We start from the raw sequence: 56,953 nt of genomic DNA, 5'->3' as shown, positions 1-56,953 counted from the left end.
CGCCGATTCCGGCGACCGAGCATCTGCTGCGCAAGGCCGGTCTGAAGATCGAGGATATCGCGCACTTCGAAGTGAACGAGGCTTTCGCTTCGGTGCCGCTGGCGTGGCAAAAAGCGCTGGGCGCCGATGCCGCGCGGCTCAATCCGGCCGGCGGCGCGATTGCGCTCGGGCATCCGCTGGGCGCGTCGGGCGCGCGCCTCATGACCACGATGCTCAACGCGCTCGAACGCAGCGGCGGCCGCTACGGTCTGCAGACGATGTGCGAGGCGGGCGGCATGGCGAACGCGACGCTCATCGAGCGGCTTTGAGCCCGACGCAAGCGACATCCATACAGGCAACGACGACAGGAGACACACGGATGAACCTCAAGGGAGCGGTGGCGATAGTAACGGGCGGCGCATCGGGGCTGGGCCTCGCGAGCGCGAAGCAGTTGCTTGAGAAGGGCGCGCAGGTGGTGATCTGCGATCTGCCGAATTCGCGCGGCGCGGCGGTGGCCGACGAACTGGGACCGGCGGCGAGCTTCGTGGCCGCCGACGTCACGAACGGCGACGAGATGGCCGCCGTGATCGACGCCGCCACGCAGCGCGGTTCGCTGCGTGCGCTCGTGCATTGCGCGGGACGCGGCGGCGCGGTGCGTCTGATCGAAAAGGACGGCTCGCCGGGCTCGCTCGAAGCCTATGAGAACGTGGTGCGCGTGAACCTCGTCGGCACCTTCAACGTGCTGCGTCTCGCGGCGGCGGCGATGGCGCGCAACGAACCGAACGCGGCAGGCGAGCGCGGCGCGTGCGTGCTGACCGCGTCGGTGGCCGCGTACGAAGGGCAGATCGGTCAAGTGCCGTATGCGTCGTCGAAAGCGGGCGTGGTGGGCATGACGCTGGTGGCCGCGCGCGATCTGGCGAGCAAGGGCATCCGCGTGTGCACGATCGCGCCGGGTCTGTTCGATACGCCGATGCTCGCGCGGCTGCCCGAGGAGATTCGCGATTCGCTCGGCAAGATGGTGCCGTTCCCGCCGCGCCTCGGCGCGCCCGATGAGTTCGCCGCGCTCGCGATGCAGATCCTCGACAATCCGATGCTCAACGGCGAGACGATACGCCTCGATGGCGCGATCCGCATGCAGCCGCGTTGAGCGCGCACATTCACGTTGACGCGTGTCGCGCGTTTGCTGCATCATCGTCCACATGAACTGCATCGCGCGCCCGCTCACCACCACGACCACGACCGCCTCCGGCGGGTCGTGAGGCCGATACGCGCGCAAGTCACCGAGCATCCTCGTATCGAACCCAAGGCCCCGCCGAATCCGGACGGGGCCTTGTCGTTTCTCCGTCCGCCATCGGCTCTACACATGGAGAAACGTTGTGTCCGACCTCGCTCAATCCCGCCGTGCATTGCTGATCGTCGACATGCAGCACGGTCTGTTCAACGGCGCCGAACCGCCTCACGAAGGCGCGCGCGTGCTCGACAACATCAATCTGCTGATCGCGCGGGCGCGCGCCACCCATGCGCCGATCTTCGCCGCGCGCCACACCGGCCCGAAGGGTTCGCCGATCGAGCCGGGCAGCGCGCTCACGCAACTGCTGGCGGATCTGCACGTGGATGCAGAACGCGATGTCACCTTCGATAAAACGCGTCCGAGCTGTTTCGCGGGCACCGGTCTCGCGCAGTGGCTGCGCGATGCGAAAGTGGACGAACTCGCGATCGTCGGCATGAAGACCGAGTATTGCGTGGATACGACCTGCCGTGCGGCGAGCGAACTGGGCTGGCGGACTGTGCTGATCGAAGACTCGCACACGACCACGGACGCGCCCGGTCTCAGCGCGCAGGCGATCGTGGCGCATCACAACCGCGTGCTGAGCGGGCCGTTCGTCAAACTCGCGCGCGCCGCCGACTACGTGTTTTAAGGCGCTGGCGAGGTGCGCCGGCGTGTCGTTGTCGGTTCATGCGCAGTGCGCGAGTTCGGCCGTGCGCGTGAAGCTGTCCGTGGATCGTGAAGGTACAGCCGGGCGGGATGGGCGGCAAAAACGAAACGCGCCCCGTGACAGGGGCGCGTGGTTCATTCGGGTAACGAGCGCGGTGATGACGGTATCAATGCGCCGCCGTCGCTGCCTCGTCGAGCGCGTCGAAAATCCCGCTCGCGTCGTCGGCGAGCCCGTGCGAGCGCCCCTGCGCGTGCGTGCAGACGATCTCGTCCCAGAACGATTCCGAGCCGAATTGCAGGCGCTGCGCGTGCAGGCGGCGCGTGAACAGTTGCAGATCGAACTCGGGCACGATGCCGAGCGCGCCCGCGAGACCATGCGCGCCATTGGCGACCAGCGGCGCGGCGCGGCTCGCGCGCGCTTTCGCGATCGCGCTGGCGAGGCGTTGCTCGCCGCTGCGATGCGCGGCGCAGCCCTGCTGCGCGGCGGTGCGCGTGGCGGCGACGTGCGCCGCGATGGCGTCGAGCTGGCGCTGCGTGGTGTCGCGTCCGGCCTGCGAAGCGGCCGACTGCGTGCTCTCGCGCACCCACGCGGTGGTCACGTCGAGCACGCGCTGCATCGCGCCCGCCATCGTGGCGGCCGTGATCATCGCGCCCAGTTCGGCGATGCTGCAGGCGGGCAGCGCGCGCGCCGTCCGGGTGCTGAAGCAGACGGTGGCGTCGAGACCGTCGCCGTGCTTTTCCACGCGCGCGGTGTCGAGCGGCACCAGCCAGACACCCTTGGCGGTTTCGACCACGACCGCGTCGGCGACCTGGCCGTAGGGCACGAAGGCCGTGCACTGCGAGGCGTCGGCGATGGCCAGCGCGATCGGGCCGCGCGGCGCGTCGAGCTGCGCGGCCGCGAGCAGGTGGCGCGCGATCATCGTGTGGGCGGCGGGCAGCGGCAACGCATGCTGACCGAACGCGAACAGCACGCCCGCGGCGGCGGCGAGCGGCAGATCGGCGCCGCCTTGCGCGCGCGGCACGAGCGCGTCGAGCAGACCGCGTTCGTCGAGCTGGCACCAGAGCGCGTGGCCCGCGCGGCGGTCGTGGGCCGTTTCCACGCCGCGCACGAATTGCGGCGTGCAGAGATCGGCCAGCACGGACTGCGCCGCGCGAGTGAGCGTGTCGTTCATGATGTTTCCCTCGGCATGGAGCGCGCCGACCGGCGCGAGGCGCGAACGCGGGCGTTCGTGACGGCTGCGTTCAGGCGTGTTCGACGCGCCGGGCGAAGCGGCGCGCGAGGTGCGTGCGCTCGCGCTGCCGCAGCGCGCCGCATCGAAGCCGCCCGACGAATGGCCGGGGCGCGTCATGAGCGGCCCTGGCCCGCGCCGGCCTCGTGTCCCGCGCTGTGTTCCGCATCGTGTTCCGTTGCGTGTCCCTTCGCGCTGCGGCCGGGCAGCGGCGCATCGTGGTGCGCAATGATCATGTGTCGTCCTCCTGAAGTCTTTGTCTCGCGCCACGCGAGCGAGCGCGGGCTGCGCAGAGCGGTTTCGCGCCGATGGCGAAGACGCGCTCGAAATCCGCTCTGATTCTAGAAGCGCCTCCCAGGTGAGGCAACCCGAAAAAAACCCGACATTCAGGCCTTTATTCGCGTGAGTATTTTTTTACGGCTTTTTTTTCGTGTATCGCCGCGTTGATTCGAAACGGGAAATCGCCCGTCCGCCGGGGCTTGCCGCTAAGGCTTGGGGGTATACGCCAGGCAGCGCGCCAGGCCGTATCGCGCGCGTCGTCGGGTTGTTCCGATTGGCGAATCAGTTCATTGCCGGAACAGCAATGACGGCGCGAGTCGGGCCAACCGGGCACGAAGGCGTGTCGCGATTGCGTCGGCGATCCCGGCGAACGCAGCGTCCGCGCCGCTGTCACGGAATAAAGGTTGCGTATGCAAGTATTGAGCGGCGAACCTGCGCGCGCCGGGGTATCGACGAGGCGTTTCACCGGTGGTGTTCGGTCCCCGAGTCGCGCCTGGTCACAGCCGTTTCGGCATGATCCGGTGTTACCCTGCAGGGCTTCACGCATCGAGAGGCCGCCCGTTGAAACGCATTACCGTTCTGTCGCTGCTGGTTTCGGCCAGTCTGTCGCACGCCCCCGCCTGGGCGCAGGAGTCGTCCGGGAGCGCCGCGCCGCCGCTGCCCGACGAGATCGCGCGCCAGTTGCCCAAGGGCGACGTGGTCATCACCTATGCGGCCGGACAGCTCACCGATTCGCCGCGCACCGATTATCTCGTGGCCGTGCACGGCGCGGGCGACACGCGCGAGCAGCCGACGCCGCGTCCGCTGCTGATCTTCGTGCAGAAGCCCGATGGCCATTACCGGCTGGCGGCACGCAACGACCTCGTGGTCATGCGCGCCGACGACGGCGGCCAGTGCGATCCCTTCAACGACAGCGCCGACGGCCTCGTCATCAAGAACCGCTACTTCACGGTGCAGAACGAAGTGGCGTGCGGCGCGCACTGGACCGACTACATCACCTTCCGCTTCGATCCGAAACGTCAGGACTGGGTCTTTCACAAGGAGATCTCGCAGGCCTGGCGTCTGAACGACAAGCCCGACGGCGACGCGCTGATCGCCGATCCCGCCACCGTGACCGACAGCGATTCGAAGCGGCCCGTCACGTTTTCGGAGTGGCGTCCGCGCGAGCCTTGAGCGCGCGGGTTTTCCCGTAGCGCCACGGTCTCCTGCCGTCCCCGCGTTCCATAGGGACAAATGCCGACTTCCACCGCGCCGAACGCCGACTTCTCCGAAAACAAATTGTTAGGTTCGCGGCGCTCACCCACACTGGCACCTGCCCGATAAGTTCGATCGATTCGCCACGGCGCTCATCCGTTCACGCGCCGGACCGCGGTCGATCGCGCTTCATTGATTCGTCATCCGAAGCATTGTGAGCGGCGCACTGCGGCGTACAAGAAAGACCTCGTAAAAAGCCTGAAGGCCACGGAGGAGACATGATTCGCATCACCACGCGGATGGGGCGTGCATCGCGCACGTCCCGCGCATCTTGCGCGCTGGGCTGGGCGCTGGCATTGACGTTAAGCGGCGCGTTCGCACCCGCCATGGCGCACGCGGCTGAATGGAAAGTCGGCGTCGAGCTGCCGCTCACCGGCCCGCTCGCGCAAGCCGGCACGGAGATGTATCGCGGCATTCAGGTGGCCGCCGACCTGTATAACCGCCGTCATCCGCAAGACAAGATCACGCTGGTGACGGTGGACGACGAATCGAATCCCGCCAAGGCCGTCGCCGCCGTCGAACAGCTCGCCTCGCAGCACGTGGTGGCGATCGCGGGCGCGGCCAACTCGAATTGCGCGGGCCCGGCCTCGGAAGCGGCGAGCAAGGCGGGCATCGTCTACATGACGTCGGGCGGCACCAGCGACGACATGGTGTCGCGCGGCCTCAAGAACTTTTTTCGCGTGAGCAACACGCCGGGCTACACCCGCGGCATGACGGGCCTGTTCGACTCGCTCGGCGTGAAGTCGGTGGCCATTCTCTATTCGACGAAAGACGCCACCAGCGACCTCGCGCGCCAGCTCGACGCCGCGCTCAAGGCCAAGGGCGTGAAGACGTATCTGCATGCCTACGATCCGTCGATCAGCGACTTCAAGCCGCTCGTCAACAAGGTCAAGCTGCAGGACAAGCCCGACGCGCTCGCGATGCTCGGCTACGAGAACGACTACGTGGGCATTCTGCGCGCCGCGCGCGTGCTCAAGCCCGACCTCAAGGCGATCGCCGCGCCGTGGGCGTTCGCGAGCCCGAAGATGGCGCAGTCCTTCCCGGACCTCGTACCCAACGTGTATGGCGCGACGGTGCTGGCGTCGCCGGCCGATTACCGCTCGGCGGATCAGCGTGACTTCTCCGAGACGTATCAGCGTCTCTTCAAGACCGTGTCGAACTATCAGTCGCAGACTTCGTTCGTCTACGCGCAGGTGCTGTTCGACGCCATCGCGCAGGCGCAGAAGGCCGGGACGCTCGACAAGGGCGGTCTCGCCGACACGCTGCGCGCCACGCAGCGCGACGACACCTTCCTCGGCAAGGTGAGTTTCGATGCGCGCGGCGACAATCCGCACTACGTCGCGCACATGGGGCAGTTCGCGCGCGACGGCAAGCTCGCGCTGGTCTGGCCGCAGCAGGTGGCCACTGCAAAACCCGCCTATCCGGGCGTACCGTGGTGAGCGGCCTGCAAGCGAAATAAAAACAATACGGTATCCGAATTAAATAAAAAGCGCGCACAACGACGCGCAACGAACGACGCGCCCGCGGCCAGGGCGCGCATGAAACCATAAAAGCCGGTTTGGAGGCACGATGGATCGCAGCACTGCACATAACGCTTCTCGCCAGCGGCGCGCCGGGTCGCGCGCCGCGATCCGTTATTTCGTCAACCTGAGCGTGAGCGCGCTCGCGCTGCTGGGCGCGACGCCGGCCGCGTTCGCGGAAGTTCTGCCGGTGGGCGTCGAACTGCCGCTCACCGGTTCGATGGCGCGCGCGGGCACCGCGCAGCTCGAAGGCATCAAGGTGGCGGCCGACCTGTTCAACAGCGGCAAGTTCGGCGGCACCGGCAAGCACAAGGTCGCGCTCACCGTGATCGACGACGAGGCGCAACCGGCCAAGGCCGTCTCCGCCGTCGAAAAGCTCGCTTCGCAAGGCGTGCTCGCGATCACGGGCGGCTACGGCTCGAACTCGGTCAGCCCCGCCTCGGAGGCCGCCGACAAGGCCGGTCTCGTCTACATCACCTCGGGCGCAGTGGACAGCGGCATCACCTCGCGCGGGCTCAAGCGCTTCTTCCGCGTCGGGCCCGCATCGGGCTATTCGAAGGCGATGCTCGGCCAGCTCGACGCGATGGGCGCGAAGTCGGTCTCCATCGTCGCGTCCACGAGACAGGCGACCGCCGACGTGAGCAGCGACGTCGCCAACAAGCTGCGCGCGCAGGGCGTGAAAGTGACGGTGCATATGTTCGAGCCGTCGATGACCGACTTCAAGCCGGTCGTCAACAAGATCCGCCTGCAGGACAAGCCCGACGTGATGCTGATGATCGGCTACGAGAACGACTACATCGGCATCCTGCGCGCGGCCAAGGTGCTCAAGCCGCAACTGAAGGCGGTGATGGGCGCGTGGTCGCTCGCCACGCCGAAGATGGCCAGCGAGTTTCCGGACCTCGTCAACAACGTGATCGGTTGCGCGATGCTGCCGCATCCGGCGCAGTTCGGCACGGCCGAGGGCAAGGCTTTCGTCGACGCCTACGTCGCGGCCTACAAGAAGGAGCCCGATTACGTCGCCGAGTTCGCCTTCGTGCAGTCGGTGCTGCTGTTCAACGCGATGGCGCGCGCCGCCGACGCGGGCACGCTCAAGAAGGACGGCATCGCCGCCGAACTGCGCGCGAAGCCGCAGGACACGCTGATCGGCAAGGTCAGCTTCGCGGCCAACGGCGACAACCCGTCGTTCCTCAACAACATGGCGCAGATCCAGGGCGACCGCATCGTGCTCGTGTGGCCGAAGGAACGCGCGACCGGCAAGCTCAACTTCCCGGCGCTGCCGTGGTGATCGCGCGCTGCGCGCTTCGTGCGCTGTTTTCGACGCTGTTATCGATAGGGAGATCGCGATGAGCGAACTCGTGTTGCAGTCGCTGTATTCGGGCGTGCTGGTGGGCGGCGCGTATGCGCTCGTCGCGCTCGGGCTCGCGCTGGTGTTCGGCTCGATGCGCATCATCAACCTCGCGCACGGCGAACTCGTGCTGCTGGCCGCGTATATCGCCTATACGTTCGAAACGCGGCTGGGCATCAATCCGGTGTTCGCGATTCCCGTGGCGATTCCGGTCGTGTGCGCGGCGGCCGCGCTCGCGTGGTATCTGGTGAGCCGCATCAAACGCGACCGCGAGCTGAATTCGCTGATCCTCACTTACGGCATCGGCATCGTGCTGACGAACGCCGTGCTGCTCGGCTGGGGCGCCGACGTGCGCTCGACCAACGACGCCTGGCTGCAGGACAGCGTGATGCTCGGCGATCTGCTGTCGATGCGCAGCGAAGTGATGTCGTTCGGCATCAGCGTGCTGCTGATGCTCGCGCTCTGGTGGTGGCTGACGCGCTCGTGGTACGGGCGCGCGGTGCGGGCGATTTCGAGCAATCGCGACGCGGCGCGCCTGATGGGCATCGATCCGCGCAAGGTGGAACTGGTGTCGTTCGTGGTCGCGGGCGTGCTGGCGTCGTGCGCGGGCGTGTCGATCTATGCGTCGAGCGCGGTGCAGCCCGCGATCGGCGAGGCGCTGACGGTCAAGGCCTTCATCATCACCGTGCTGGCGGGCGTGGGGTCGATTCCGGGCGTGCTCGCGGGCGCGCTGCTGCTCGGCGTGGCCGAGGCGCTCACCGTCACGCTCGCGAGTTCGGCGTTGCAGGAACTGGCCGGCATGCTGCTGTTCCTGATCGTGCTGTACGTGCTGCCCAACGGCCTGTTCGGCGTGGCGAAAAGACGAGGATGACGGGGGAAACTCGATGAACACCACCACCACTCACACGCCCGCCGCCGCGACGAGCGCCGACGCGCGCGCGAAGCCGGTCTGGTCCGCGCAACGCATCGCCGGGCTCGTTGTCACGCTCGTCGTGCTCTACGCGGCCGTGCCGCTCGCGCTCGGGCAGAACCTCTATCTGATGAGTCTCGCGGTCGCGTCGCTGACGATCGCGGGCATCGCGCTCGCCTGGGCGCTGCTCGGCAATCTCGGCGGCATGGTCAGCTTCGGGCACAGCGCGTTCTTCGGCGTGGGCTCGTATATCTCCGCGCTGCTCACGCTCAAGGCGGGCTGGCCGGTGTTTCCCGCGATGCTTGCGGGCGGCGTGGGCGCGAGCGTCGCCTCGCTCGCGATGGCGCCCGCGCTGCGTCTGAAAGGCCCGTATTTCGCGCTGGCGATTCTCGCGTATGCGCAGATCTTCCGCATCGTTGCGACGGAATGGTCCGGGCTCACAGGCGGCGCGAGCGGCCTGTCCAGCATTCCGGCGCTGCCGAAGCTGCTCGGCGTGGACTTCGGCAGCAAGAGCGGCGGCTACGTCGTGATCCTCACGCTCGTGCTCGCCTTCGCGCTGCTCTATGCGAAGCTGCGCGGCTCGAACGTGGGGCTCGCGCTGCGCGCGATGCACGAATCGGAGGACGCCACGCGCGTCGTGGGCGTCAACAGCGTGATCCTCAAGCTCGCGATGCTGATGCTCTCCGCGCTCATGACGGGTCTGGTCGGCGCCTTCAACGCGCACTACATCAACTTTCTCGAACCCGATTACGCGTTCAACGCGAGCTGGGCCGTGGTGCCGATCATCGCGGCGATCTGCGGCGGCTATCGCACGATACTCGGGCCGCTGGTGGGCGCGGTATCGGTCTATCTGATCGATCAGCTCGTGCTCAAGAGCCTGCTGCCGACGGGGCATCAGATCGTGCTCGGCATGCTGCTGGTGGCGATGATCATCGTGAGTCCCGCGGGGCTGACCGCGCTGCGCTTCAAACGTACCGGGCGAGGTGTCCATGCAGCAGGCTGAACTGGAACTCAAGGATGTGTCGATCCGTTTCGGCGGACTCACGGCGGTGAGCGGCGTCTCGCTCACGCTCGGCACGCACGACGTGGTGGGTCTCGTCGGGCCGAACGGCGCGGGCAAGACCACGCTGTTCAACGCGATCTCGGGACTCGTGCGGCCGACGAGCGGCGCGATCCGCTTCGAGGGCGTCGACCTGCTCAAGACGCCGCTGTACCGGCGCGCGCGCCTTGGCATCGGGCGCACGTTCCAGGTGCCGCAACCGCTGCACGAACTCACGGTGCGCGAGAACCTGATCGTCGCGCAACGCTTCGGCGCGGGCCGCGTGGACGAGGCGCGCATCGACGAGATTCTCGACTTCATGGGGCTCGCGGGCAAGGCGCAGCGCGACGCGGCCACCGAACTCGCGCTCACCGAACTCAAGGCGCTCGAAGTGGCGAAAGCGCTGGCGACCGGCCCGAAACTGCTGCTGCTCGACGAAGTGCTCGGCGGCCTGGAGACGGCCACCAAGCGGCGCTTCATGAAGACGCTCCTCGACGTGCACGAACGTTATCGCGTAGGGATCCTGATTATCGAGCACGATATCGAAACGGTGATGAACCTGTGCCGCCGCGTGGCGGTGCTCAATTTCGGCAAGCTGATCGCGGATGGTCCGCCTGCCGACGTGTTCCGCGATCCGGAAGTCGTGCGCAGTTATACGGGGGAGGCCGCTCATGCCTGAGATGCTCGAGATTCGCCACGCGCGCGCGGGTTACGGCGCGATCAACGTGCTCTGGGACGTCTCGCTCGCGGTGGCGAAGGGCGAGGTGACGACGATCGTCGGGCCGAACGGCGCGGGCAAGACCACGCTGCTGCGCGCGATCATGGGCCTCGTGCCGCTCGCGCACGGCGAGATCGCGTTCGACGGCGCGCCGCTCGCCGGTGTGCCGACGTGGGACATGGCGCAGCGCGGCATTGCGATGGTGCCGGAGGGGCGCATGATTTTCCGCGACATGTCGATCGAAGAAAACCTCATGCTCGGCGCGTTCGCGAAGTCGCGGCGCGCGGGCGCGGCGCGGCAACTCGAAGAAGTCTACGGGCTCTTTCCGCTGCTCAAGGAGCGCCGCGCGCTGCCCGCCGGCACCTTGTCGGGCGGCCAGGCGCAGATGCTTGCGCTGGGGCGCGGGCTGATGTCGTCGCCGCAACTGATGCTGATCGACGAGCCGTCGCTGGGTCTCGCGCCGGTGATGGTGCAGGAAGTGTTCGCGATTCTCGAACGGCTCAAGGCGGCGGGGCGCACCATCGTACTCGTCGAGCAGAACACGCACATGGCGCTGCGGCTCGCCGATCAGGTCTATCTGATGCAGGGCGGCAAGGTGACGTTCGAGGCGCGCGCGAAGGACGTGAACGTCGACGAACTGCACGACATGTACTTCGCGCGCTGACTTTCGGGCGTCTCCCGCTGCCTGCCGCGAGGCCGCGCGTCGAATGGACATGCGCGGTCTCGCGCGATATATTCAAAAAGATATATCGAAGCGGAGAGACCACGGTGAGCACGACAACAAGTCCCCAGACAGCACAGGCAACCCAAGCGGCGAAGGAAGCGGTAGGCAGCAAGTATGTGAAGGAACAGATGCAGACGGCGCGCGAGCGCACCTGGCAGGTGATCGAGCGCGTGGCGCCGCGCGTCGTGCCGGGCATGCGCGAGTCGGAAGCGGCGGCGCTGTGCAAGGCGGAGATGGAAGCGCTCGGCATGGATCGCATCTGGCATCCGACCATCGTGCGTTTCGGCGAGAACACGCTGCGCATGTTCAAGGAGCGCTCGGTCGGCGATCCGGTGCTGCGGGCCAACGACATCTTCTTTCTCGATCTCGGCGTGGTCTGGGGCGCGCACGAGGGCGATGCGGGCGCGACCTTCGTCGTCGGCGACGATGCGGAAATGCAGGCCTGCGCCGCGGCCGCGAAAACACTGTTCGACGACGTCGAGCAGCACTGGCGTAAAACGGGCGCGGCGGGCACGGCGCTCTATGCCTATGCCGACGAGCGCGCGCAAGCGCTGGGCTGGCGTCTGAATCTCGACATCAAGGGCCATCGCGTCTCGGACTTTCCGCATGCGATCTATCGCGCAGGCGATCTCGGCGATTTCGACGCGTGCCCCAACGCCGGTTTGTGGATTCTCGAAATCCAGATCGCGCATCCGACGAAGCCGTTCGGCGCGTTCTACGAGGATCTGTTGTATTGAACCTTGATAGCGCGGTCCGATGAGCCCGCGCTTTTCACTTCACCCCCTCAGCGCGTCGCCGGCCACCATCAGCTTGCCGCCGTCATAGCCTGCGCCTCGCGCGCGCTTTACGTCTGTCACGCCGTCGCGCGCCGCAGCTCCAGCGCCCGCGCGCGCATGTCGAGCGGGCTCATGCCGAAGGCGCGCCGGAACGCGCGCGTGAAATCGGACGCGCTGTTGAAGCCCAGCCCGTACGCGATCTCGGTGACGAGCAGATGCGGAAAGCGCACCAGGTCGTCGGCGGCCTCGCGCAGCCGTCGATGGCGGATATACGCGCCCAGCCCGCCTTCCTGCTCGAACCAGCGATAGATCGTGGCGCGTTTCAGTTGCAGCGCCGCGACCACCGTGCTCGGCGTGAGATCGGCATGATGCAGGTTCGCATCGACGTAACGGCGCACCTGGTTCATCACGGCGGCTTGCGCGGCGGCGCGCCCGCGTTCGCCGAGGCGCGCCTCGCCGCGATACGCGGCCAGCAGCAACTGCGCGGCAACCTGCATGGCTTCGGCGGCCTGGGCGGCGTCGAGTTGCGGCAGGGTGTCGGCCAGCGCGAGCGCGTGCGCGAGACTCAATTGCGCGAGCGGCGTGTGCGGCGCGAGGCCCTGACCGTGGATCGACTCGGCGTAGGGCAGGTTGGCGTCGACGGTTTCCTGCGGCACGAACACGCTGAGTACGCGGCAGGCCGGCCGTTCCACGCGGAACGGCTGGTTCATGTCCATCGCGATGATGCGCGTGGGCGTCTCGTCGGCGCTGCGTTTGCGGCGCATGCCGGTGGTGAGGCCCGAGTCGCCCTGCGCGTAGAGATGGAACGCGAAGTCGCGCCGCCGGTCGGTCGAGACACGCGCGACCGGGCGTTCCAGCACCAGCGCGTCGGTCGTGCAATCGGTGAACGAGAAGCCGGCCGCCGCGTAGCGGTCGATCTGGCCGCGAAAGCCGCCTTCGATCTGGCCGCGCGACGGCACCACGTCCACGACATGCCCGACGCGCTCGCGCCACGCGATCAGCTGCTCGCCGCGCGCCTGCGCGTGCGTGCTGAACCGGCTCGCCGCAAGGACGGCGCCGCTGGCGGGTTCGCGGGCGAGTTCGCCCGGGGCGGGAGGTGCGTTCACGGCGTGGCGGCGGTTGAGTGTCGATTCGGTGTCGATCAGTGTCGATCTCGGTCAACGGATGCGTTTGAGACGGACGGTCAAGCCTACCAAACATTACCAGGTATTGTCGTACGACAAATAGTCGGGTTTCGCACTGTGTTCGGGCAATGGCGTCCGGCCGGGCGGGAGCAGCGTGGCGTCGAAACGGCCGGTCCGGGGAAGTCGGCCTGCCGCGGCGCTTTCCAGCGAAGCCGGGACGCAGGACAGAAACGACCAGGGGCCTTTAATGAGTACGAGTGAGACCCGCCGAAAACCGCCGCAGCCGTCGGCCGTACCGGCAAAAAAATCAACTAACGAGCCGGCAGTGACGTCGGCAAAAAACGCCGGCCTGCTGCCCGCGCGGCTCGCCGATGCGCAACTCGATCACGTCGAGCGCATGGTGCAGTTTCTCAGCTTCGCGACGGTGGCCAATGCGACGCGCGGCATCGACCGCGAATACTGCCGCAAGCGGCTGCAGACGCTGGAGCAGACGCACGATCTCGTCGCCAGCCAGCGGTCGCGTATCGCCAAGCTGCTGCATCTGCTGGAGCGCGTCGGCTCGACGACGCTCGAGCACGCTCTCACGCGTTCCGAGGTCGATCCGGCTGCGCGCTTCGTCGCGCCGCGCGGCGAATTCGCGGCCTGACGCGGTCTGCCTGATCCCGTCAGCACGCGGACGGCGTCCGCACACGCCGCCCCGCGCCTTTCAGCACCGCCCCACGCCGCCCACGCCGCCCACTTCGCCCACGCCGCCCACGCCGCCCACGTCGATCAACACCCGCGCGCGTAACGCCGGCAGCAACGCCGCTCCCTTCGTTTTATCCTGCACGCCGCACCCCGCGGCCGGGCGCGCTCGCGCGTGCGCGTCGCGCGGCCTATCGTCCCCAATTTGATCGTTTCGATCATTCGTTTGATCGAATTGCGCAAAACGTAGCGCGCGTTTACACTCCGCCATGATCGTTTCAATCAAAAAAGTGAGCAAACCGATCAAGACGCTCAAACCGGGCGCGTCGTCCCGGGTCATGCGCCGATCGGATCATCATTGAGGAGACTTCCCATGGCCCAGATTCCCATCAAGCGTTCGATCGAGCGCGTTCCCGGCGGCATGATGATCGTGCCGCTGCTGCTCGGTTCGCTCGTCGCGACCTTTGCGCCCGGTCTGCCGAAATTCTTCGGCTCGTTCACGAATGCGCTGTTCACCGGCTCGCTGCCGATCCTCGCCGTGTTCTACGTGTGCATGGGCGCGAGCATCGACGTGAAGGCCACGCCCTATCTGCTCAAGAAGGGCGGCGCGCTGTTCGCGACCAAGGTGGGCGCGGCGATCCTGGTCGGCATCGTGATGGGGCATCTGCTCGGCGAGGCGCCGATCGCCTCGGGTCTGTTCGCGGGTCTCTCCACGCTGGCCGTGATCGCCGCGATGAACGACACCAACGGCGGCCTCTATATGGCGCTGATGGGCCAGTACGGCCGCTCGGAAGACGTGGGCGCGTACACGATCATGTCGCTCGAATCGGGCCCGTTTCTCACGATGGTCACGCTCGGCGTGGCGGGCCTCTCGGCGTTTCCGTGGCAGACGCTGGTCGGCAGCATCCTGCCGCTGTGCGCGGGCATGCTGCTCGGCAATCTCGACCGCGAAATGCGCGCTTTCCTCGCGCGCGCCGTGCCGGTGATGATTCCGTTCTTCGCGCTGGCGCTCGGCGCGGGCCTCGATCTGCACAAGGTCTGGCAGGCGGGCCTGCTGGGCATCGGGCTTGGCATCGGCGTGGTGGTCGTGACGGGTATTCCGCTCTATTTCGCCGATCGCGCGACCGGCGGCACGGGCGTGGCCGGCGTGGCGGCGGCCAACACCGCGGGCAACGCGGCGGCGGTTCCGGCGCTGGTGGCCGCGGCCAATCCGGTCTACGAACCGGCCGCGCAGAGCGCGACGCTGCTGGTGGCGGCGGCCGTGGTGGTCTCGGCGATCGTCTCGCCCGTGCTGACCGCGTGGGTCGCGAAGCGCGCCAATGCGCGCCTCGCGCGCCGCGGCGAGGCGCAAGTCCAGAATCAGGCTGACGCACCGGACGCGAAGCGGGTCGCGCAATGAAGCTGCTGATCATTGCCGACGATCTGTCTGGCGCCGCCGATTGCGCGATTGGTTTCGCCAACGCGGGCCATCGCACGCTGGTGACGCTCGACGCGTCGCGCGCGGACGAGGGTGTGGCCAACGTCGCGGCCGCGCAGGATGACGCGCACGACGACACGCCACTCGCCGCCGACGTGATCGCCGCCGACACCGACACGCGCCGTCTCACGCCCGCCGACGCGGCGGCGCGCACGGCGCTGGCGTTCGAGGCGCTGCGCGGCGCGGGCGAACCGCGCGCGCCGCAGCGCAAGCTCTACAAGAAAATCGATTCGACGCTGCGCGGCAACTGGGCCGCCGAAGTCGCGGCCTTGCAGGCGCGCGCCGGTCTCGCGATCGTCGCGCCCGCGTTTCCCGCGACCGGTCGCACGGTGCGCGACGGCGCGCTGCTCGTGCACGGCGTGCCGCTCGCGCAGACCGAGACGTGGCGTCTCGAACACGCCGATCGTCCCGCCGACATGGCCGTCATGCTGGCGGCGGCCGGACTGCGCAGCGAGCGTTTCGACGCAGCGACGCTGCACGCCGACCCGCGCGCGCTCGCGCGCCGCGTGGCGCTGATTGCGGCGGAAGGCGAAGACGGCGCGCGGGCGCTGATCGTCGATGCCCAGAGCGCCGACGAGTTGCGCGCACTCGCGCGCGCCACGCTCGCGCTCGACAGCGCGTTTTTCTGGGTCGGCTCGGGCGGTCTCGCGCGCGAACTGGCGACGCTGGATGCGGCGCAAGCCGCCACTCAGACCGCAACTCAAGCGGACGATGCCAGCGCACTCAAGCCTTCGGCGCCCGACCTCGGCGGCAGCGGACCCGGCCCGATTCTGGTGCTGGTCGGCAGCCTCTCGGCGGTCGGCGAGCGCCAATGCGCGGTCCTGCGCGAGCGCGCGGGACTTGCCGAACTGATCGTGCCGCCCGCCGTGCTGCGCGCGGGCGAGACGCACGCGCACTGGCCGCAGTGGGACGCGCGCATCGGCGCAACGCTGGCGGCGGGCGCGGATCTGCTGCTGCGCATCGGTCGCGACGACGCCTTCGATCCCGCCGAGGGCGCACGCCTGTCCGCGCGGCTCGCGGCGCTCGTCGCACCGCATTTCACGCAGACCGCGGGCCTGATCGCGACGGGCGGCGAGACCGCGCGCGCGATGCTCGACGCGGCCGGCATCGGCAGCCTGCGTCTGATCGCCGAAATCGAAGCGGGCGTGGCGGTCGCGCGTCCGCATGCGCCCGCGCGCGCGCACCGGCCCGCCGTCGTCACGAAGGCGGGCGCGTTCGGCACCGAACAGGCGCTGTACGCGGCCTGGCTGCACCTGCGCGGCACGCCGCACGAAGAGACGCAAGCTCGCACACCGGGCGAACCGGACAGCACGCAACACAACAGCACAAAACACGAGCCAACGGCGCCGGACGCCGTTGCGCCCACCGCACCATCGAGGAACGTATGAGCACCTATATCCCTGTCATCGGCATCACGATGGGCGACGCCGCCGGCGTCGGCCCCGAAGTCGTCGTCAAGAGCCTGACGCACGCGCAGGTCTACGAACAATGCCGTCCGCTCGTGATCGGCGACGCGCGCCGGCTCGAGCACGCGATCGTCATCTGCCAGCTCGACATGGACGTGCGCCGCATCGCCGATCCGTCGCAGGCGCGCTACGAACGAGGCACGATCGACGTGATCGACCTCGAACTGATTCCCGAAGATCTGCCGTTCGGCGAACTGTCGCCGCTCGCGGGCGACGCCGCCTACCGCTATATCGCGCGCGCCGTTGAACTGGCGCAGGCGAAGCAGATCGACGCGATCTGCACCGCGCCGCTGAACAAGGAAGCGCTGCACGCGGGCGGCCACAAGTATCCGGGCCACACGGAAATGCTCGCGCACCTCACGGGCGTCGACGAAGTCTCGATGATGCTGGTCGCGCCGCAACTGCGCGTGATTCACGTGACGACGCACATCGGCATCATCGACGCGATCCGCAAGATCGAGCCGGGCCTCGTGCAGCGCACGATCGAGCGCGGCAACGCCACGCTCGTGAAGGCGGGCATCGCGAAGCCGCGCATCGGCGTGTGCGGGATCAATCCGCATGCGGGCGAAAACGGTCTGTTCGGCTATGGCGAAGAGGAAGAGAAGATCATTCCGGCGGTCAAGCTGCTGCAGGAACGCGGTCTCGACGTGACCGGCCCGCTGCCCGCCGACACGCTGTTCTTCCGTGCGGGCCGCGGCGACTTCGACCTCGTCGTGGCGATGTATCACGATCAGGGCCACGGCCCCGTGAAGGTGCTCGGCCTCGAAGCGGGCGTGAACGTCACCGTGGGTCTCGAAGTGATCCGCACGTCGGTCGATCACGGCACGGCGTTCGATATCGCGGGCAAGGGCGTCGTGGACGAAGGCAGCATGCTCGAAGCGCTGCGTCAGGGCGCGGAGCTGGCGACGCGCCGTTAAGTTTGACACCCGGCGCGACACGAGGCGCGCCGCTAAACGCCAAGCCGCCGTCATGGGCCGCGCGGCCCGGCGCGCACGTGCCATCGTGTAAGATCGCCGGGTTCCCGCAGCTCACTTTTTAGCAATGAAAGCGTCCGACCGTCACCGCGCCATTCTCGAACTCGTGCAGACGCGCGAGGCCAACGTCGAACAGTTGACGGAGGCGCTGGGCGTGTCGGAAGCCACGATCCGCCGCGATCTCGCGGTGCTGCACAAGCAGCGCCGGCTCGTGCGCACGTATGGCGGCGCGACCGCGCTGGTCGGCGTGCACGAACCCGAGGCCTCGCTCGAGGAACGCAAGGCGGCGCAGCGCGAGCAGAAGGAGCGCATCGCGCTGGCGGCCGCGGCTCACGTGCGCGACGGCGACACCGTCATGCTCGACGGCGGCACCACCTGCGCCGCGCTCGCGCGTCATCTGCTGGCGCGCAGCGATCTGCATGTCGTCACCAACAATCTGCTCGCGGTCGCCACGCTCGCGAACGCGCCCGGCATTCAGGTCACGCTGCTCGGCGGCGATCTGCGCAGCTCCAGCATGAGCACGCTCGGCCCGCTCGCGGAACTGCTGCTCACGCGCGTGAGCGTCGATACGGCGTTTCTCGGCGCGGACGGCGTGGTGGCCGGATTCGGTCTGTGCGAAGCGAGCGCGCAGCAGGCGTCGCTCAAGGACTGCATGATCCGGCGCGCGGCGCAGGTGATCGTGCTGGCGGACTCGGACAAGCTCGGCCGCGCGCGCCAGCAGCACTGGACGCCGATCGAGCGCGAGTGGCGTCTGATTACCGCCGCGAGCGCGGGCGAAGCGGCGCTCGAACCGTTTCGCGCGCTGCTCGGCGTGCAGGTGGAAGTGGTGGACGCGCTCGATGCGCCCGATACGCGAGCGCTTTGATCGTCAATCGTGGTGGTAAGTCTTGTTGACGATTTTCCAGCCGACGTCGAATTCCACCAGCGTCAGATAATCCGTGAAACGCAAGCCCTGATACAGCGTGGCCGTTTTGACTGCCGCGCTGCGGCCCGTCACGTCCACCGCAACGATGCGCATGTCGAACGGCTCGCCGCTTTCCGAGGGCTTGTCCATGCCTTCGATTTCCGCGATCCACTCGTCGAGCGACTGGCGATAGAAGTCGCCGTGGTAATAGCCCCAAAGCTGGGCGTGCGGATCGAACGCCGAACGCAGACGCCGCGCGTCGCCGTTGTGCATGCCGATGAAAAAACGCTCGATCGTCGCCGCGATTTGCGCGAACGCGTCGCCGGCTTCCATGTCCGCCTCCCTGTTCGAACGCCGCGAGGTCTGCCAGGCCTCGCGTCGATGCGCCGTGAATGGGCGATCGTTCAAGCATAGAAGGCGGCCCCGCGAAGTCAAGCAATCGTAAGGTTGCAATTGCGAGGTGCTCGTCGCAGGCACGCGCAACGCGTCGAGCGGATTGCGCCGCTTTTGCACGCGGGCCTGGTTCCCCGAATGCCGTTCCCGCTGGCTCTACAGCGTTGGCCGTTTTGGCGTGACAATAGGTTTTTTGACGTTCGATGCGCGCGGCTTGAGCCGACAGCGCCACGCGGAGCCCCCATGTACGTCCCTGCCCATTTCGACGAATCCCGCCCCGAGGCGCTGCACGCCTTCATCGCGCAGCACCCGTTCGGCACGCTGGTCACGCACGGCGCGAGCGGACTCGACGCCAATCACATTCCGTTCGAACTGCTCGCGGGCGAGGGCGCGTTCGGCACGCTGCACGCGCACGTCGCGCGCGCGAATCCGCTCTGGCAGGACGTCGCGGACGGCGATGAAGTGCTCGCGATCTTCCGCGCCGGCGACGCCTATATTTCGCCGACGTGGTATCCGAGCAAGCACGAACACCACAAGCAGGTGCCCACCTGGAATTACGCGGTCGTGCACGCACATGGCCGCATTCGCGTGCGCGACGACGAGAAGTTCGTGCGTGGCGTGGTCGCGCGGCTCACGCGCACGCACGAAGCAAGCGAGCCGCAGCCGTGGAAGATGGGCGATGCGCCCGTCGACTATCTCGACACGATGCTCAAGGCCATCGTCGGCATCGAGATCGAGATGACGCGGCTCACGGGCAAGCGCAAACTTTCGCAGAACAAGGAAGCGCGCGATATTCGCGGCGCGGGCGAGGCGCTCGTCGCGCGCGGCGAACGCGAGATCGGCGAACCGATGCTGGAGATCGCCGCGCGCAAGGCCGAACAGGGCTGAGGCGCGCGGCGCGTTCTTTTGTGTTGCGCGCGGCTAGATCACCAGCCGCGAGTGGCCGATGCCGCCGCCTTTTTCCACGCGGATCTGCGTGGCGATGCGCTCCTTGAGACTGTCGACGTGGCTGATCACGCCGATCATCTTGCCGCTCGCGTTGAGCGTGTCGAGCGCGTCGAGCGCGATTTCCAGCGTGTCGCCGTCGAGCGTGCCGAAGCCTTCGTCGAGGAACAGCGAGTCGATCGAGGTCTTGTGGCTCACGAGGTCGGAGAGCGCGAGCGCCAGCGCGAGACTCACGAGGAAGCTCTCGCCGCCCGAGAGCGTGCGCGTGTCGCGCGTGACGTCCGCCTGCCAGCCGTCGACGATTTCCAGTTCGAGTTCGCCCGTCGATTTGCGGCGCAGCAGATAGCGCGCATGCAGACGATCGAGATGGCGATTGGCGAGCGCGAGCAGATGATCGAGCGTGAGACCTTGCGCGAAGCGGCGGAACTTGTCGCCCTTCGCGGAGCCGATCAGCGCGTCGAGGCGCTGCCAGAGATCGGCGTCCTGCGTCTGCGCGTCAATCTGCGCGAACAGCGCGCGCTGGCTGTCGCGCTGCTGCGCGTCGCGCGCGAGCAGGCCGCGTTGATGGCCGAGCCGTTCGTTGAGCGTCGCGTTATCTCTTTCCGCGCTGTCGATCTGCGCGTCGAGTTCGGCGAGTGTGGCTTCGGTCTGCGCCGTCGCTTCCACCATCGCTTCGAGTCGTGCGAGCTTCTCTCGCGCGCTGTTCAGCAGTGCGGTGGCCGTGTCGCGTTCCTGCTCGCGCTGTTGCTTGAGTGCTTGCAGGCGCTGGCGTTCCTCGGCGGGCAGGAGCGCGGCGAGGAAATCGTCCTGCTGCGCGAACGGACTCGCCGCGAGCGCCGCGCTCCACGTTTGCGCGGCCTGGCTGGCGGCGTCGCGCTGATGCGCGAGCGAGCGTTCGAGTTGCGCGATCTGGCCGTCGAGCGCTGCGAGTTCGCGCGTGAGCGCGTCGGCGCGTGCGGCGGCCGTGGCGAAGTCTTCGCCGGGCGCGTCGTCTTCGTCGTCGAATAGCGAATCCATCGGCGCGCTCTGCGCCGCTTGCGCGACTTCCGCGCCAATCGATGCGCACCGTTCGCGCCACACCTGAAGTTGCGCGCGCGCGACGTCGGCCTGGGCGCGTTCGTGCGCGAGCGATTCCGCGAGCGTGTGAAGGCGGCGCTGCGTCTCCTGCCACTTGCGCCATTCGTCGTCGCGCGTGTGCAGCCACGCGCGCGGATCGTCGGGCAGCGCCGCGAGCGGCGCGCCGTCGGCTTGCGTGCCGGTCTGCATCGAGGCGAGCAAAGCCTGCGCTTCTTCTTCGATCCGGACGCGCAATGCCGCGAGTTCGCGTTCGGTTTCCGCGCGGCGCTCCTGTACGCTCGCGATCGACTGTTCGAGCAACTCGCCGCGCGCCTGCGCCGCTTGTAGCGCCTGGGCGCAGCGCGTATTCGCTTCGCGTGCTTGAGCGAGCGCTTCCTCGGCGCGTTCGGTCTCGGTCAGATGCTGGCGGATTTGCTGCGCCGATTGCGCGGCGGCCTCGCTTGCTTGTGCGAGCGCATCGGCGTCCTGCCATGCGTCGGCGTCGAGCCTGAGCGACGCAACCAGCGACGAAGCGAGCGACGCCGACAACGCCTGCCAGTCCGCACGATCCTGCGTGTCGCGTGCGGCGAGCTGATCGTGTTGCGCGCGCTGCTGCGCCTGCGTCGCGCGCAACGCGGACAGTTTCTCAGCCGCGCCGCGCAACGTTTGTTCGGATGCCTGAAGATCGGCGCGGATCGCCTGAAGCGCGCCTTGCGTCGCCGACACGTCGAGCGCTCGATACGCAGCGATAGCCGGATGATCGTGCGAACCGCACAACGGACACGCTTCGCCGGGCTGCAACGCATCGCGATGCTGCGCGAGACTGCGAATCACCTGTTCCTGTTCGAGCAGTGTCTGCTTGTCGGCGGCGCGCGCCTGGAGTTCGGCGTGCGCGCGTTGCAGCGTGACGAGCGCGCTATCTTGCGCGGCGATCTCGCTGTCGCTGCGCGCGAGACTGGCCGCGAGCGTCGCGGTTTCCGTCGCGAGCTGGCGGCGGCGGGCGGCGAGCGTCTGCAACTGCGCCCAGCGCTCGACCGCGCGTTGCGCTGCCTGCGCGGCGTCGCGCAGTTGCGCGAGTGTCTGGCCCGAGAGGCGCGTGGTCTGCGCGGCGCTCAACGTCCGCAATTGCGTGTCCGATTCGGCTTGCGCGCGCGTGCAATCCGCGAGCGTTTTGCCGTGCTGTTCGCGCTGCGCGTGGGCGTCGGCGAGCTGCTTTTGCAGGGCCGTCTGCTGCGTTTCGCGCGCGCGACTGTCCGCATGACGGCGCGCGCGCTGCTCGAACTGCTCGCGCCACGCGCCGATGCGTTCGCCCAGTTGCGCGTGCGCCGCGTGCGCGCTGCAGTAGCGATCGAGTTGCTGCTTCTCCGCGTCGAGTTGCGCGAGACGACGCTCGGCGTCGCGCACGATGCGCGCGGCCAGCGCGGCGGCCGCGCCGGTTTGACGACGCTGCGCCGCGACTTGCTCCGTGCGGCGACGACGCGACGCGGCGAGATCGGCATCGGTCTGTTTGCAGGCAGCGTCCGTTTGCTGCGCGTGCTGATGCGCCGCGCGCAGCGCTTCGGCGGGCTCGCTCGCGGCGAGGCGCGCGAGCTCGGGCGCGGCGGCCTCGTACGCGGCGCTCGCGCTCGCGAGACGCGTGTGCGCCGCTTGCGCGTCGGCTTGCGCCTGGCTCAGATCGCGCCGCCATTGGCGCTGCGCGTGCAGCGTTTTCGTGCGCGTGGCGAGCGCGTTCGACTGGTCGGCGAGCGCGGCGATGTCCTGCTCCATCGCCGTGCGCTGCTCGGGCGTCAGCAATTCCATGCCGTCCGCGCGGGCGCGCAACTGCTTGAGCGCATCGCGCGCCGCGCCCGCGCGCTCGTAGACCTGACGCGAGATTTCGCCGTAGATTTCCGTGCCCGTGAGTTCTTCGAGCAGTTCGGCGCGGTCGTTCGCGCTCGCGTTCAGGAACGCCGCGAAGCCGCCTTGCGCGAGCAGCATCGAACGCGTGAAGCGCGGGAAATCGAGCCGCGTGATCTCCTCGACGCGCCGCAATTTCTCGTTGATGTGCTGCGTGAGGATCGTGCCGCTGCCGTCGTCGTGCTCGACCGTCGCGAGTTCGACGCGCGGCTGCTGCAACGCGCCGTCCACCTTGTCGCGCGAGCGGCGCTGGCTCCAGAACGCGCGATAGACCGCGCCCTTCACTTCGAACACGACTTCGGCGAGGCAGTCGGCGGTATGGCGCGTCATGATGTCGTTCGCCGACGCCGACACCGTCTTGAGACGCGGCGTCTCGTGATAGAGCGCGAGGCAGATCGCGTCGAGCAGTGTCGACTTGCCCGCGCCGGTCGGGCCGCTGATCGCGAACAGGCCGTTCTCCGAAAACGGCGGCTGCGTGAAGTCGATGCGCCACTCGCCCTTCAGCGAGTTGAGATTCTTGAGGCGCAGGCTGCGGATTTTCATGCGTCGTCCTCCGGCGTGGCCTGCATGGCGGCGAGTACGTTCTTGTAGCGGTCGGTGAGTGCGCCGCGCACGTCGTCGTCGAGCGTTTCGTGCGCGAGGCGGCGCGCGAACACGTCGAGCGGATCGAGTTCGTCGAGCGTCACGCCCGAGTCGGCTGAGAGTTGCGCGGCGGCGTTGCCGCGCTCGCGGCGAATGCGCAGCACGTCGAGCGGCAGATCCTCGGTCATCGCCTGGATGCGCGCGGGCAGGTCGGCGAGATAGTCGTCCTCGGCGACGGTTACTTCGAGCCACGCGGGGCGCTCGGGCGTGGCGTCGCGCGCGATGTCGGCGAAGGCGCCGGGCAGCGTCTTCAGATTGCCGCGCAGCGCGGCGAGCGTCTGGAACGCGGGCACGGCGAGCGGCGTGACGGCGTCCAGCCCGTTCGCGCCGACATCGACGAGCAGCATTTCCTTGCGCTGCGTGGCTTCGTCGAAGCTCAGCGCGATCGGCGAACCGCTATAGCGGATGTGCTCCAGGCCGCCCACTTTCTGCGGACGATGAATATGCCCGAGCGCGATGTAGTCGGCCGGCGGAAATGCGCTGGTGGGGAACGCGTCGAGCGCGCCCACGTAGATCTCGCGCACCGATTCGCTCGCACTCGCGCCCACGGTGGTCAGATGGCCGGTGGCGATCAGCGGGACCGGCCGGCCGAGTTCGGCGGACAGTTGCGCGCGGCGCGTCTCGGCGGCGGCGAACACGGCCTGGTAGTAGGCCTGAATCGCCTGTTGCAGCGACTGCTGCTTCTGTTCGGCGCTCTGGCCGGTTTCACCCTGCATCACGTCGCGCGCGCGGATGAACGGAATCGCGCAGACCACGCAGCCCGCTTCGTCGGGCTTGCCGCGCAGCGGCAGCACGCGAACCTGGTTGGGCGCGGCGTCCGCGTGCGGCACGACCTGGGCCGACAGGCGTTCGAGCAGCGCGCTGCTTTCGCGCAGCGTCGCCACGGAATCGTGATTGCCGCCGAGCAGGAGCAGCGTCACGCCCGCGGCGTGCAGGCGTACGACGAGCTGGCTGTACAGCTCGCGCGCGTAGCTCGGCGGCGTGCCGGTATCGAAAATATCGCCGGCGATCAGGACGGCGTCGACCGCATGGGCGTCGAGCTGGGTAACAAGCCAGTCGATGAGCTGCTGATGCTCGGCCTGGCGGCTCTTGCCCATGAAGTTCTGGCCCAGATGCCAGTCTGAGGTGTGGAGGAGGCGCATGGGGGCGTGATGGTGGCGGCGTTCGCGGATGCGGCGAACGTCGCGAGTTGGGTTCGAAGGCAGCCTGGCCGCGCGGATGTCGAGGCGGCGGGCGCAAGTGGACGATTGTAGAGCAGGGGCGGCGCGCGCCGGGAGCGGTGTAACGTCGGCGAAAGGTTTGCGCAAGGCTGGTACGCGTTCGGCATCGCGCCATGCTTCACGTCAAGCCGCGCGCCGCGATGCATTAAGCACGTGCCTAAAGTTTTTGCGCCGCGCTGCCGTTGACCCGGTTTGAAGCCCCAAAAAAGCCGCATCGAGACTACACCAACCCGAATAGAGCCGCCCGCGCACGCTTCGCGACAGGGCGGACGATACGTCCGACGCCCTGCACCGGCGCCGGCTGAACAGAGGGAACGCTGCGCATCGCGCTTTCGCGCCGCGTTCCAGGAGACCAGAATGCTCAACAAGCTTTCGATACGCGCGAGTTTGACCCTGATGGTGGCGTTTTTCGGCGTGGTGCTGGTGATCGGCGCCGCGGCGGGGCTACTGTCGATGCGCGCGGGCAACGACGCGATGCAGGACATGTACACGGTGGACACCCCCGCCGTGGCCGACCTCGAAGGCAGCGCCGGCCAGCTCTTGCGGCTGCGGCTCGCGCTCGCCACCTATGCGTCGCTCGCCGATCTCGGCGATCAGACCGGCGCCGACGCCGTCCTCAAGCGCTTCGACACCTACCTCAAGATTTCCAACGATCGGCTCGATCACTATCTCTCGCTCGCCAGCAACGACGACGAGGATCGCCGCCTGATCGCCGACATGCAGGACAAGCGCAACAATTTCCTGCACGCGGGCGTCGATCCGGCGCTCGCGGCGCTCAAGAGCGGCGACCGCAACGGCTTCCAGGAATTGCAGGCGCACAAGCTGCCCGCGCTCTACAACGGTTTCGAAAAGGCGATGCTCGCGCTCGAACAGCGTCAGATCGACCACGGCGCGCAGCGCTATCGCGACGCGCAGACGCGCTTCAAGGTGGTGAGCGTCGCGGTGGCCGTGGGCATGGTGTTCGCGCTGCTGTGCGCGTGGCTCGGCCGCGCGGCGCTGATGCGCGCGATCGTGCATCCGGTGGACGCCGCCGTCGCGCAGTTCGAGCGCATCGCGGCGGGCGACCTGAGCGCGGCGGTGGCCGTGGCGAGCCGCAACGAAATGGGCAAGCTCTCGGCCGCCCTGCAACGCATGCAGGCCGCGCTCGTGACGATGGTGAGCACGGTGCGCGCGGGCGCGGAATCGATCGATACGGGCGTGAGCGAAATCGCCGCGGGCAACACCGATCTGTCGCAGCGCACCGAGGAGCAGGCCGCCTCGCTCGAAGAAACGGCGGCGAGCATCGAACAATTGACGTCGACGGTCAAGCAGACGGCGGGTAACGCGCAGGAGGCGAGTTCGCTGGCGCACGGTGCGTCCGGCCTGGCGGCGCGCGGCGGCGAACTCGCGCGCGAAGTGGTGGGCACGATGCAGAACATCGTCGACGACTCGCGGCGCATTGCCGAGATCGTCGGCGTGATCGAGGGCATCGCGTTCCAGACCAATATTCTGGCGCTCAACGCGGCGGTCGAAGCGGCGCGCGCGGGCGAGGAAGGGCGCGGCTTCGCGGTCGTGGCGGGCGAGGTGCGCTCGCTCGCGCAGCGCAGCGCTGGCGCGGCCAAGGAGATCAAGTCGCTGATCGACGCCTCGACGGCGCGCGTGGAAACCGGCGCGACGCTGGTCGAGCGCTCGGGCACGACGATGGAGGAGATCGTCGGCGCGATCGGGCGCGTGAGCGCGATCATGGGCGAGATTGCGTCGGCGGCGACCGAGCAGAGCACCGGCATCGATCAGGTGAATCTCGCGGTCGCGCAGATGGATCAGGTCACGCAGCAGAATGCCGCGCTCGTCGAGCAGGCGGCCGCGGCCGCGGCGTCGCTTGAGGATCAGGCGCGGCGGCTCGCCACGGCGGTGGCGGTGTTCCGCACCTGAGGCGCGGGTCGTCGCGTAGAGACGGGGCATCAGCGGCGCCGGCGAGCGCGTTTTGCGCCCGGCCGGGAGGCGAATCTGGCGGAAGCGGGCGGTCGAGCGGGGCGGCAGCATGTCGCCCCGACCCGCGATCTTTAAGTCCGGACGGCGCTTCGCGTTATCATTGCCTCCACTTATCGACCGACTTCAGCAGATTCCAGCCGCCATGGCCACCAAGAACACGACAGGCGCCGCCCGACGCAGCCCGGCGCCGGGCAAGCGCGCCGCGCCGCCCGAGGAGACCCGCGACGCCGCGCAGAGCGCCGACCTTGCCGATCTCGCCGACGCCGCTGACGCAGCCAGCCCCGCCGAGGAAGAAGGCGCGGGCGCCTCGACCTATCTCGTGCCGGGCCTCGAACGCGGCCTGCGCATCCTCACCGAATTTTCCGCGCGCGAGCCCGTGCTGGGCGCGCCCGAACTGTCGCGCCGCATCGGCATTCCGCGCACCACGACGTTTCGTCTGCTGCAGACGCTGGAAGCGCTCGGCTTCATCGAACGCGCGAACGGCGACCGTCAATATCGGCTGAGCGTGGCGGTGCTGCGGCTCGGCTTCGAGTATCTGAGCTCGCTCGAACTGACCGATTTCGGCACGCCGGTGCTCGAACGTCTGCGCGACGCGACCGGCCTGAGCACGCATCTGCTGATCCGCGACGGGCGCGACGTGGTGTTCGTCGCCAAGGCGCAAACGCGCGAGCCGATGTTCAGCTCGGTGAAGGTGCATGTGGGCACGCGCCTGCCCGCGCACGCCACGGTGCACGGCCAGGTGCTGATGGGCGATCTCTCGCTCACGGAACTGCGCGCGCTCTATCCCGAGAAGCAGCTCGAACGCTATACGGACCGCACGCCCGCCACGGTCGCGGATCTCTATGCGCGCGTGCGCGAATTCGCGGAGCAGGGCTATGCGCTCAGCGAGGCGTCGTTCGAAACGGGGATTTCGGTGGTGAGCGCGCCTGTGCGCGACCAGTCGGGCCGCATCGTCGCGGCGCTCACGGCCACGGTGCCGCGCTCCGATATCGGCAGCGAAGCCGAGCGCGCGCCGCTCGTTACGGCGGTGTGCGCGGCGGCGCTGGATTTGTCGGCGCGTCTGAATTACCGGCCGCTGCCCGGCGATCCCACGGCAGCGCAAGCCGCGCATGGCGGCAGCGTGCAAGCGAGCTGAGTCCGCTTCGCCAGCCTGAATAAAAAAAAGCGCGCCGCGTCATGCGGCGCGCTTTTTTCTTCTGTGCGATCAGAACGAGTGATGAATGCCCGTGAGCACGATCGTCTGATTGCGTCCGCTCGACACGCCCGCCGTAAAGAACGCCGCTTGTGCATCGGAATTCGCGTGCTCGTAGAGCGCGTTCACGTAGACCTGCGTGCTCTTCGACAGCGCATAGACGTCGCCGATCATCAACTGCGTCCAGCGTCGGCCCGACAGCGACGTGGTGGCCGCGCCGCCGACGATCGAGTTCGCGCTGGTCATCTGATAGTTCGCGCCCGCGTCGTAGCTCTGGAACGTGTCCGAATAGCCGTTCGATTGCAGCTTCGTGCGCGTATACAGACCGTGCACCAGCACCTTGCCGAACGAGTACGACGCGCCGATCCCCATGTTCTCGACCTTGTCGGCGATATAGCTCGCGGCGGCCTGGCCCTGGAACGTGGTGATGCCCGTGGTCGACATCGACACCGTGCGGTTGTGCTCGTTCGACCACGTCGCGCCGGCCTTGAACGGACCGTTCGCATAACTGATCGAAAAGCCCATCGTGCGGCCATTCGAGAAGTTCGTGCTGTTGCCGAAGCCGAACATCGCGCCTGCCGTGAAGCCATACCAGTTCGGCGAGCGGTACTTCACCGAATTGTTGTACGGCACCACGCCCGTATCGGCGAGCTGATCGATATTGCCCGGATGGAACGCGTACCAGCTCGCCGCGAGATACGCGGTGCTGAGCGGGCCGAGCGTGTCGAACGAGAACGGCGTCTGATTGCCGAGTGTGAGCGTGCCGAAACGGTCCGAACTCAGACCCACATACGCCTGGCGGTTGAACAGCGTGTTGGCCTTCGCCATCGCGCCCGTGTTCGTATAGAAGCCGTTTTCAAGCTGGAAGATCGCCTTCAGGCCGTCGCCCAGATCTTCCTGACCACGCAGGCCCCAGCGGTCGGGCTGCATGTTGCCCTGTTCTTCCATCCACTTCGAATGTCCGCCCACGTTGCTGACGTAGGCTACCCCGGCATCCAGGCTGCCGTATAGCGTGACGCTGCTTTGCGCCCATGCAGACGAGACGGCGCACAGACCCGTCAACCCCGCGGCAATGAAGTGCTTCAACTTTGGACTCCTGATCGTATGACGAATGACCGGTTCCGGTGAGATGGCCTTGAAAGCCCGTCCGGAACCGCTAGACCCAACCCCTCGATGCGATGGCGGCTTTGCTTTTCTTTTTTGTCCGTCGTATGTTTCACCTATGGACAAACGTGCTGCCTATGGAAAGTATAGAGACTTGCACGAGACGCCAAAATACTTTTTCAGGAGAGTGGTTCCCCTGGGTGGGCAAGCGCGGACAAACCAGTCATGGCTACCTAAGCACTTGGACCGTAAGCGTTTTGGCAACTGCTTCGGCATCCTCCACGAGCGCCTTGCCGATCATTTTGAAGACAGGCTCGGTGTTTTCCCCAGGAGCGCTGGATTTTTATTTTGTCCTCCGCGCCAGACTCCTATAATGACCATACATAAACTACTGTTCCGCTTATGGAACACGGTTGCTCCAGGAAAGGTGAGAAATGGCTGAACAATGGCGCTGTGCCGGGCATGCCGGCGATCTGACCGAAGACGCGCCGATCGAGTACAAGCTCGACGGCACCGAAATCGGCATCTACAGGGTGGGCGACGAGGTCTACGCGCTCGAGAACGTCTGCCCGCACGCGTACGCGCTGCTGACGCAAGGTTTCGTCGACGAAGGCACGGTGGAATGCCCGCTGCACGAAGCGGTGTTCGACATCAAGAGCGGCGAGTGCATCAAAGGCCCGGGCGGCCGAGCGCTGAAGCAATACGCCGTGCGTCTCGCCGGTGAAGAAATCCAGATCAAGGTGGAATGACATGCGTGAAGTCCCTGTGAATTTCAATCCGATGCTCAAGCCCTGGGTCGCGCCGCAACCCAACAACGTCGCCGGCAAAGGCGTGATCGAGCAGCCGGGCCAGACCGAAAACATGATCTGGCAAAACCGCAAGGCCGAGCCGACGCAATACGAAAACGACTTCGGCGACGCGCTCGAACAAGTGTTCGAAGCGGGCGCCGCCGAACTCGACGACGTGGTCGCCGGTTTGAACCGCATCGGCTTTCGCACGCCCGAAGGCGCGGCCTGGAACGCGGAGCGCCTCGCCGCCGAATTCCGTCTGCTCGCCGAATAAGCGCGCGTCGGGCCCACAAGAATACGGAGTCCTCATCATGACGTCCCCCACGACCGAAACCCCGGCGAGCGCCGACCCGATCCGCGCCTATCTCGACCGCGGCATCAAAAACTACTGGTATCCCGTCGCGCCGAGCTGGCAAGTCGGCAACGCGCCCATCGGCATCACGCGCCTTGGCGAACAGATCGTGCTGTGGCGCGATCAGGACGGCCAGGTCCACGCGCTCGAAGACCGCTGCCCGCACCGCGGCGCGCGCCTCTCGCTCGGCTGGAATCTGGGCAACCGCGTGGCGTGCTGGTATCACGGCATCGAAGTCGACGGCAGCGGCACCGTGCAGAGCGTGCCGGCCGTGTCGGCATGCCCGCTCGAAGGCCAGAAGTGCGTGAAGTCGTACCCGGCGCAAGAGCATGCGGGCGCCGTGTTCCTGTGGTTCGGCGACGAAGCGCACAAGGAACCCGCGCCGCTGCAACTGCCGCAAGAACTCGTGGGCGAGGAATACGCGAGCTTCCTGTGCATGTCGAACTGGAAGTGCAATTACCAGTACGCGATCGACAACGTCATGGACCCGATGCACGGCGCGTATCTGCACGCGACGTCGCACTCGATGGCCGAAGGCGACAAGCAGGCCGACATGCGCGTGCGTAAAACCGACTCGGGCCTTGTGTTCGAAAAGGTCGGCCAGCGCGACGTCAACTTCGACTGGGTCGAACTCGGCGAAACCGGCTGCCTGTGGATGCGGCTGGAAATTCCGTACAAGAAGAAGTTCGGCCCCGGCGGCAACTTCGGCATCATCGGCTTCGCGGTGCCGGTCGACGCGGACAACTGCCAGGTGTACTTCTGGCGCACGCGCAAGGTGCAGGGCTGGCAGCGCGACGCATGGCGCTTCATGTACCGCAACCGCCTCGAAGGTCTGCATTGGGCCGTGCTCGAGCAAGATCGCTACGTGCTCGAAAGCATGGCGCCGAATGCACGCGACCAGGAATTCCTCTATCAGCACGACGTCGGCATGACGCGCGTGCGCCGCATGCTGCGCCAGCGCGCGCAACAGCATTTCGCCGATCTCGATGCGTTCCGCGCGCAGCAAGGCGCGCAAGCGCAAGCCGAGAGCCACAGCCATGCGTGAGTCCGCAGTATCGGCACAAAGCGCGGCACAAGGCGCGATGCAAGGCGCGCTCGCGGGCCGTCGCGTGATCGTCACGGGCGGCGCGCGTGGACTTGGCGCCGACTTCGTCACGACGCTCGCGGCAGCCGGTGCGCGCGTCGTGTTCGGCGACGTGCTGCACGAAGCGGGCGAGGCGCTCGCGCAATCGCTCGCGGCGCAAGGTCACGACGTGGCGTTCGCGGCGCTCGATCTCGCGCAGCCCGACAGCATCGCGGCCTTTGTCGAACACGCGGCGCAACGCATGGGCGGCATCGACGCGCTCATCAACAACGCGGCCATCACCAACTCGGGCGGCAAGTTCGCGCACGAGATCAGCGTGCCGACGTGGGACGCCGTGATGGACGTGAACGTGCGCGGCACCTGGCTCATGTGCACGGCGGCGCAGCGTTTCCTGGCCGAATCGGGCCGTGGCGCGATCGTCAACATCGCCTCGGACACCGCGCTGTGGGGCGCGCCCAAACTGCTCGCCTATGTGGCCAGCAAGGGCGCCGTGATCGCGATGACGCATTCGCTCGCACGCGAGTTCGGCGCGCAGGGCATTACCGTCAACGCCATCGCGCCGGGCCTCACGGAAGTGGAAGCCACCGCTTACGTGCCGGCCGAGCGCCACGCGTTCTACCTCGACGGCCGCGCGCTGCAACGCGCCCAGGTGCCCGAGGACGTGACCGGCCCCGTGCTGTTTCTGCTGACCGACGCCGCGCGTTTCGTGACCGGGCAATTGCTGCCCGTGAACGGCGGCTTCGTGATGAATTGATGTCGACGAATGGACTATCCGTTCGCGAGAACGTTTGAAAGAACCCAAGGAGAAAACGATGGCCGATGCCAATCTCGAACGCAAGTCGTGGGACCGTCCCGCCGAAGCGAGCTTTGATGACTGGATGAACAGCCGCGTCGCGCGCTATGAAACGCGCCGCTACGACTGGGACGCGCTGAAGTTCCAGGCCGACTACGACCCGAAGTACCGCCGCGCGCAAATGCGCTACGTGGGCACGGGCGGCACCGGCGTGGCGAAGGACAGCAACACCGTGCCGTCGGGCGGCTTCACGTTCTCGACGATGGTGATTCCGGCCGGCAACATCGGCCCGAGCCACATCCATATCGACGTCGAAGAAATCTTCTTCGTGCTGCGCGGCAAGATGAAAGTGATCTGCGAAAAGGACGGCGAAACGTGGGAAGCCGTGCTCGGCGAGCGCGATCTGATCTCGGTGCCGCCGGGCGTGTATCGCACGGAAATCAACATCGGCGAAGAAGACGCGCTGATGTGCGTGATGCTCGGTTCGTCCAAGCCGATCACGCCGACGTATCCGCCCGATTCGCCGCTCGCGAAGATCAAGCGCGAACAGAAGTAAGACTGTCATTCATCTGAACACCCGACGAAGTTGCACACGAACACCGAAGCCATGAACGACGCGATGCTCACCGACGCCTCATCAGCCGCCACGCTTGACACGCTCGATACGCGGCTCGCGCGCTTTGCGCCGCGCCACGTGCAAGCGGGCGAGGCCGTCGTGAGCTATCGCGCAGCGCCCGGCGCGGGCAGCGAGGACGGCAATGAGGCGCTGCCGCTCGTCCTGCTGCATGGCATCGGTTCGGGTGCGGCTTCGTGGGTGCAACAGATGGAAACGCTCGGCGCGAGCCGTCGCGTGATCGCCTGGGACGCGCCCGGTTATGGCGCGTCCACGCCGGTCGCGAACGCCTCGCCGCTCGCCGCCGACTACGCGCGCGTGCTGGCGGACTGGCTCGACGCGCTCGATATTCAACGCTGCGTGCTGGTCGGCCATTCGCTCGGCGCGATCATCGCGGGCGCATTTGCCGCCGCGCATCCGCAGCGCGTGAGCGGTCTGCTGCTGATTTCTCCTGCGGCCGGTTATGGCGCGGCGGACCCGCAAGTGCGCGCCGACAAGCGCGACGCGCGTCTGGCCATGCTCGCCGATCTCGGTCCGCAAGGTCTCGCCGAAAAACGCAGCGCCAACATGCTTTCCGCACACGCCGACGACGCGTCGCGCGCGTGGGTGCGCTGGAACATGGCGCGCGTGCTGCCGCACGGTTACGCGCAGGCCACGCATCTGCTCGCGAACGCCGACCTCGCCGCCGACCTCGCGCGCTGCGTGAACCGCGTACCGATGGCCGTGGCCGTCGGCGCCGACGACACCATCACGTCGCCGCAAGCCTGCGAACGTCTCGCGCAAGTCGCACAGGCGCCGTTTCAGATCGTGCCGCAAGCGGGCCACGCGGGCTACATCGAGCAACCGTCGGCGTACAGCGCACTGCTCGACGCCTTTTGCCGCGCACATTAAGGAACCCTTAAAGAATGACACCCGACCTCGCCAGCGCGTCCCCCGACGCCGACGAAGACCGCAACGACACCAGCTATCGCGTGCCGGGTCTGGAAAGGGGGCTGCGCATTCTCACCGAATTCTCGCCGCGCGAGCCGGTGCTCGATGCACCCGAACTGTCGCGCCGCCTCGGCATTCCGCGCACGACGGTATTCCGTCTGTTGCAGACGCTCGAATCGCTCGGCTTTCTCGAACGCGCCGACCGCGACCGCAATTACCGCCTGGGCGTGGCCGTGCTGCGCCTCGGTTTCGAATATCTGAGTTCGCTGGAACTGACCGACCTCGGCCTGCCGCTGATCGAAGCGCTGCGCGACGCCACCGGCCTCACAACGCATATCGTGATTCGCGACGGACGCGACATCGTGTTCGTGGCGAAGGCGCAAAGCCACGCGCCGATCTTCAGCTCGGTGAAGGTGAACGTGGGCACGCGTCTGCCCGCGCACGCCACCACGCACGGCCAGGTGCTGATGGGCGATCTCACGCTCGACGAACTGCGCGCGCTTTATCCGGAGCCGGCTCTCGAACGCTTCACGCCCTCGACGCCGGACACGGTCGAAGAACTTTTCGCGCGCATTCGCGAAGACGCCGAGCGCGGCTATGCCGTGAGCGAATCGTCGTTCGAGCGCGGCATTTCGGTGGTGTCGGCGCCCGTGCGCAACGACACGGGCCGCATCGCCGCCGTGGTGACGACCACCATTCCGCGTCCGGGCATCGACACCTCGCTGCTCGACGGCGGGCTGATCGACAAGGTGCGCCATGCGGCCGATGAACTGTCGAAGCGCCTCAATTACCGCGGTCAATCTTCGCAGGCCGCGGGCAGCAAGAAAACGTCGTACATGAAGGCACTGGGGATCAAATGATTCAACTCGATTTGCGCGGCCAGGTCGCGGTGGTCACGGGCGGTTCGTCCGGCATCGGCCTCGCCACCGCCGAACTCTTTTTGCAGGCGGGCGCCTCGGTCGCGATCTGCGGCCGTGACAGCGACCGCCTCGCACGCGCCGAACGCGAACTGCGCGAGCGTCATCCGCAGGCGCAACTGCTGGCCGCGCGTTGCGACGTGCTCGACGCGAACGACGTGGCCGCTTTCGCGAGCGCCGTCGAACAGCGCTTCGGCCGCGCCGACATGCTCGTGAACAACGCGGGCCAGGGCCGCGTCTCCACCTTCGCCGACACCACCGACGAAGCGTGGCGCGAAGAACTGGACCTCAAGTACTTCAGCATCATCCGCCCCACGCGCGCCTTCCTGCCGATGCTGAAAAGCACCGCAAAACAAGGGAAAAACGCGTCGATCGTCTGCGTGAACTCGCTGCTCGCGCTCCAACCGGAGCCGCATATGGTCGCGACGTCGTCGGCGCGCGCGGGCGTGCTGAGCCTCATCAAGTCGCTCGCGGTCGAACTCGCGCCCGAGCACATCCGCGTGAACTCGATCCTGATCGGCATCGTCGAGTCGGGCCAGTGGCGCCGCCGCTATGACAACGACGCCGCCGCGCAGGCCGCCGGTCAAAGCTGGCAGGACTGGACCGGCGAACTCGCCCGCAAGAAGCACATTCCGCTCGGCCGCTTCGGTTTGCCCGAAGAAGCCGCGCAAGCCCTGTTTTATCTGGCCACGTCCCTGTCGTCCTATACGACGGGCAGTCATATCGATGTATCTGGAGGCGTAGCACGTCATGTCTAATAAAACCACCGTCGGCGAACTGATCGCCGCCTTCCTCGAACAATGCGGCGTTCAAACCGCGTTCGGCGTGATTTCGATTCACAACATGCCGATCCTCGACGCCATCGGCGTGCGCGGCAACATCCGCTATGTGGGCGCGCGCGGCGAAGCGGGCGCGGTCAACATGGCCGACGGCCTCGCGCGCGTCTCGGGCGGCCTCGGCGTGGCGTTCACGAGCACGGGCACGGCGGCGGGCAACGCAGCGGGCGCGATGGTCGAAGCGCTCACGGCAGGCACGGCGCTGCTGCACATCACCGGCCAGATCGAAACCGAATATCTCGATCAGGACCTCGCGTACATCCACGAAGCGCCCGATCAACTGTCGATGCTCTCGTCGATCTCGAAGGCCGCGTTCCGCGTGCGCTCGGTCGAAACCGCGCTGCCGACGATCCGCGAAGCCGTGCGCGTCGCGCAGACCGCGCCGAGCGGTCCGGTCAGCGTCGAGATCCCCATCGACATTCAGGCCGCGCTGACCGAGTGGCCCGCCGATCTGGCCGCGCCGCATCTCACGACGCTCACGCACGACGAAGCGCGCGTCGAACAACTCGCGAACGCGCTCACGAAGGCGAAGCGTCCGCTGCTGTGGCTCGGCGGCGGCACGCGCCACGCGCGCAGCGCGGTCGAGCGTCTGGTGGCGCTGGGCTTCGGCGTGGTGACGAGCGTGCAGGGCCGCGGCGTGCTGCCCGAAGATCATCCGGCGACGCTCGGTGCGTTCAACGTGAGCGGCTCGGTCGAGCGCTTCTACAAGACCTGCGATGCGATGCTGGTGGTCGGCTCGCGTCTGCGCGGCAACGAAACGCTCAAGTACAAGCTCGGTCTGCCGCAGCCGCTTTATCGTATCGACGCCGACGCGCTCGCCGATAACCGCGGCTATCGCAACGAACTCTTCGTGCACGGCGACGCCGCGCGCGTGCTCGACGCACTCGCCACGCGCCTCGAAGGCAAGCTCAAGGTCGATCCGCAATTCGCCGCCGATCTCGCGGCCGCGCGCGAAACCGCCGTGAGCGAAACGGCCAAGGGTCTCGGCCCGTATCGCCGCCTCGTGGAAGCGCTGCAACGCGCCGTGGGCCGCGACTACAACTGGGTGCGCGACGTTACGATCTCGAACAGCACGTGGGGCAACCGCCTGCTGAAGATCTTCACGCCGCGCGCGGGCGTGCACGCGCTGGGCGGCGGCATCGGCCAGGGCATGCAGATGGCGATCGGCGCGGCGCTTGCGAACGCGGCCGCGAAGACGGTCTGCCTCGTCGGCGACGGCGGTCTGATGGTGAACGTCGGCGAACTCGCGACGGCCGTGCAGGAAAAGGCCAACGTCATGATCGTGCTGATGAACGATCAGTGCTACGGCGTGATCCGCAACATTCAGGACGCGCAGTACGGCGGCCGCCGCATGTTCGTCGATCTGCACCAGCCGGAATTCTCGCAGTTCTGCGCGAGCCTCGGCCTCAAGCATTTCCGCCTCTCGTCGCTCGACAACGCCGACGACGTGATCCGCGAAGGCATCGCGTTCGACGGCCCCGTGCTGCTCGAAGTCGACATGAAGTCGGTCGGCAGCTTCGAAGCCGTGTTCGCCGGCCCGCCGGTGCGCAAGGAGGAGCCGCAACATGCTTAACGGTCATGGCGGCCACGCCGCTCACGCGCCGATCGACATCGCGATGATCGGCTTCGGCGCGATCGGTCAGACCGTCTATCGCGCGGTCGCGGCCGATCCGCTCGTACACGTCTCGCATGTGATCGTGCCCGAGCATCACGCCGACGCCGTGCGCGCCCAGGTGGACGGCGCGGTGGAAGTGGTGTCGTCGGTGGATCGTCTGTCGACGAAGCCGCATTTCGCGCTCGAATGCGCGGGTCACGCCGCGCTGCTCGATCACGTCGTGCCGCTGCTGCAAAGCGGCACCGATTGCGCGGTGGCGTCGATCGGCGCGCTGTCCGACGTCGATCTGCTCGAACGTCTGTCGCTCGCGGCGGACGAAGGCGACGCGACGGTCACGCTGCTGTCGGGCGCGATCGGCGGCATCGACGCGCTCTCGGCGGCCAAGCTCGGCGGCCTCGACGAAGTGCTGTACACGGGCCGCAAGCCGCCGCTCGGCTGGCTCGACACGCCGGCGGAAAAGGTCTGCGATCTGCGTACGCTCACGAAAGAGCAGGTGATCTTCGAAGGCAGCGCGCGCGAAGCGGCACGGCTCTTTCCGAAGAACGCCAACGTGGCGGCGACCATCGCGCTCGCGGGCCTCGGCCTCGACCACACGACGGTGCGCCTGATCGCCGATCCGGCGGTCGAGCGCAACGTGCATCGCATCGTGGCGCGCGGCGTGTTCGGCGAGATGTCGCTGGAAATGAGCGGCAAGCCGCTGCCCGACAATCCGAAAACCTCGGCGCTCACGGCGTACAGCGCGATTCGCGCGCTGCGCAACCGTGCCGCGCGTTGCGTGATTTGATGGCGCGCCTCGCGCACAAGCTGTGATGGAAGGCGATACGTGTGCAGATGCACAGGTATCGCCCGCAATGAAACAAAGAGACCTCTGACATGACTCCCTTCGATACGAGCCTCGTTCCCAACGGCGACATCTTCGTCGGCGGCGAATGGCGCCAGGGCCGCGCCGCGCCCTTCGCGAGCCTTTACCCGGCCGACCAGTCGCTCAACATGGAGGTCTCGACGGCGAGCGCCGAAGATGCCGCCGAAGCCGTGGAAAAAGCGCACGCCGCGTGGAAGCAGGGCGCGTGGTCGGGCATGAAGCCGCATCTGCGCGCGCTCGTGCTGTACCGCATCGCTGACCTCATCATGCAGCGCCACGAAGCGCTCGCGCAATTGCAGCGCCGCGACAACGGCAAGCCGATCGGCGAGACGCGCGTGCTGGTGGCGAGCGCCGCGAACACGTTCCGCTATTTCGCGGCCTGCCTCGAAACGCTCGACGAGGAAGTCACGCCTTCGCGCGGCGACTATCTGACGATGAGCGTGTACGAACCGATTGGCGTGGTCGCCGCGATCACGCCGTGGAATTCGCCGATCGCTTCCGACGCGCAGAAGCTTGCGCCCGCGCTCGCAGGCGGCAACGCGGTGGTGCTCAAGCCCGCCGAAGTCACGCCGCTGATCTCGCTCGCGCTCGCGCGCATCTGCGAGGAAGCCGGCGTGCCGAAGGGCATTCTGAGCGTGCTGCCGGGCAAGGGCTCGGTGATCGGCGACGTGCTGGTGCGCCATCCGCTCGTGCGCAAGGTTTCGTTCACGGGCGGCACCGAAGTGGGCCGCGGCATCGCACGCATCGCGGCGGACAAACTCATGCCGGTCTCGCTCGAACTGGGCGGCAAGTCGCCGACCATCGTGTTCGAGGATGCCGACATCGATCATGCGATTAATGGCGTGCTATACGGGATCTTCAGCTCGTCGGGCGAGGCGTGCATCGCGGGTTCGCGTCTGTTCGTGCAGCGCTCGATCTACGACACGTTCATGAAGCGCCTCGTCGCGGCCGCGCGCGAATTGCGCGTGGGCGATCCGTCGAACGAGAAAACGCAGATGGGTCCGCTGATCACGCCGAAGCATCGCGAGTCGGTCGAGCGCTACGTGGCGATCGGCCTGGAAGAAGGCGGCCGCCTGCTGTGCGGCGGCGAGCGTCCGGTCGGCGACGGCCGCGAACAGGGCTGCTTCTATCAGCCGACGATTCTCGAAGGTCTGACCAATCGCGCGCGCATCTGCCAGGAAGAGATTTTCGGACCGGTGCTGGTGGCCATGCCCTTCGACGACGAAGCGGCGCTCATCGAGGAAGCCAACGACAGCGTGTTCGGTCTCGCCGCCGGCATCTGGACGCGCGACTACAAACGCGCCTGGCGCGTGGCGCGCAAGATCGAGGCGGGCACCGTCTGGATCAATACGTACAAGCTGTTTTCGATTTCCACGCCGTTCTCGGGCTGGAAGGAAAGCGGCATGGGCCGCGAAAAAGGGCGGCTCGGCATTCGCGAATACATGCAGCAAAAGAGCCTTTACTGGGGCTTGAATGACGCGCCGCTGCCCTGGGCCAACGCCTGAGCGCGCGCAACGGAGCAATGAACATGACGATTCTCGGCATCGAACAGATTACCTACGGCGTGACGGATCTCGCCACCTGCCGCCGCTTTTTCGCGGACTGGGGCCTGAAGGAAACCGCGCACGACGAAACGCGCGCGCGCTTCGAAACGCTCAACGGCTGCACCGTGCTGGCCGTCGACGCGAACGACGCGTCGCTGCCCGCCGCCTTCGAGGAAGGCCCGACGCTGCGCGAAGTGGTGTGGGGCGTGGCGACGCGCGAAGAACTCGACGCGCTGCGCGAACGCCTCAAAGGCCAGCCCGGCTATCACAGCGATGAAAACGGCGTCGGGTGTTTCGACCCGGCCGGCATGGCGATTCGCGTGGAAGTGACGCGCAAGCGCGAACTCGACGTCGCCGGTTCGCCGTCGAACGTCTGGGGCCAAACGTTGCGCGTGGATACGCCGTCGCCGGTCTACGAACGCGCGGAGCCGGTGGAAGTCGGCCACGTGGTGTTCTTCACGAACTGCCTCGCCGAGCAGGAAGCGTTCTATCACGAACTGCTCGGCTTCGAGACCTCGGACCGCTACCCGAATCGCGGCGCGTTCATGCGCTGCGCGCCGCACGGCGGCCACCACGATCTGTTCCTGCTCGCGCTGCCGGATGGCAAGAAGGGCCTGAATCACGTGGCGTTCACGGTGCGCGACATTCACGAAGTGTTCGGCGGCGGCCTGCATATCAGCCGCTGCGGCTGGACCACGCAACTCGGGCCGGGCCGCCATCCGGTGTCGTCGGCGTACTTCTGGTACTTCAAGAATCCGGCCGGCGGCCTGATCGAGTATTACGCCGACGAAGACGTGCTGACGCCCGACTGGGAGCCGCGCGACTTCGAACCGGGCCCGACCGTATTTGCCGAATGGGCCATCGACGGCGGTCTCGACGGCAATACGCGCCGTCAGAAAAACGCCGAAGCGCCGAAGGGCAAGTTCATGACGGAGCGGAAATCATGAGCGACGCAATCGAATCCGGCGAACACGCCGCGCCGCGCACGGTCGTCGTGATCGGCGGCGGCCAGGCCGCGGGCTGGGTCGTCAAGACGCTGCGCAAGGAAGGCTTTGCGGGCCGTCTCGTGATGATCGCCGACGAAACGCATCTGCCCTACGAGCGCCCGCCGCTGTCGAAGGCGGTGCTCGCAGGCGAGGCCGATATCGAAACGGTGCGCATCGCGAAGCCCGACGAGTTCGCGGCGCTCGACATCGAAGCGTGGCAACCGGATTGCGCGAGCGCGATCGATCGCGCGGCGCACACGGTCACGACGCGCTCGGGCCGCACGGTGAAGTACGACAAGCTCGTGATCGCCACGGGCGGCGCGGCGCGCAAGCTGCCCGCGAGCGTGGCGAAGAGCGCGCACGTGACGTATCTGCGCACGCTCGACGAAGCGATGGCGCTGGGCGAACGCCTGCGCCGCAGCGAGCGAGTGCTGGTGGTGGGCGGCGGCTGGATCGGCCTCGAAGTCGCGGCCACGGCACGCAAGCTCGGTGTGGCGGCGACGGTGATCGAAGGCGCGCCGCGTCTGTGCGCGCGTTCGCTGCCCAATGAAGTCTCGGACTTCCTGCTCGAACTGCATCGCGCGAACGGCGTGGATGTGCGTCTGAACGCGGCGCTTGTCTCGCTCGACGACAACGCCGACGGCGGCGTGCGCGCGACCTTCTCGGATGGCAGCACGCTCGACGCCGACTTCGCGGTCGCGGGCATCGGCCTCGCACCGCACACGGCGCTCGCGGAAGCGGCGGGCATCGCGGTGCAGGACGGTATCGTCGTCGATGAATTCGGCCAGAGTTCCGACGCCGATGTGTTCGCGTGCGGCGACGTCGCGAATCATCCGAACGCGTGGCTCAAGCGCCGCGTGCGCCTGGAATCGTGGGCCAATGCGCAGAATCAGGCCATTGCGGCGGCGAAGGCCGTGCTGGGCGTGAAGGAAGCGTATGCGGAAATTCCGTGGTTCTGGTCCGATCAGTACGACGTGAATCTGCAGATTCTGGGCGATTTGCCGCCAGGCGTCGCGCCGGTGCTGCGCGGCAATCTCGCAGAAAAGCGCGCAACGCTGTTCTTCGTCGAGGACGGCCATCTGCGCGGCGTCATCGCGATCAATTCGGCGCGCGACCTCAAGCTCGCGCGCAAGTGGATGAACCAGGGCCGAGCGGTGGACGTCGCGGCGCTCGTCGACACCAGCAAGGCTCTCGCCTGACGCGCTCGCCACTACACAACCGACCTCACATACGGGATGGGATCACAGGCATGAGAACCCTCGACACTACCCTCGGCCATCGCGGCGGCACCGCGGTCGGCGAGTCCATCACGCGCGGTTCGATCATCGCGCGGCTCGAACGCATGCCGGCCAACGCCATGCAGGTGCGCGCGCGGATCCTGATCGGCCTCGCCACGTTCTTCGACGGTTTCGACGTGATCGCCATCGCCGCGACGCTGCCGATCCTGATTCAGAAGTGGCACCTTACGCCGTGGGAAATCGGCTTTCTGATCGCCTCGGGTTCGGTCGGGCAGTTGTTCGGCGCGTTCCTGTTTCCGTGGCTCGCGGAGCGTCACGGCCGCGTGCGCGCGATTGCCTGGAGTTCGGGCATCATCGGCGTGACCAGCATTGCCTGCGGTTTTGCGCCGAGCTTCGCGGTATTCGCCGCGCTGCGCGTGATTCAGGGCTTCGGTCTGGGCGGCGAACTGCCCGTGGCGGCGACGTATATCAACGAGGTTAGCCGCGCACATGGCCGCGGGCGTTTCGTGCTGCTCTACGAGATCGTGTTCCCGATCGGTCTGCTCGCGTCGAATGCGCTGGGCGCGTGGATCGTGCCGCGCTTCGGCTGGCAGGCGATGTACTTCATCGGCGGCACGCCCTTGATTCTGTTTTTCGTGCTGCGCAAGCTCGTGCCGGAATCGCCGCGCTGGCTCGCCGAACGCGAACGTCTGCAGGACGCCGACCAGGCCGTGAGCGCCTTCGAGCGCACCGTGAAGGGCCCGCTCGAACCGGTCACGAACGCGGCGGAATTCGACGCACTCGCGAAGCGTCATCCGAAGCGCAGCGTGAAAGACCTGTTCGGTCCGGCGTACCGCAACCGCACGATCGCGGTGGCGATGCTGTGGATGACCTGCGGCTTCATTCAGTACGGTCTGTCGACGTGGCTGCCGACGATCTATCGCACCGTCTACCACGCGCCGCTGCAACTGGCGCTCAATCTCGCGGTGGCCGCTTCGGTGCTCGGCGTGCTGGGTTCGCTCACCTGTGCGCTGCTGGTGGACAAGGTGGGCCGCAAGCCGATCATCAACGTCTCGTTCGTGCTGTGCGGCATTTCGCTGGCGCTGGCCGGGATCTGCCACGCGATGTCGGTGTACGTGGTGGCGACGTTCTGCGCGCTGGCGCTCGGCCTGCTCGCGAGCGGCTTCATCACGGCTTACGTGTACACGCCGGAACTGTATCCCACCAGCATCCGCGCGCTCGGTTGCGGCGTGGGCGGCGCGTGGCTCAAGATCGCGGCGATCTTCGCGCCCACCATCGTGTCGAAGACGATGATCGGCGGCAATCTCGACGTGGCGTTCTATATCCTCGCGGCCGTGCCGTTTCTCGCGGCGATCGCGGTGCATTTCCTCGGCATCGAAACCAAGGGCAAGGTGCTCGAACAACTGGAAGCGTAAGCCTCCGGGCAGCGCGGCGCGCCACTTTGGTGGCGCAGCCGGCTCACGACGCGGTCAGCCAGTCATGGCTCGACCGCGTTTTTTATTGCCGATGTCGACATATTCCAGATACACGAGGCCATTAATCTGCGCTTAAAACTGGCCGATTGCGCGCGAACTCGCGGGCCTTGATTCGATGGGCGGGATGACGCGTGGCGCGTAAGCCACGGGTAAGATACGCCTTTGCGCGATGCACGGCGCGACGAATCAGAAGATGGCCCGGGCGTGACCCGGCAAAAGGCGCAGAGGATCCATGGTCAATGTCATTCCCGAATCCGCCGCGGACTGGTCCCGTGCACGATTCGTCCTGATTCAGGACGGCGCGGCGCGGCTGTATCGCATCGTCACGGCGGGAGAATCGGTGCTGGCGGCGGTGCCTTCGGCTGTTGATCCTGTCGCCGCGCTGGGTCGCCTGCGCCATGAATACGGCATTCGCGCGCGCCTCGATCCCGAGTTCGCGCTCCATCCGATTCAATTCGTCGTCCACAATCAGGCGCCGGCGTTGCTGCTGCACGATCCGGGCGGCCGGATGCTCGGCGAGATTTTCGACGAGACGCGCGCCGAACCGGGCGACGTCGCGATGCCCGTCGATGCCTTCATTCGCCACGCGGTGAGCATGACGCAATCGCTGGGTCTCGCGCATCTCGCCGGACTCGTGCATGGCGCGTTGCAGCCCGCGAGTTTCATGCTCGACGCAGCGGGCGAGCGCGCCTGGCTCACCGGTTTTTCCGGCCAGGAGAGTGCGCCGGAAATCGATAAAGACGTGCTCGAAACCGTGATCGATTACGCGGCCCCGGAAGCGACGGGGCGCATCGACCGCGCCGTGGACGCACGCTCCGATCTCTATTCGCTGGGCTGCCTCTTTCACCGCATGCTGACCGGCGAGGTGCCGTTTCCGAATCTCACGGCTTCCGGGGCGATGCACGCGCACCTCACGCGGCGGCCGTTCGAAGGCGGGCAGTCGGCGCAGACGCACGCGCGCGTGCCGGAGAAACTCAAGGCGATCGTGCGGCTGCTGCTGGAGAAGGAGCCCGCGCAACGTTATCAATCAGCCGCGCATCTGGCGAAAGATCTGCTCGACGCCGCCGAAGGCACGGCGCATACGCACGCGCACGTCCATGCTTTCACGCGGCAACTGAAGCTGCGGCCTTCGCTGGGTGTGCCCGATTCGCTCTATGGCCGCCACCTCGAAATCGACCAGTTGCTCGCGGCCGCACGCCATGCCGCGCTCGACGGCGGGCCGCCGCTGATGCTCGTCGAAGGGCCGGCGGGCATCGGCAAGACGGCGCTGGTGCAGCACGTGCGCAAGCGCCTTGCGGGTGCGGGCCACGAGTTCGCCGCGGGCAAGTGCGAGCAGGCCGACGGCGCGGCGCCCTACGCGAGCATCGCGCGCGCCTTGCATTCGCTGCTGCGCCACGTGCTCGGTTATGCGCCCGCCGAATTCGAGCGCGTGCAGCGCCGTCTGCGCGACGCGCTCGCCGGTGACGCCTCGATCGTCACGGCCGTCTTTCCGGAACTCGCGCGCGTGCTCGGTCAGTTCGAACACCAGCGCGCGGTCTCGGCGCACGCAGAAAAGCCGCGCTTTCTCGACGCGATGTCGAAACTGATGAACGCGTTCACCGAGCCGGGCAAGGCGCTCGTGCTGTTTCTCGACGACCTGCAATGGGCCGATCGCGACACGCTCGAAGTGCTCACGCACCTGATCGGCAAGCCGGGCAGCGAACGCGTGCTGTTTATCGCCGCGCTGCGCGACAACGAGATTCGCGCGGATAACCGGCTCGTGCACGTGCTGCGCGACGGCGCGCATGCGCATCGGCTCGTGCTCGAACCGTTGTCGAGCCACGACCTCGAACAACTGATCGAAGCGATGCTGATCGGGCGCGTGCAGCAACTGCGCGAATCCGTCGATCTGATCGGCGCTTATACGGGCGGCAATCCGCTGTTCGCGATTCAGTTCGTGCGCTCGCTCGTCGACGACAGCGTGCTCGAATTCGACGAAGCGCGCGGCGAATGGCATTCGAGCGTGGCGGGCATTGCCGAGCGCGCGAGTTCGTCGAGCCTGATGGAACTGCTCACGGAAAAGATCGACGCACTCGCGCCGTCGACGCAGGACGTGTTGCGCTCCGTTGCGCTGATCGCGAAGCCGGTGCCGCTGAACATGCTCGCAGATGCCGTGGGCAGCGATCCCGCGCAACTCGAAGCGTCGTTGCGGCCGGCGATGGACGCGGCGCTGATCATCCTCGACGAAGACCTGTACACCTTCGCGCACGACCGCATTCGCGACGCCGTCTATTACGGCATGAGTCTCGACGCGCGCGAAGCGGGCCATCTGGCCATGGGTCGCCGTTTGCTGGATTGCGCGAGTTATCGCGCGTCGTCGAGCAGTTTGTTCGTGGTGGCGAACCAGTTGAATCTCGCGGCGCGGCTCGTCGCGTCTCCCGAGGAGCGCGAGCGCTTTGCGCGCGTGAATCTCGACGCCGCGCAGCGTGCGATTGGCGCGACGGCGTATGCGTCGGCGATGGCGTATCTGGCCGTGGCGCAAAGCTTCGCGCAGGGCAGTGCGGCGGGCGCGCCGCTCGACGCGCTGATCGCGCTGCGGCTCGGCGAGTGCGAGTTTCTGTGCATGGAAGTCGCGGCGGCGGCGCGCCGCCTCGCCGCCGTGCCCAGCGCGCTGCTGCCGCTCGATCACCGCGCGGAACTCGCGCGCTTGCGCGTGGCGATGCACGTGACGATCGACGAGTCGGCGACGGCGCTCGATATCGGCCTGCAATACGTGCGCGACGAAGCGGGCATCGTGCTCGCGCGCACGCCGACCGACGCCGATATCGATCGCGAATTCGCGCGTTTCAAGGCGCTCGACGGCAATCGCAGCGTCGACGAACTGGCGGCGTCGCCGTTGATGAGCGACCGGCGCATTTATATCGCCATGGACGTGCTCACCGATCTCGCGCCCGCCGCGAAATTTCTCAGTCAGCGTCTCGCCGATCTGATGATGCTGCGCATGAGCACGCTGAGTCTCGAACACGGCCATTGCGACGCGTCGTGTTACGCCTACGTCGGCCTGAGCCAGATCGTCGGCGAACGCTATGGCGATTACGACACGGTGCGCCGCTTCGCGGAACTCGCGATGCGCCTGCCCGCCGAACGCGCGCTGACGAAATTCCAGGGCCGCGTGCAGATGTGCTACGGCGCGATGAGCTTGCCGTGGACAGGGTCCGCCACGCGCGCACGCGAGCATATCGAAGCGTCGATTGCGCTCACGGCAAGGCTCGGCGACGTCACGTATCTGATCTATTCGCGGCGGCATCTCGTCACCAATTATCTGTTTTGCGGCGCACCGCTTTCCGATGTGCAGAAGGTGGTGGAAGAAGGCTTGCCGCTCGCGCGCCAGGCGGGCTTCGCGCTGGTGATCGATGCGTTTATCGCGCAGGCCTGGGTGGTGCAGGCGTTGCGCGGTGTGCCGATCGATATCGGTCTGGGCGCGCCGAGCCGCGATTTCGAGCACGTGCTCGACGATTGCCTCACGGGCCGCGTGCACCGCGATATCGCCGCGTTTTCGTTCTGGACGTATCGCTTGCAGGTCGCGTATCTGTTTGCGGACTGGCCGGTCGCATTGCAGGCGGAACAGGCTGCGGACGCCACGGCATGGGCGTCGCGCTCGTTCCTCGAAATGCCGGAGTTCGTGTTTTATAGCGCGCTGCTGCGCGTGGCGCTGAGCCGCCGCGCGCAAGGCAGCGAGCGTGAAGCGCATCTGCAGGCGGCGCGCGCGCGTCTGGCGACGCTCGAACGCTGGTCCGCGCAAAGTCCCGAGAACTTTCTCGGCCGCGCCGCGCTCGTGCGTGCGGAGCTGGCGTCGACCGGCGACGAGCCGCGCTTCGCGCAGAGCGATTACGAAGAGGCCATCCGTCTCGCCGATCTCGCGCGCATGCTGCAATTGCAGGCGCTTGCGCGCGAACTCGCGGCGCGCTTTTCGGCGCAGCAGCACTGGCATGCGGCGTCGCAGGGTTATCTGCATCAGGCGTGGAGCGCGTATGCGTGCCTCGGCGCGGACACCAGATTGCGCGCGCTCGAAAGCGAATTCCCGACCATGGGACTCGCGAGCGCCGCGCCGAAACAATTCGACTGGACCGCCGCGCAAGGCGCGAATGTGCGTGCGTTCGATACGCAGGTCGTCTTGAAGGCGACGCAGGCCTTGTCGAGTGAAATGTCGCTGGCGAAGCTGATCAACGTGCTGCTCGACACGGCGCTGCAATATGCGGGCGCCGACCGTGCGACGCTGTGCCTGATCGAAGACGGTCAACTCGATATCGTCGCGCGCGCGACGTATGACGATGGCGCGGTGACGGTCGAAATCGAACGCGAGCGCGCGAGCGCCGAACGCATTCCCATGTCGATTGCGTACTGGACGCAGCGCACCTGCGAACCGGTCGTGCTCGGCAACGCGATCGACGATGCCAATTTCGGCCGCGACGCCTATATTCTCGCGGTTCGACCGCGCTCGGCGATGTGCGTGCCGCTCGTCAAACAAGGCTCGCTGTCGGGGCTGCTGTATCTGGAGAATCGCCTGATTGCCGATGTCTTTACATCGGCGCGTTTGCGCATTCTGGAGATGCTGTCCTCGCAGGCCGCGATCTCACTGGAGAATGCCAAGCTCTATCACAAGGTGGAGTCCGAGCATCAGAAGCGCGTGGCGGCGGAGCGGCATTTGCGCGAGGCGCAGGGCAAGCTTGAGCGCGCGGGACGTTTGTCGGTGATCGGCGAATTGGCCGCGTATATCGTGCACGAAATCAGTCAGCCGATCAGCGCGGTGAGTGCGTGTTCGCGCGCGGCGATACGCTGGTTGAATCGCGAATCGCCCGATATCGACGAAGCCAATTCGATGCTCGAACAGATCGCGCTCGATACGCAGCGCGCGGTGGATATCGTTGCGAGCGTGCGTGCGATGGTCAAGCAGTCGCATCCGAAATCGGAACTCACCGATATCAACGATGCGATTCGCGAAGTGCTGCGTCTGCTCAGCGATCAATTGGCCGATTATCAGATTGCCGTGCGCGGCAATTTCGACGCGCGCCTCGACGTCGTGGCCGATCGCACGCTGATTCAGCAGGTGGTGATCAATCTCGTCATGAATGCGCTCGAAGCGCTGCGCGGCGTAACTGCGCGGCCACGTCTGATCGATATCGACACCTTGGTCGATGCGAGCGGCGCGTTGCGCGTGACGGTGGCCGACACGGGGCCGGGCATTCCGGGCGATCTGAGCGCGACCGTGTTCGATTCGCTGGTGACCTCGAAGAAGTCGGGGATGGGCATGGGGCTGTCGATCTGCAAGTCGATCGTCGAAGCGCATGGCGGCGAGATCGAGCTCGTTCGCACGGGCGCGAACGGCACGCTGTTTCGTTTCTGTATTCCGCCCGTGGAGCAGGAACTGGGGGAATAGCGCAACGCGCCTGCGTGTTCTGCATTTAAGGCGCACACTGTGCGCTCTGACCACGAGGAGGAGTATCGGCATGATTCGTCTGTCACGCGTCACGCGGGCAATCGGTGTTGCAGGCGCGATGGGGATGCTCGCTGCGGGCGCGGCACACGCGCAGTCCATCGACGCGCCCAATGCGCAGCAGGTGTTGAGCACCATGGCATCGGGCGTGCAGATCTACACCTGCGAGTACGGTGCGGATCACACACTCGGCTGGGTCTTCCAGCAGCCGCACGCGAAGCTTTACGACGCGCATGGCGCGGCCGTGATCGAGCATTCGGCGGGACCGTCGTGGGTCGCGCCGGACGGCAGCCGTATCGAAGGCAAGGTGATGGCGCAGCAACCGAGTGCGACGCCGGGCAGCGTGCCGCAACTGCTGCTGCAAACGCATTCGACCGGCGCGGCCGGGCTGCTCGCGTCGGTGCGCTACGTGCAGCGCATCAACACGGTCGGCGGCGCGAAGCCGCCCGCGCCGTGCACGAGCGAGCACGAATCGGGCAGCTCGCCGTATCTCGCGACCTACGTGTTCTACCAGTAAAGGCGCTTACTGGTAGTCCGTGAATCGGGACAGCGGCGTGATGTTGTTCGAGACCGGCGTGTAGCCCGGCACGCTGTCCTTGAACTGATTCAGCATGCCGTTATCGACCTTCGAAAGACCGCGCAGTTCGAGCTGCATCAGCACGCGGCTGCCGGTGCTCGGCACGGTCGTCGAACTGGTTTCGTTGGTGTACTTCTCGAACGCGATGCCGAGCGACCAGCAATCCGCGCTGTACTGAAAGCCCAGCAGACCGGCGATCAGACGATGCAGATGCATGTCGTAATTCACGCGCGCGACGCTGGAGAGGTGGCGCGTGAGCGGCCACTGTCCCGAGATGATGAACTGGCTGACCGGCTCGTTATCCACGGACGCATCGGCGCGCGTGTAGCGATACGCCATGTTGATGACCTGACCCGGCGCGGGCGCCCACGAAAAGCCCGTGCTGGTGTGCGAGAGATAGGACTTCGCCTCGTTATATTCGATCGCCTGTTCGGCCTTGAACGCGCTGCCGATATTGAGCGAGCTGCCTTCGATCACGCCCGTGCGCGTGAGGTCGGTGGTCGAGCCGTCGGCGAGCAGCGTCACGCGCGGCGTGGTGAAGTTGTATTGCTGCGCGAGCACGAAACGCGCGGCTTCCGAGCCCGTTTGCGCATCGATGAAACGCGTCGTGATGGCTGCGGTAATGCGATTGGCGTCGGCGATACGGTCGTTGCCGACGAAGCTGTTCGTCGTGAAGATTTCCGCGAGACCGAAGTCGCTTTCGGCCGTGTCGAAGATCGGCGCGAAATTCTGGTTGCGGTACGGCGTGTAGACGTAGAACAGGCGCGGTTCGAGCGTCTGGATATACGAGCGGCCGAACAGCGTCACGCTGCGCTCGAAGGTCATGCCCGAATCGAGACTGACCGTCGGCACGTTGACCGAGAAATTACGCGGCTGTCCGGCGATCGGATCGGAGCCGAGCGACGAAAGATCGTAGCTCGCGAAGTGCCACTGCACCTTCGGCGTGATGTACCACGACGGCCGCACGATGGGCAGCGCGACGTAGGGATTGAACACGAAGCGATTGCCCTGCGCGACGTCGCCGCTCGACATCGTGAAGCGCGAGGCGTCGGCTTCCGCGCCGAAGTCGAGACCGTCCACGTTGTAGCGCGCGTACTTCACGTTGAGCTGCGGCTCGCGGTTATAGATCGTGTCGCCCGAATACTGCTGCCAGTGCTGCTCGCGCAGCAGCACGGACCACGGGCCGTTCGCGTAACGCAGCCCCGCTTCCTGATCGTAGAGCGTGGTCGAGCCGAGCAGATACTGGCCCGACGAAGTCAGGTCGGTCGTGACGTTCGCATCCGAGACGCGGTTGTAATTCACATACGCCGAAAATCCCGAGCCGATATTCCAGTCGTGCTTGATCGCGATGTCGTAGCGCTGCGTGTTCGTCAACGCGTCGTGCGGTAGAAACAGCGCGGAGAATTCGCCGCTGTAATCGCTGCCCAGATAGTGATAATCGGCCGTCATCAGATCGCCGCGCCGGCTGATGATGCGCGGCGTCAGCGTCAGATCGTAATTCGGCGCGAGATTGAAATAGATCGGCACCGACAGGTCGAAACCGCCCGTCGAGCTGAACGAGAACGTGGGCGGCAGGATGCCGCTGCGGCGGTCGCTCGACAGCGGAAACGAAAGCCACGGGCTCGCGAAGATCGGCAGCCCCTGAAACACCAGCACGGCGTTGTGCGCGATGCCGGTATCGGTGCCGCTGTCCATGTCGAACTGCGAGGCGCGCAGATACCAGGCCGGTTCGCCGCTGCACTGGCAGGTCGTATAGGTGCCGTTGTGCAGCACGGCGCGTTCGTTGTCGACGAGGTCGGCGCGCGTGGCCGAGCCCCAGCCGCCATTCACCACGAAGTGATAGCGCGGCGTGCTGATATAGCCTTGCTGTGCTTCCACGAGCATGTGCGCGTACGGGCCGAAGAAGCTCACGCCGCTTTGCGTGATGTCGACGTGGCCGTACGCGTCGGCGGTGTCGGTGTCCTCGAAATAATGGAGCGCGTCGCCTTTCACGACCGATTCGTAGCGCCGCAATTCGGCGTTGCCGTGCAGCGCGAGGTCGGTGTCGGCGGTGCTCGTCATCGTATCGCCGAGCGCGGCGGTCGCGCCTTTCTGGCCGCCTTGCAGCGGGTGCTCCTGCAATTGCGGATCGACGCGCAAGGCCCAGTTGTCGCCGAGCGACGCGGGCTGCGCCGCGGCGTCCGAGAGTTGCGCGAGCGCGTGGGGCGGCGCGAATCCAGGCACGGCGATCAGCAGGGAAATCAGGGGCTTCAGGCGAAAGCCGCGCATTACGTCACGGATCAAGGCGGGCGAGATAACGAGGGAAGTGAGGAGGATCCGGCGCACGCGCGCGGCGCTCGCGCGCCGGCCCGTGCCCCGGGTCATGGCAGACGGCCGACGGGGCCGCCTATCGCGTGCCGCGTTGTGGCCGGCTCATTGCAGCCACGTCGAGCGGGACAACGCGGCTTCGTGGTCGGCCGCGCTTTCGAGCGCTTCGACGATGCCGGGAATCTGCTCGCACGGCACGGCGAACGACAGACCGGCCGTCATCGACAGCCGGAAGCGGATCACGAGATGGCGCGTGCCGTCGAGCCGGCCGATCTCGCAGCCGCGCGCGTGCATGACGGTGAACGAAGGCGCGGGCGTCTTCTCGATGCGCTGGATTTTCTCCATCGCATTGGGCAGCGCGACGAGCAGGTCGTTGAACACCGAACGGTGCAGCGCGGCCGTGGCGTTGCCGTCGTGGATCAGCAGGAATTCGCCGTCCGCGCTCAGATCGGCCGAACTGATCTTGCGCAGGACCGCCGTGATGTCCTCAGCCATGCGTGCGCGCTCCCGCCGTTTGCGTGGCGCGCGATGTCGCGCACGAGGTGGCGCATGACGTGGCGTGTTCACGGATCGAGATAAAGGAAGTGGACATCGCGGGCAGCCTGCTTGATTCGATGGCGCCACGATAGACCATCGCGCGCGCGGCCAGGTTACGCGCGGCGTGGTTTTTCTTAATGCATATTTCAGTAAGCTACATGCAGGTTTCGCGGCGTGTCGCGTCATCGCGGCGCGGTCCCGCGCGCAAGGTTGCGCCGTCAAGCGGCGCATGCCATGCGGCCGATGCCATGCGTGAAAACCCAATCCTTACAGCGTTATCCCTCGTAACTTTCATGTAACCGATCGAATATTTCGGCAGGCTAAGCTCGCGCCCGTTCTTGTCTAACTCTGCGGGGCGGAGTGCGACGGCCGCCAGTCCAGCGCCGCCGGTGCCGTTCCGACTGGAATTGCGATGCGAGTTTTGCAGCCGGCCTCCTGCGTGGCCGTGGTCCTGTCTCCGGCGCTCGGCGACTCCCTTCTGACGATGATCGTCGTGCGCAATCTGCAGGCGAGCGGTGTGTCCGCCACTGTGTTCGGCACGCATGCGAGCGAACTCGCGGCGTGGTTCCCCGATGTCGATATCCGGCCCGCGCTCACGCGCGAGACCGCGCCCGACGCGCTGGCGTCGTTCGATCGCGTGATCCAGATGCATCCCGACCGGCCGCTCGATGCGCAGGCGCTGCGTCATCCCGACGTCGTGCTGCTCGATTCGACCTGCCGCGCGCGTTCGCCGAAATCGATGGCCGAGCGCCTCATGCAGTTCAGCCGCGACGAACTCGGCCTGGCTACGGCGGGCAAGAGCAATGGCATGGTCGCGCCCGCGCATTTGCAGCATCGCAAGTACGCCAATCGCGTCGCGATTCATCCGACCGCGAGCACGCGCGACAAATGCTGGCTGCCCTCGCGCTTCGTGCGGCTCGCGATGCGGCTGCGCAAGCTCGGTTTCAGTCCGCAATTCATCGTCGCGCCCGAAGAACGCGAGGCGTGGGCCTATGTCGAGGCATACGGCATCGAGTTGCCGAAGCTCGGCTCGGTCGATACCGTCGCCGCTTTTCTCTACGAATCGGGCTGGTTCATCGGCAACGATTCGGGCATCGGCCATCTCGCCTCGAACCTCCAGGTGCCCACGCTTTCGCTGTTCATGCGGCGCGGTCTCGCGCGTACGTGGCAGCCGGGCTGGGGCGCGGGACGCGTGGTGGTCGGCCGCTTCCTGCCGACCGGACGCCTGCGCGAACGCTACTGGAAATACACGCTCTCGGTCGCGCGCGTGGCGAAAGCCTTCGAGCAGTTGCGGGAGGGGCTCGCATGAAGGCCGTGCCGGATACCGGCCGCCGCGTGGCGGTCATGGCGTCGAACGCGCTGGGCGACACGCTGCTGCTGATGGTGATCGTGCGCAATCTGCAGCGGCACGGGATCGTGGTCGCGGTGTTCGGGCGCGCCGCGCATGCGCTGCGCGACTGGTTTCCCGATGTCGATATCCGTCCGCTGCCGGATCAGAAGCAACTCGGCGCGGTGCTCGAAGCGTGGGACGTGGTGCTGCAGATGCATTCGCATCAGCCGGTGCCCGACATCGACGCGCTGCATCCGCACGTGCACTACGTCGAAGCGATCACGGAGGACGCGCAGAATCGCCCGATGGCGCAGCGCTTCGCGGAGTTTTGCAGCCGCGAATTCGGCGTGCCCGACGTCAGCACGCACAACGACATCGTGCCGCCGCCCGGCTTGCAGCATCGCCGCCACCCGCGCCGCGTGGTGATCCATCCGGAGGCGAGCACCGCCGACAAGCGCTGGCTGCCGCGCCGTTTTCTGCGGCTCGCGCGCCGTCTCGAACGTCAGGGCTACGAGGTGGCGTTCGTGATGTCGCCCGACGAACTCAATCGCTGGATCGGGCCGCTGCTCGGCCGTTTCGCGGTGCATACCTTCGAGAATCTCGACGGCCTCGCGCGCTGGCTTTACGAAAGCGGCTGGTTCATCGGCAACGATTCGGGCGTGGGCCATCTCGCGGCCAATCTCGACATTCCCACGCTGAGCCTGTTCCGACGCCGCGCGGTCGCGCAGCGCTGGCGTCCGGCGTGGGGCAACGCGCAAGTGGTGCTGCCGTGGCAATGGGTGCCGACGGGGCGGCTCAAGGAGCGTTTCTGGCGCGAGTCGCTGACCTGTGCGCGCGTGTTGTCCGCGTTTGCGCGGATGGCGAAAAGCGAGGCTTGAATCAAGCGATGAATGCGACGATTGATGCGTGCGCATCAATCGTGTAAATTGAATTGAACGCGCAAATTAAACGCGCAAATTAAACGCGCAAATCAATCGCGCGCATCACGCGAATCAGTCGTTCACCGGCACCAGTTCGAGCCGATACCCGACGCCGTAAATCGAGCGCACCATGTCCTGATCGGGACGAATGCCCTGGATCTTGCGGCGCAGATTCTTCACATGCGAATCGATCGTGCGGTCGGCGACCACGCGATGATCGTCATAGAGCGCACGCAGCAGATAATCGCGCGCGTAAATACGCCCCGCGCCCGCATGCAGCAGCGCGAGCAGGCGGAATTCGATCGGCGTGAGATGCAGTTCCTTGCCGTCGAGCCGAGCCGCATGTTGCGTCACGTCGATCGAAAACGGCGAAGGCATGTCCCCCGTCTCTTCCTGCTGCGCGCGCGCGAACAGTTCCGCGCGGCGCAGGATCGCCTTCACGCGCGCCACCACTTCGCGCGGGCTGAACGGCTTGCAGACGTAATCGTCCGCGCCCAGTTCGAGGCCCAGCAGGCGGTCGATTTCATCCACACGCGCGGTGATGATCATCACCGGCACCGGCGAAAACGTGCGCAATTCGCGGCACACTTCGAGTCCGCTGCGGCCAGGCAGCATCAGGTCGAGCAGCACCATCGAGGGCGCGTGCTCGCGCACATAAGGCACGACGGCGCGGCCATCCGCGAGGATGTGGGTCGCGAAATCTTCCTTGGCCAGATAGTCGGCGAGCAGGGCCGCGAGCTTGGGTTCGTCTTCGACGATCAGGACGGAAGGCCGTGTGGTCGGTTCGATCATTGTGTGTACAGGCGAGGAAGTTGGACGAGGACGCGCAGGCCGCCGATGGGCGAGCGCGACGCCTCGATGGTTCCGCCGTGGGTCTCCACGATGCGTTTGCAGAGCGCGAGACCGAGGCCCGCGCCGCCGCTTTGCCGGCTGCGCGAAGGATCGACGCGGAAGAAGCGGTCGAACAGATGCGGCAGCAGCGGGGCGGGCACGGGCGGGAACGAATCCTGGAAGTCGACGTGCACGTGCTCGTCGTCGGCGCTGATCGCCACGACCACGCGGCCGCCGGCATTCGTATAGCGCAGCGCGTTTTCCAGCAGGTTTTTCCAGAGTTGCGTGAGACGGTACGGGTCGCCCGAGAGCGTGGCGTGGCCGGGACCGGGGTCGAATTCGAGCGCGATCTGCTTGGCCGCCAGACGCTCGCGGAACGCGTCGCACGACGCCTCCACGATCGGCACGAGGTCGAGCGGCACCGTTTCGAACGAGAGCTGGCCGATGTCGGCGAGCGAGAGTTCGTAGAGGTCGTCGATCAGCTGGCTCAGCATGGCGACTTCGGCCTGCAACGAGGCGATGGTGGCCGCGTCGGGACGGCGCACGCCGTCCTCGATGGCTTCGAGTTCGCCGCGCAGCACTGAGAGCGGCGTGCGCAATTCGTGCGAGACGTCGGCGATGAAATCGCGCCGGTCGCCCTCGGCTTTCTCCAGCGAGGCTGCGAGCCGGTTGAAGTCGTTGGCGAGCATTTGCAGTTCGTCGCTGCCGTTGGCGGGCACGCGCGTGGCGTAGTCGCCGCCCGCGAGCCGGTGCGTGGCCGTGACGATGCGCTTGATCGGCGTGAGCAGCGTGCGCGCGAGCACGATCGAGATGGCCGCGGACAGCAGCGCCGTGAAGCCCACGATGATCCACGTCGCTTGCAACTGGCGGTTCTTGAAACGCTTCTCGGCCTGATTGATCAGCGAGATCGGGCTGGCCACGGCCACATAGCCGACGATCTGGCCGTTGAATCTGAGCGGACGGCGTTCGGCGTCGGGCGGCGCCGGCGGGCCCGAACTCACGATGAGCTTCTGGTGTGCGTCGTAGAGCGCAAACGGCGGCCGGTGCGGACGCATGTGGTCGTCGAAATCGGGGCCGCCGGGCGGCGCGCCGCGGTTGTCGCTGTTGTCGCGACTGGCGTTGCCGCGGAAGTCGGCGGGCGGCGGCCAGCCCGGGCCGCCAGGGCCACCGGCCGCGCCGGGGCCGTCAGGACCACCGGGTCCGCCAGGACCGCCAGGCCCGCCTTGCGCGGGCGGCTCGCCCGGCGGCGGGCCGCCGTCGAACGGCCCCTGCTGCGCATACTTCGCGCGTGCGAAATCCCAGTTGCCGTGCTCGGCGTACGCCGCCACCAGTTCGCGCTCCAGCGCGGCCTGGTCGGCGGCGCTTTGCTCCTGCAGGAAGTCGATGAAGCCGAACTCGAAACTCGTGCGGATCGCGACGCCCATCGCCACGGCGACCAGGACGCAGGCCGAAAGAATCGCGAGAAAGAGTTTGGACGTGATGCTGGCTTTCATGGGAGGCCCGGCGGGGACGGATCGGCGAGGCCGGATCGCGTCCGTCGCAATGACGGTCTGAACGGTGTAATTGGCTTAATCGGTATATTCGATTCGATAGCCGCTATTTTCCCCGAAGCGGGCAGCGAGCGCCGCATTGAGGATGCGAATTCACATTTTCTCCAGTTTTCCCGTCTTTTTCCTGCACTTTTGTTCCGTATGATCCACCCTCGTCGAATCGCGGCTGCTGGGTCCCAGCGCGTGGTTCCTCAGTTGCTTTCAGCTTCACCTAGTGGGGGACAGATCGATGGACATTCATGTGCTGGTGGTGGAACCCGATGAGGGTTACCGCGACAATCTGCGCAGTTATCTGCAACGTCAGCAGATCACCATGTCGGTGCTGTACGGCACCAAGGGGCTGGAACAGCGCCTCGCGCGCGAGATGCCCTCGCTGATCCTGATGCGTCACGACACGCGCGACTGCAACGGCATCGCCGCGCTGCGCAGTCTGCGCGAATGCGGGCATGCGGTGCCGGTGATCATCGTGAGCGAAAGCGCCGATGTGGCCGACAAGGTGCTGGCCTTCGAACTGGGCGCCAACGATTACCTCGTCGATCCGTTCGATCCGCGCGAGTTGCTCGCACGCATGCGCCACGCGCTGCGCTGCAAGATCGACCTGCCCGATGCGCCGCCGAAAAAGGCGCGCTACGAATTCG

General features: G+C 66.8%; 50 protein-coding genes (2 of these 50 only partly in view). 38 read left to right on the top strand and 12 right to left on the bottom strand.

Features of this window, described 5'->3' with window-relative positions:
- The 3 genes from BMY06_RS28315 to BMY06_RS28305 all read left to right on the top strand — a co-directional run.
- Window positions 1–308: the 3' end of a thiolase family protein gene (locus tag BMY06_RS28315; RefSeq protein WP_074986637.1), read on the top strand. Its footprint begins 883 nt before the window's first position; 308 of the gene's 1,191 nt are visible here — the last part of the coding sequence; its start codon lies off the left edge, out of view; its stop codon occupies window positions 306–308.
- Window positions 309–358: 50 nt separating this feature from the next.
- Window positions 359–1,126 carry an SDR family NAD(P)-dependent oxidoreductase gene (locus BMY06_RS28310; protein ID WP_065057781.1) on the top strand — a complete coding sequence of 256 codons (768 nt, stop codon included), beginning with the start codon at window positions 359–361 and terminating at the stop codon, window positions 1,124–1,126.
- A 229-nt stretch (window positions 1,127–1,355) separates the two neighbouring features.
- Window positions 1,356–1,898: a cysteine hydrolase family protein gene (locus tag BMY06_RS28305; RefSeq protein WP_074986614.1), complete on the top strand. Its 543-nt coding sequence runs from the start codon at window positions 1,356–1,358 to the stop codon at window positions 1,896–1,898.
- Between the two features lie 184 nt (window positions 1,899–2,082).
- On the opposite strand, the gene BMY06_RS28300 is transcribed toward BMY06_RS28305, so the two are convergent.
- Both BMY06_RS28300 and BMY06_RS39010 read right to left on the bottom strand, forming a co-directional pair.
- Window positions 2,083–3,264 carry an acyl-CoA dehydrogenase family protein gene (locus tag BMY06_RS28300; RefSeq protein ID WP_065057782.1) on the bottom strand — a complete coding sequence of 394 codons (1,182 nt, stop codon included), beginning with the start codon at window positions 3,262–3,264 and terminating at the stop codon, window positions 2,083–2,085.
- 274 nt (window positions 3,265–3,538) lie between these two features.
- A complete protein-coding gene (locus BMY06_RS39010; protein ID WP_124263309.1) occupies window positions 3,539–3,889 on the bottom strand; it encodes a hypothetical protein in 351 nt (116 codons plus the stop codon).
- A gap of 95 nt (window positions 3,890–3,984) precedes the next feature.
- Between BMY06_RS39010 and BMY06_RS28295 the strand changes: the two genes are divergently transcribed.
- The 8 genes from BMY06_RS28295 (at window position 3,985) to BMY06_RS28260 (ending at window position 11,670) form a co-directional block, all read left to right on the top strand.
- Entirely contained in the window at window positions 3,985–4,596 is a 612-nt protein-coding gene (locus BMY06_RS28295; RefSeq protein ID WP_231957414.1) for a hypothetical protein, read from the top strand.
- 299 nt (window positions 4,597–4,895) lie between these two features.
- A complete protein-coding gene (locus BMY06_RS28290) occupies window positions 4,896–6,116 on the top strand; it encodes an ABC transporter substrate-binding protein (RefSeq protein ID WP_244144329.1) in 1,221 nt (406 codons plus the stop codon).
- A gap of 130 nt (window positions 6,117–6,246) precedes the next feature.
- Window positions 6,247–7,482 (top strand): ABC transporter substrate-binding protein, encoded by a 1,236-nt coding sequence (locus BMY06_RS28285; RefSeq protein ID WP_080180321.1) that lies wholly within the window; start codon window positions 6,247–6,249, stop codon window positions 7,480–7,482.
- A gap of 58 nt (window positions 7,483–7,540) precedes the next feature.
- A complete protein-coding gene (locus BMY06_RS28280; protein ID WP_065057785.1) occupies window positions 7,541–8,413 on the top strand; it encodes a branched-chain amino acid ABC transporter permease in 873 nt (290 codons plus the stop codon).
- Window positions 8,414–8,426: 13 nt separating this feature from the next.
- A complete protein-coding gene (locus BMY06_RS28275; RefSeq protein WP_080180322.1) occupies window positions 8,427–9,455 on the top strand; it encodes a branched-chain amino acid ABC transporter permease in 1,029 nt (342 codons plus the stop codon).
- On the top strand, window positions 9,442–10,170 hold the full coding sequence (locus BMY06_RS28270; protein ID WP_065057786.1) for an ABC transporter ATP-binding protein: 729 nt from the start codon (window positions 9,442–9,444) through the stop codon (window positions 10,168–10,170). Before BMY06_RS28275 ends, BMY06_RS28270 begins: the two co-directional genes overlap by 14 nt.
- Window position 10,171: 1 nt before the next feature.
- Window positions 10,172–10,873, top strand: coding sequence for an ABC transporter ATP-binding protein (locus BMY06_RS28265; protein WP_074986613.1), 702 nt, complete (start codon window positions 10,172–10,174; stop codon window positions 10,871–10,873).
- 104 nt (window positions 10,874–10,977) lie between these two features.
- Entirely contained in the window at window positions 10,978–11,670 is a 693-nt protein-coding gene (locus tag BMY06_RS28260; protein ID WP_231957416.1) for a M24 family metallopeptidase, read from the top strand.
- A 116-nt stretch (window positions 11,671–11,786) separates the two neighbouring features.
- Here the strand turns inward: BMY06_RS28260 and BMY06_RS28255 are convergent, their stop codons facing one another.
- A complete protein-coding gene (locus tag BMY06_RS28255; RefSeq protein WP_065057789.1) occupies window positions 11,787–12,815 on the bottom strand; it encodes a helix-turn-helix transcriptional regulator in 1,029 nt (342 codons plus the stop codon).
- A 343-nt stretch (window positions 12,816–13,158) separates the two neighbouring features.
- On the opposite strand from BMY06_RS28255, the gene BMY06_RS28250 reads away from it, so the two are divergent.
- Window positions 13,159–13,479 (top strand): hypothetical protein, encoded by a 321-nt coding sequence (locus tag BMY06_RS28250; protein ID WP_074986612.1) that lies wholly within the window; start codon window positions 13,159–13,161, stop codon window positions 13,477–13,479.
- A 60-nt stretch (window positions 13,480–13,539) separates the two neighbouring features.
- Here BMY06_RS28250 and BMY06_RS28245 read toward each other — a convergent pair whose 3' ends face one another.
- Window positions 13,540–13,857 carry a hypothetical protein gene (locus tag BMY06_RS28245; protein WP_074986611.1) on the bottom strand — a complete coding sequence of 106 codons (318 nt, stop codon included), beginning with the start codon at window positions 13,855–13,857 and terminating at the stop codon, window positions 13,540–13,542.
- Between the two features lie 33 nt (window positions 13,858–13,890).
- Between BMY06_RS28245 and BMY06_RS28240 the strand changes: the two genes are divergently transcribed.
- The 4 genes from BMY06_RS28240 to BMY06_RS28225 all read left to right on the top strand — a co-directional run bounded on the left by BMY06_RS28240 (window position 13,891) and on the right by BMY06_RS28225 (window position 18,299).
- The gene (locus tag BMY06_RS28240; RefSeq protein WP_065057791.1) at window positions 13,891–14,916 is read left to right on the top strand and encodes a 2-keto-3-deoxygluconate permease; all 1,026 of its coding nucleotides are present in this window, start codon (window positions 13,891–13,893) and stop codon (window positions 14,914–14,916) included.
- Window positions 14,913–16,382, top strand: a complete 1,470-nt coding sequence (locus BMY06_RS28235) for a four-carbon acid sugar kinase family protein (RefSeq protein ID WP_074986610.1) — start codon at window positions 14,913–14,915, stop codon at window positions 16,380–16,382. Before BMY06_RS28240 ends, BMY06_RS28235 begins: the two co-directional genes overlap by 4 nt.
- Window positions 16,379–17,377, top strand: a complete 999-nt coding sequence (gene pdxA, locus BMY06_RS28230) for a 4-hydroxythreonine-4-phosphate dehydrogenase PdxA (RefSeq protein ID WP_065057793.1) — start codon at window positions 16,379–16,381, stop codon at window positions 17,375–17,377. The genes BMY06_RS28235 and pdxA overlap by 4 nt, the downstream gene beginning before the upstream one ends.
- Window positions 17,378–17,501: 124 nt before the next feature.
- Entirely contained in the window at window positions 17,502–18,299 is a 798-nt protein-coding gene (locus tag BMY06_RS28225) for a DeoR/GlpR family DNA-binding transcription regulator (protein ID WP_065057794.1), read from the top strand.
- A gap of 3 nt (window positions 18,300–18,302) precedes the next feature.
- On the opposite strand, the gene BMY06_RS28220 is transcribed toward BMY06_RS28225, so the two are convergent.
- The gene (locus BMY06_RS28220; protein WP_065057795.1) at window positions 18,303–18,671 is read right to left on the bottom strand and encodes a nuclear transport factor 2 family protein; all 369 of its coding nucleotides are present in this window, start codon (window positions 18,669–18,671) and stop codon (window positions 18,303–18,305) included.
- 303 nt (window positions 18,672–18,974) lie between these two features.
- On the opposite strand from BMY06_RS28220, the gene BMY06_RS28215 reads away from it, so the two are divergent.
- Window positions 18,975–19,619, top strand: a complete 645-nt coding sequence (locus BMY06_RS28215; RefSeq protein WP_074986609.1) for an FMN-binding negative transcriptional regulator — start codon at window positions 18,975–18,977, stop codon at window positions 19,617–19,619.
- Between the two features lie 33 nt (window positions 19,620–19,652).
- Here the strand turns inward: BMY06_RS28215 and BMY06_RS28210 are convergent, their stop codons facing one another.
- Together BMY06_RS28210 and sbcD are read right to left on the bottom strand one after the other, a co-directional pair.
- Window positions 19,653–23,171 carry an AAA family ATPase gene (locus BMY06_RS28210; RefSeq protein ID WP_074986608.1) on the bottom strand — a complete coding sequence of 1,173 codons (3,519 nt, stop codon included), beginning with the start codon at window positions 23,169–23,171 and terminating at the stop codon, window positions 19,653–19,655.
- Window positions 23,168–24,412, bottom strand: a complete 1,245-nt coding sequence (gene sbcD / locus BMY06_RS28205) for an exonuclease subunit SbcD (RefSeq protein ID WP_074986607.1) — start codon at window positions 24,410–24,412, stop codon at window positions 23,168–23,170. Before sbcD ends, BMY06_RS28210 begins: the two co-directional genes overlap by 4 nt.
- Before the next feature lie 435 nt (window positions 24,413–24,847).
- Here sbcD and BMY06_RS28200 point away from each other — a divergent pair, with 435 nt between their 5' ends.
- Both BMY06_RS28200 and BMY06_RS28195 read left to right on the top strand, forming a co-directional pair.
- Complete coding sequence (locus tag BMY06_RS28200) at window positions 24,848–26,401, top strand: methyl-accepting chemotaxis protein (RefSeq protein ID WP_074986606.1); 1,554 nt, start codon at window positions 24,848–24,850, stop codon at window positions 26,399–26,401.
- Window positions 26,402–26,603: 202 nt separating this feature from the next.
- Window positions 26,604–27,596 carry an IclR family transcriptional regulator gene (locus BMY06_RS28195; protein WP_074986605.1) on the top strand — a complete coding sequence of 331 codons (993 nt, stop codon included), beginning with the start codon at window positions 26,604–26,606 and terminating at the stop codon, window positions 27,594–27,596.
- Between the two features lie 69 nt (window positions 27,597–27,665).
- Here the strand turns inward: BMY06_RS28195 and BMY06_RS28190 are convergent, their stop codons facing one another.
- Complete coding sequence (locus BMY06_RS28190) at window positions 27,666–28,739, bottom strand: porin (protein ID WP_074986604.1); 1,074 nt, start codon at window positions 28,737–28,739, stop codon at window positions 27,666–27,668.
- A gap of 452 nt (window positions 28,740–29,191) precedes the next feature.
- On the opposite strand from BMY06_RS28190, the gene BMY06_RS28185 reads away from it, so the two are divergent.
- The 16 genes from BMY06_RS28185 (at window position 29,192) to BMY06_RS28110 (ending at window position 48,780) form a co-directional block, all read left to right on the top strand.
- A complete protein-coding gene (locus tag BMY06_RS28185) occupies window positions 29,192–29,506 on the top strand; it encodes a non-heme iron oxygenase ferredoxin subunit (RefSeq protein WP_074986603.1) in 315 nt (104 codons plus the stop codon).
- A gap of 1 nt (window position 29,507) precedes the next feature.
- Window positions 29,508–29,819 (top strand): recombinase-like helix-turn-helix domain-containing protein, encoded by a 312-nt coding sequence (locus tag BMY06_RS28180; protein WP_074986602.1) that lies wholly within the window; start codon window positions 29,508–29,510, stop codon window positions 29,817–29,819.
- Between the two features lie 37 nt (window positions 29,820–29,856).
- Window positions 29,857–30,942 carry an aromatic ring-hydroxylating dioxygenase subunit alpha gene (locus BMY06_RS28175; protein ID WP_065057804.1) on the top strand — a complete coding sequence of 362 codons (1,086 nt, stop codon included), beginning with the start codon at window positions 29,857–29,859 and terminating at the stop codon, window positions 30,940–30,942.
- A 37-nt stretch (window positions 30,943–30,979) separates the two neighbouring features.
- Complete coding sequence (locus tag BMY06_RS28170; RefSeq protein ID WP_074986601.1) at window positions 30,980–31,735, top strand: SDR family oxidoreductase; 756 nt, start codon at window positions 30,980–30,982, stop codon at window positions 31,733–31,735.
- A gap of 58 nt (window positions 31,736–31,793) precedes the next feature.
- The gene (locus BMY06_RS28165; RefSeq protein WP_074986600.1) at window positions 31,794–32,330 is read left to right on the top strand and encodes a cupin domain-containing protein; all 537 of its coding nucleotides are present in this window, start codon (window positions 31,794–31,796) and stop codon (window positions 32,328–32,330) included.
- A gap of 51 nt (window positions 32,331–32,381) precedes the next feature.
- Window positions 32,382–33,278 carry an alpha/beta fold hydrolase gene (locus tag BMY06_RS28160; protein ID WP_080180323.1) on the top strand — a complete coding sequence of 299 codons (897 nt, stop codon included), beginning with the start codon at window positions 32,382–32,384 and terminating at the stop codon, window positions 33,276–33,278.
- Between the two features lie 14 nt (window positions 33,279–33,292).
- Window positions 33,293–34,177 (top strand): IclR family transcriptional regulator, encoded by an 885-nt coding sequence (locus tag BMY06_RS28155; RefSeq protein ID WP_065057806.1) that lies wholly within the window; start codon window positions 33,293–33,295, stop codon window positions 34,175–34,177.
- Window positions 34,174–34,992: an SDR family oxidoreductase gene (locus tag BMY06_RS28150; RefSeq protein ID WP_074986599.1), complete on the top strand. Its 819-nt coding sequence runs from the start codon at window positions 34,174–34,176 to the stop codon at window positions 34,990–34,992. The genes BMY06_RS28155 and BMY06_RS28150 overlap by 4 nt, the downstream gene beginning before the upstream one ends.
- Complete coding sequence (locus tag BMY06_RS28145; RefSeq protein WP_065057808.1) at window positions 34,985–36,643, top strand: thiamine pyrophosphate-binding protein; 1,659 nt, start codon at window positions 34,985–34,987, stop codon at window positions 36,641–36,643. The genes BMY06_RS28150 and BMY06_RS28145 overlap by 8 nt, the downstream gene beginning before the upstream one ends.
- Window positions 36,636–37,469 (top strand): aspartate dehydrogenase, encoded by an 834-nt coding sequence (locus BMY06_RS28140; RefSeq protein ID WP_065057809.1) that lies wholly within the window; start codon window positions 36,636–36,638, stop codon window positions 37,467–37,469. Before BMY06_RS28145 ends, BMY06_RS28140 begins: the two co-directional genes overlap by 8 nt.
- An 89-nt stretch (window positions 37,470–37,558) precedes the next feature.
- Entirely contained in the window at window positions 37,559–39,052 is a 1,494-nt protein-coding gene (locus tag BMY06_RS28135) for an aldehyde dehydrogenase (protein WP_065057810.1), read from the top strand.
- A 23-nt stretch (window positions 39,053–39,075) separates the two neighbouring features.
- Window positions 39,076–40,038 carry a VOC family protein gene (locus BMY06_RS28130; protein WP_065057904.1) on the top strand — a complete coding sequence of 321 codons (963 nt, stop codon included), beginning with the start codon at window positions 39,076–39,078 and terminating at the stop codon, window positions 40,036–40,038.
- The gene (locus BMY06_RS28125; RefSeq protein WP_074986598.1) at window positions 40,035–41,276 is read left to right on the top strand and encodes an NAD(P)/FAD-dependent oxidoreductase; all 1,242 of its coding nucleotides are present in this window, start codon (window positions 40,035–40,037) and stop codon (window positions 41,274–41,276) included. The genes BMY06_RS28130 and BMY06_RS28125 overlap by 4 nt, the downstream gene beginning before the upstream one ends.
- 50 nt (window positions 41,277–41,326) lie before the next feature.
- Complete coding sequence (locus BMY06_RS28120; protein WP_074986597.1) at window positions 41,327–42,730, top strand: MFS transporter; 1,404 nt, start codon at window positions 41,327–41,329, stop codon at window positions 42,728–42,730.
- Between the two features lie 292 nt (window positions 42,731–43,022).
- Window positions 43,023–48,206 carry a trifunctional serine/threonine-protein kinase/ATP-binding protein/sensor histidine kinase gene (locus BMY06_RS28115; protein WP_074986596.1) on the top strand — a complete coding sequence of 1,728 codons (5,184 nt, stop codon included), beginning with the start codon at window positions 43,023–43,025 and terminating at the stop codon, window positions 48,204–48,206.
- Window positions 48,207–48,276: 70 nt separating this feature from the next.
- Window positions 48,277–48,780: a DUF3455 domain-containing protein gene (locus tag BMY06_RS28110; RefSeq protein ID WP_074986595.1), complete on the top strand. Its 504-nt coding sequence runs from the start codon at window positions 48,277–48,279 to the stop codon at window positions 48,778–48,780.
- A gap of 6 nt (window positions 48,781–48,786) precedes the next feature.
- Here the strand turns inward: BMY06_RS28110 and BMY06_RS28105 are convergent, their stop codons facing one another.
- Both BMY06_RS28105 and BMY06_RS28100 read right to left on the bottom strand, forming a co-directional pair.
- Window positions 48,787–51,108 (bottom strand): LPS-assembly protein LptD, encoded by a 2,322-nt coding sequence (locus BMY06_RS28105; RefSeq protein ID WP_080180324.1) that lies wholly within the window; start codon window positions 51,106–51,108, stop codon window positions 48,787–48,789.
- 144 nt (window positions 51,109–51,252) lie between these two features.
- Entirely contained in the window at window positions 51,253–51,642 is a 390-nt protein-coding gene (locus BMY06_RS28100) for a hypothetical protein (RefSeq protein WP_065057815.1), read from the bottom strand.
- A gap of 454 nt (window positions 51,643–52,096) precedes the next feature.
- Here BMY06_RS28100 and BMY06_RS28095 point away from each other — a divergent pair, with 454 nt between their 5' ends.
- Together BMY06_RS28095 and BMY06_RS28090 are read left to right on the top strand one after the other, a co-directional pair.
- The gene (locus BMY06_RS28095; RefSeq protein ID WP_074986593.1) at window positions 52,097–52,993 is read left to right on the top strand and encodes a glycosyltransferase family 9 protein; all 897 of its coding nucleotides are present in this window, start codon (window positions 52,097–52,099) and stop codon (window positions 52,991–52,993) included.
- Window positions 52,990–53,892: a glycosyltransferase family 9 protein gene (locus tag BMY06_RS28090; protein ID WP_074986591.1), complete on the top strand. Its 903-nt coding sequence runs from the start codon at window positions 52,990–52,992 to the stop codon at window positions 53,890–53,892. Before BMY06_RS28095 ends, BMY06_RS28090 begins: the two co-directional genes overlap by 4 nt.
- Before the next feature lie 114 nt (window positions 53,893–54,006).
- Here BMY06_RS28090 and BMY06_RS28085 read toward each other — a convergent pair whose 3' ends face one another.
- Window positions 54,007–54,726, bottom strand: coding sequence for a response regulator (locus BMY06_RS28085; RefSeq protein ID WP_065057818.1), 720 nt, complete (start codon window positions 54,724–54,726; stop codon window positions 54,007–54,009).
- Window positions 54,723–56,258, bottom strand: a complete 1,536-nt coding sequence (locus BMY06_RS28080) for an ATP-binding protein (RefSeq protein WP_074986589.1) — start codon at window positions 56,256–56,258, stop codon at window positions 54,723–54,725. The genes BMY06_RS28085 and BMY06_RS28080 overlap by 4 nt, the downstream gene beginning before the upstream one ends.
- 286 nt (window positions 56,259–56,544) lie before the next feature.
- Here BMY06_RS28080 and BMY06_RS28075 point away from each other — a divergent pair, with 286 nt between their 5' ends.
- Window positions 56,545–56,953, top strand: the 5' portion of a protein-coding gene (locus BMY06_RS28075; protein WP_065057820.1) for a response regulator. The gene runs 329 nt beyond the window's last position; only the first 409 of its 738 coding nucleotides appear in the window; the start codon lies at window positions 56,545–56,547; the stop codon falls past the right edge of the window.

Source organism: Paraburkholderia tropica, assembly GCF_900109265.1.
GTDB lineage: Bacteria > Pseudomonadota > Gammaproteobacteria > Burkholderiales > Burkholderiaceae > Paraburkholderia > Paraburkholderia tropica.
The sequence above is the reverse complement of the archived record's forward strand: the minus strand, read 5'-3'. Positions and strand labels throughout refer to the sequence as shown.

Excerpts from the sequence above, each read along its gene's own strand:
- BMY06_RS28275 (WP_080180322.1), top strand. The coding sequence starts at position 8,427 with ATGAACACCACCACCACTCACACGCCCGCCGCCGCGACGAGCGCCGAC.
- BMY06_RS28270 (WP_065057786.1), top strand. The coding sequence starts at position 9,442 with ATGCAGCAGGCTGAACTGGAACTCAAGGATGTGTCGATCCGTTTCGGC.
- BMY06_RS28145 (WP_065057808.1), top strand. The coding sequence starts at position 34,985 with ATGTCTAATAAAACCACCGTCGGCGAACTGATCGCCGCCTTCCTCGAA.
- BMY06_RS28210 (WP_074986608.1), bottom strand. The coding sequence starts at position 23,171 with ATGAAAATCCGCAGCCTGCGCCTCAAGAATCTCAACTCGCTGAAGGGC.
- BMY06_RS28125 (WP_074986598.1), top strand. The coding sequence starts at position 40,035 with ATGAGCGACGCAATCGAATCCGGCGAACACGCCGCGCCGCGCACGGTC.
- BMY06_RS28135 (WP_065057810.1), top strand. The coding sequence starts at position 37,559 with ATGACTCCCTTCGATACGAGCCTCGTTCCCAACGGCGACATCTTCGTC.
- BMY06_RS28195 (WP_074986605.1), top strand. The coding sequence starts at position 26,604 with ATGGCCACCAAGAACACGACAGGCGCCGCCCGACGCAGCCCGGCGCCG.
- BMY06_RS28150 (WP_074986599.1), top strand. The coding sequence starts at position 34,174 with ATGATTCAACTCGATTTGCGCGGCCAGGTCGCGGTGGTCACGGGCGGT.
- pdxA (WP_065057793.1), top strand. The coding sequence starts at position 16,379 with ATGAGCACCTATATCCCTGTCATCGGCATCACGATGGGCGACGCCGCC.
- BMY06_RS28300 (WP_065057782.1), bottom strand. The coding sequence starts at position 3,264 with ATGACGCGCCCCGGCCATTCGTCGGGCGGCTTCGATGCGGCGCGCTGC.
- BMY06_RS28285 (WP_080180321.1), top strand. The coding sequence starts at position 6,247 with ATGGATCGCAGCACTGCACATAACGCTTCTCGCCAGCGGCGCGCCGGG.
- BMY06_RS28180 (WP_074986602.1), top strand. The coding sequence starts at position 29,508 with ATGCGTGAAGTCCCTGTGAATTTCAATCCGATGCTCAAGCCCTGGGTC.
- BMY06_RS28155 (WP_065057806.1), top strand. The coding sequence starts at position 33,293 with ATGACACCCGACCTCGCCAGCGCGTCCCCCGACGCCGACGAAGACCGC.
- BMY06_RS28170 (WP_074986601.1), top strand. The coding sequence starts at position 30,980 with ATGCAAGGCGCGCTCGCGGGCCGTCGCGTGATCGTCACGGGCGGCGCG.
- sbcD (WP_074986607.1), bottom strand. The coding sequence starts at position 24,412 with ATGCGCCTCCTCCACACCTCAGACTGGCATCTGGGCCAGAACTTCATG.
- BMY06_RS28220 (WP_065057795.1), bottom strand. The coding sequence starts at position 18,671 with ATGGAAGCCGGCGACGCGTTCGCGCAAATCGCGGCGACGATCGAGCGT.
- BMY06_RS28200 (WP_074986606.1), top strand. The coding sequence starts at position 24,848 with ATGCTCAACAAGCTTTCGATACGCGCGAGTTTGACCCTGATGGTGGCG.
- BMY06_RS28085 (WP_065057818.1), bottom strand. The coding sequence starts at position 54,726 with ATGATCGAACCGACCACACGGCCTTCCGTCCTGATCGTCGAAGACGAA.
- BMY06_RS28120 (WP_074986597.1), top strand. The coding sequence starts at position 41,327 with ATGAGAACCCTCGACACTACCCTCGGCCATCGCGGCGGCACCGCGGTC.
- BMY06_RS28080 (WP_074986589.1), bottom strand. The coding sequence starts at position 56,258 with ATGAAAGCCAGCATCACGTCCAAACTCTTTCTCGCGATTCTTTCGGCC.
- BMY06_RS28310 (WP_065057781.1), top strand. The coding sequence starts at position 359 with ATGAACCTCAAGGGAGCGGTGGCGATAGTAACGGGCGGCGCATCGGGG.
- BMY06_RS28100 (WP_065057815.1), bottom strand. The coding sequence starts at position 51,642 with ATGGCTGAGGACATCACGGCGGTCCTGCGCAAGATCAGTTCGGCCGAT.
- BMY06_RS28215 (WP_074986609.1), top strand. The coding sequence starts at position 18,975 with ATGTACGTCCCTGCCCATTTCGACGAATCCCGCCCCGAGGCGCTGCAC.
- BMY06_RS28240 (WP_065057791.1), top strand. The coding sequence starts at position 13,891 with ATGGCCCAGATTCCCATCAAGCGTTCGATCGAGCGCGTTCCCGGCGGC.
- BMY06_RS28090 (WP_074986591.1), top strand. The coding sequence starts at position 52,990 with ATGAAGGCCGTGCCGGATACCGGCCGCCGCGTGGCGGTCATGGCGTCG.
- BMY06_RS28245 (WP_074986611.1), bottom strand. The coding sequence starts at position 13,857 with ATGACCCGGGACGACGCGCCCGGTTTGAGCGTCTTGATCGGTTTGCTC.
- BMY06_RS28140 (WP_065057809.1), top strand. The coding sequence starts at position 36,636 with ATGCTTAACGGTCATGGCGGCCACGCCGCTCACGCGCCGATCGACATC.
- BMY06_RS28130 (WP_065057904.1), top strand. The coding sequence starts at position 39,076 with ATGACGATTCTCGGCATCGAACAGATTACCTACGGCGTGACGGATCTC.
- BMY06_RS28265 (WP_074986613.1), top strand. The coding sequence starts at position 10,172 with ATGCTCGAGATTCGCCACGCGCGCGCGGGTTACGGCGCGATCAACGTG.
- BMY06_RS28160 (WP_080180323.1), top strand. The coding sequence starts at position 32,382 with ATGAACGACGCGATGCTCACCGACGCCTCATCAGCCGCCACGCTTGAC.
- BMY06_RS28115 (WP_074986596.1), top strand. The coding sequence starts at position 43,023 with ATGGTCAATGTCATTCCCGAATCCGCCGCGGACTGGTCCCGTGCACGA.
- BMY06_RS28280 (WP_065057785.1), top strand. The coding sequence starts at position 7,541 with ATGAGCGAACTCGTGTTGCAGTCGCTGTATTCGGGCGTGCTGGTGGGC.
- BMY06_RS28235 (WP_074986610.1), top strand. The coding sequence starts at position 14,913 with ATGAAGCTGCTGATCATTGCCGACGATCTGTCTGGCGCCGCCGATTGC.
- BMY06_RS28165 (WP_074986600.1), top strand. The coding sequence starts at position 31,794 with ATGGCCGATGCCAATCTCGAACGCAAGTCGTGGGACCGTCCCGCCGAA.
- BMY06_RS28105 (WP_080180324.1), bottom strand. The coding sequence starts at position 51,108 with ATGCGCGGCTTTCGCCTGAAGCCCCTGATTTCCCTGCTGATCGCCGTG.
- BMY06_RS28095 (WP_074986593.1), top strand. The coding sequence starts at position 52,097 with ATGCGAGTTTTGCAGCCGGCCTCCTGCGTGGCCGTGGTCCTGTCTCCG.
- BMY06_RS28175 (WP_065057804.1), top strand. The coding sequence starts at position 29,857 with ATGACGTCCCCCACGACCGAAACCCCGGCGAGCGCCGACCCGATCCGC.
- BMY06_RS28225 (WP_065057794.1), top strand. The coding sequence starts at position 17,502 with ATGAAAGCGTCCGACCGTCACCGCGCCATTCTCGAACTCGTGCAGACG.
- BMY06_RS28110 (WP_074986595.1), top strand. The coding sequence starts at position 48,277 with ATGATTCGTCTGTCACGCGTCACGCGGGCAATCGGTGTTGCAGGCGCG.
- BMY06_RS28290 (WP_244144329.1), top strand. The coding sequence starts at position 4,896 with ATGATTCGCATCACCACGCGGATGGGGCGTGCATCGCGCACGTCCCGC.
- BMY06_RS28185 (WP_074986603.1), top strand. The coding sequence starts at position 29,192 with ATGGCTGAACAATGGCGCTGTGCCGGGCATGCCGGCGATCTGACCGAA.